Annotated in this window: 18 protein-coding genes (1 of these 18 running past the window's edge); 5 read left to right on the plus strand and 13 right to left on the minus strand. The window is 75.1% G+C overall.

Translation table 11 applies throughout. The annotated features are described in order from the left end of the window. The 4 genes from Dsi01nite_RS48415 to Dsi01nite_RS48430 form a co-directional block, all read right to left on the minus strand. A partial coding sequence (locus Dsi01nite_RS48415) for an SDR family NAD(P)-dependent oxidoreductase (RefSeq protein WP_444542526.1) occupies positions 1-7,817 on the minus strand: 7,817 nt, incomplete at its 3' end. 292 nt (positions 7,818-8,109) lie between these two features. Further along, the gene (locus tag Dsi01nite_RS48420) at positions 8,110-8,322 is read right to left on the minus strand and encodes an MbtH family protein (RefSeq protein WP_203853264.1); all 213 of its coding nucleotides are present in this window, start codon (positions 8,320-8,322) and stop codon (positions 8,110-8,112) included. 29 nt (positions 8,323-8,351) lie between these two features. Then, a complete protein-coding gene (locus Dsi01nite_RS48425) occupies positions 8,352-9,107 on the minus strand; it encodes a thioesterase II family protein (protein ID WP_203853265.1) in 756 nt (251 codons plus the stop codon). Then, positions 9,100-17,067, minus strand: coding sequence for a non-ribosomal peptide synthetase (locus Dsi01nite_RS48430; protein WP_203853266.1), 7,968 nt, complete (start codon positions 17,065-17,067; stop codon positions 9,100-9,102). Before Dsi01nite_RS48430 ends, Dsi01nite_RS48425 begins: the two co-directional genes overlap by 8 nt. A 178-nt stretch (positions 17,068-17,245) precedes the next feature. On the opposite strand from Dsi01nite_RS48430, the gene Dsi01nite_RS48435 reads away from it, so the two are divergent. The 4 genes from Dsi01nite_RS48435 to rfbH all read left to right on the plus strand — a co-directional run bounded on the left by Dsi01nite_RS48435 (position 17,246) and on the right by rfbH (position 28,723). After that, the gene (locus tag Dsi01nite_RS48435; RefSeq protein WP_203853267.1) at positions 17,246-24,805 is read left to right on the plus strand and encodes a non-ribosomal peptide synthetase; all 7,560 of its coding nucleotides are present in this window, start codon (positions 17,246-17,248) and stop codon (positions 24,803-24,805) included. A gap of 1 nt (position 24,806) precedes the next feature. Beyond that, a complete protein-coding gene (locus Dsi01nite_RS48440) occupies positions 24,807-26,177 on the plus strand; it encodes an MFS transporter (RefSeq protein WP_203853268.1) in 1,371 nt (456 codons plus the stop codon). Positions 26,178-26,358: 181 nt separating this feature from the next. Beyond that, the gene (locus Dsi01nite_RS48445) at positions 26,359-27,420 is read left to right on the plus strand and encodes an NAD-dependent epimerase/dehydratase family protein (protein WP_203853269.1); all 1,062 of its coding nucleotides are present in this window, start codon (positions 26,359-26,361) and stop codon (positions 27,418-27,420) included. Beyond that, positions 27,413-28,723, plus strand: a complete 1,311-nt coding sequence (gene rfbH, locus Dsi01nite_RS48450; RefSeq protein ID WP_203853270.1) for a lipopolysaccharide biosynthesis protein RfbH — start codon at positions 27,413-27,415, stop codon at positions 28,721-28,723. The genes Dsi01nite_RS48445 and rfbH overlap by 8 nt, the downstream gene beginning before the upstream one ends. A 161-nt stretch (positions 28,724-28,884) precedes the next feature. Here the strand turns inward: rfbH and Dsi01nite_RS48455 are convergent, their stop codons facing one another. From Dsi01nite_RS48455 to Dsi01nite_RS48465, 3 genes are read right to left on the minus strand one after another with little or no spacing between them, the layout of a single operon-like run. Further along, the gene (locus tag Dsi01nite_RS48455) at positions 28,885-29,706 is read right to left on the minus strand and encodes an NAD-dependent epimerase/dehydratase family protein (protein WP_345006188.1); all 822 of its coding nucleotides are present in this window, start codon (positions 29,704-29,706) and stop codon (positions 28,885-28,887) included. Between the two features lie 9 nt (positions 29,707-29,715). Next, positions 29,716-30,921 (minus strand): cyclic dehypoxanthinyl futalosine synthase, encoded by a 1,206-nt coding sequence (gene mqnC, locus Dsi01nite_RS48460; RefSeq protein ID WP_203853272.1) that lies wholly within the window; start codon positions 30,919-30,921, stop codon positions 29,716-29,718. Between the two features lie 51 nt (positions 30,922-30,972). Further along, on the minus strand, positions 30,973-31,872 hold the full coding sequence (locus Dsi01nite_RS48465) for a menaquinone biosynthetic enzyme MqnA/MqnD family protein (RefSeq protein WP_203853279.1): 900 nt from the start codon (positions 31,870-31,872) through the stop codon (positions 30,973-30,975). A 206-nt stretch (positions 31,873-32,078) separates the two neighbouring features. On the opposite strand from Dsi01nite_RS48465, the gene Dsi01nite_RS48470 reads away from it, so the two are divergent. Beyond that, complete coding sequence (locus Dsi01nite_RS48470) at positions 32,079-33,299, plus strand: nucleotide disphospho-sugar-binding domain-containing protein (RefSeq protein ID WP_203853273.1); 1,221 nt, start codon at positions 32,079-32,081, stop codon at positions 33,297-33,299. Between the two features lie 119 nt (positions 33,300-33,418). Here Dsi01nite_RS48470 and Dsi01nite_RS48475 read toward each other — a convergent pair whose 3' ends face one another. The 6 genes from Dsi01nite_RS48475 to Dsi01nite_RS57960 all read right to left on the minus strand — a co-directional run. Next, on the minus strand, positions 33,419-34,606 hold the full coding sequence (locus Dsi01nite_RS48475) for a macrolide family glycosyltransferase (RefSeq protein WP_203853274.1): 1,188 nt from the start codon (positions 34,604-34,606) through the stop codon (positions 33,419-33,421). Then, positions 34,603-35,589: a hypothetical protein gene (locus Dsi01nite_RS48480; protein WP_203853275.1), complete on the minus strand. Its 987-nt coding sequence runs from the start codon at positions 35,587-35,589 to the stop codon at positions 34,603-34,605. Before Dsi01nite_RS48480 ends, Dsi01nite_RS48475 begins: the two co-directional genes overlap by 4 nt. Before the next feature lie 22 nt (positions 35,590-35,611). Next, complete coding sequence (locus Dsi01nite_RS48485) at positions 35,612-36,553, minus strand: hypothetical protein (protein ID WP_203853276.1); 942 nt, start codon at positions 36,551-36,553, stop codon at positions 35,612-35,614. Positions 36,554-36,586: 33 nt separating this feature from the next. Next, positions 36,587-37,840, minus strand: coding sequence for an activator-dependent family glycosyltransferase (locus Dsi01nite_RS48490; RefSeq protein WP_203853277.1), 1,254 nt, complete (start codon positions 37,838-37,840; stop codon positions 36,587-36,589). A 12-nt stretch (positions 37,841-37,852) separates the two neighbouring features. Next, a complete protein-coding gene (locus tag Dsi01nite_RS48495; protein ID WP_203853278.1) occupies positions 37,853-38,617 on the minus strand; it encodes a thioesterase II family protein in 765 nt (254 codons plus the stop codon). Next, positions 38,614-57,671: part of a type I polyketide synthase coding region (locus tag Dsi01nite_RS57960; RefSeq protein ID WP_373318946.1), annotated on the minus strand (this coding region is incomplete at its 5' end). Its footprint extends 988 nt past the window's final position; the window shows 19,058 of its 20,046 annotated nt. The genes Dsi01nite_RS57960 and Dsi01nite_RS48495, both read right to left, overlap by 4 nt.

Below are 57,671 nucleotides of genomic sequence, written 5' to 3' on the forward strand. Positions count from 1 at the left end.
CCCGCCGCGGCGGGCGCCCCGTCGAGCCAGAACCGGCGCCGCTGATAGGCGTACGTCGGCAGGTCCACGACGGTGCGGCCCGTCCCGAGCAGCGGCGTGAAGTCCACCGCGCCACCGCGCACGTGCAGCTCCGCGACGGAGCGGGCGAAGCGGTCCGGTCCGCCGTCGCCGCGGCGCAGCGACCCGACCACCACGTAGGCGCCGTCGGTGCTCGCGTCGGCGGTCTCCTGGATCGGCACGGTGAGCACCGGGTGCGGGCTGCACTCCACGAACGCCCGGTAGCCGTCCTCGACGAGGCGCTGCACGCCGTCGGAGAAGCGGACCGTCTCCCGCAGGTTGCGGAACCAGTACCCGGCGTCCAGCTGCGGGCCGGCGAGCCACTCCCCCGTCGCGGTCGACAGCATCGGCACCGTGCCGGCGACGCCGCGCACGGGTGCGAGCGCCGCCAGCAGCGCGCCCTCGATGGACTCGACCTGCTCGGAGTGCGACGCGTAGTCGACGTCGACGAGCCGGGCCCGCACACCGTCGGCCGTGCAGTCGGCGACGAACCGGTGCACCGCGGCGACGTCACCCGCGACGACGACCGCCGTCGGCGCGTTGACGACCGCAACGCTGATCCGGCCCGAGTCGGCGGGAGCGGCGGCAATGCGGTCGCGCGCGGCGGCGACGGGCAGCGCGACCGAGGCCATCGCGCCGCCGCCGGCGAGCGCGACGATCGCCTTGCTGCGCTCCGCGACGACCCGGGCGGCGTCGCCGAGGCTCAGCATCCCGGCGACGCAGGCCGCGGCGATCTCGCCCTGAGAGTGGCCGACGACCGCGTCCGGCTGCACGCCGTGGGAGCGCCACAGCGCGGCGAGGGAGACCATCACCGCCCATGACGCGGGCTGCACGACGTCGACCCGGTCCAGGCCGGGAGCGCCGTCGTCACCGCGCAGCACCGCACGCAGCGACCAGTCCACGAACGGGGTGAGCGCCTCCTCGCACGCCAGCACCGACGCGGCGAACACCGGCGTGGTCTCCAGCAGCTCCGCCGCCATCCCGGCCCATTGGGCGCCCTGGCCGGGGAACACGAACACGACGCGGCCGTCGACGTCGCCGGTGCCCCGCACGACGGCCGGGCCGGTGGTGGGTTCGGCGCCGGACGCGAGGGCGGCAAGACCGTCGGCCAGCTCGGCGCGGTCCCGGCCGAGGACGACGGCGCGCTCCGGCAGGGCGGCCCGCGTGGTCAGCAGCGACCACGCGACGTCGGCGACGTCCACGTCGTTGGCGGTGGCGTCGTCGGCACGTGCTCCCGCCGCGCCGATCCGCTCGCGCACCAGGGTCGCCTGCGCGGCGAGTGCCCGCGCGCCATACGCGGACAGCACCAGCGGCACCGGCCCGCCGGCCGCAGTCGGTGCGCTGTGGAGCTCGGCGTCGGGGGTGGCGGCCGGGATGGCGGCCGGGGGTTCCTCGATGATCACGTGGGCGTTGGTGCCGCTGATGCCGAACGACGACACCCCGGCGCGGCGCGGCCGCTCACCCGCCGGCCACGGCTGGGCCCGGGTGAGCAGCCGCACGGCGCCGGAGGACCAGTCGATGTGCGGTGACGGCTCGTCGGCGTGCAGGGTCCGGGGCAGCGTGCCGTGCTCCATGGCGAGGACCATCTTGATGACGCCGCCGATGCCGGCCGCGGTCTGCGTGTGCCCGATGTTCGACTTCAGCGACCCCAGCCACAGCGGGATCTCGCGGTCCTGTCCGTAGGTGGCGAGGACCGCCTGCGCCTCGATGGGGTCGCCGAGCAGGGTGCCCGTACCGTGGCCCTCGACGGCGTCCACTTCGGACGGTGCCAGGCCCGCGGCGGCGAGGGCGGTGCGGATCACGCGCTGCTGTGACGGCCCGTTGGGCGCGGTGAGACCGTTGGAGGCGCCGTCCTGGTTGACCGCGGTGCCGCGCACGACGGCGAGGACCCGGTGACCGTTGGCCCGGGCGTCGGACAGCCGCTCCAGCAGCACCATGCCGGCGCCCTCGGCGAGGCCGAAGCCGTCGGCTCCCGCGCCGAACGCCTTGCACCGGCCGTCGCGGGACAGGCCCCGCTGCCGGCTGAAGCCGACGAACTGCGACGGCGTCGACATCACCATCGCGGCCCCGGCGAGGGCCAGGTCGCACTCGCCGCGGCGTAGCGACTCCACCGCGAGGTGCAGGGCGACCAGCGACGACGAGCACGCGGTGTCGACCGTGACGGCCGGGCCCTCCAAGCCCAGCACGTAGCTGATCCGGCCGGACGCGACGCTCGACGCGCCGCCGGTGACGAGGTAGCCCTCGATGCCCTCCGCGCCGGACTGCGGCCTGGAGCCGTAGGCCTGGTCGGCCATGCCGACGAAGACGCCGGTGCGGCTGTTGCGCAGCGACGTCGGGGCGATCCGGGCGTGCTCGGCGGCGTCCCACGCGACCTCCAGCAGCAGCCGCTGCTGGGGGTCCATGGCGACGGCCTCGCGGGGGCTGATGCCGAAGGCCTCGGGGTCGAAGTCGGCGGCGTCGTAGAGGAAGCCGCCGTGCCGCACATACGTGGTGCCGGACCGGTCGGGGTCCGGGTCGTAGAGACCGGCGAGGTCCCAGCCGCGGTCGGCGGGCATCGCACCGACCGCGTCGACCTCGTCCTCCACGAGCCGCCACAGGTCCTCGGGGCTGCGGACGCCGCCGGGGTACCGGCAGCCGATCCCGACGATGACGATCGGGTCGCCCCGGTCGACGGCCGCGACGGGTGCGGCGGCCGGCGCCTCCCGCGCCTCGCCGAACAGCTCGGCGCGCAGGAACCGGGCCAGGTGCGCCGGGGTCGGGTGGTCGAACACCGCCGTCGCCGGCAGCCGCAGGCCGGTCGCGGCGCTGAGGCCGTTGCGCAGTTCGACGGCCGACAGCGAGTCGAAGCCGAGCTCCATGAATGCCCGGGAGGACTCGACGGTGGCGGTGGAGGCGTGCCCGAGGACCCGGGCGACCTGCCCGCGGACGAGGTCGAGCAGGACCCGGTCACGGTCGGCGGTGCCGAGCCCGGCGAGGTCGCGGGCGAGCCCGCCGCCACCGGCCGCCCCGGCCGCGTCCGGTCCGGGTGCCGCCTCGAGCGCCGGGCGGGTCTGCGGCAGCGCGCTGATGAGCGGGCTGCGCCGGGCGCTGCCGAAGACGGCGGCGAACCGCTCCCAGTCGACGTCGGCGACCGCGACCGTGGTGTCGTCGTGGTCGAGGACCTGCTGCAGGGCGTGCATCGCGGGGTCGGGGTCGATGAGCGGCACGCCCCGGCGGCGCAGCGTGTCGGCCAGGGAGTCGGCGATCATGCCGCCGCCGGCCCACGGGCCCCACGCGACCGAGTGGGCCGGGACGCCGTCGGCGCGCTGCTGCTCGGCGAGCGCATCGAGGTGGGCGTTCGCGGCTGCGTAGGCGCCGTGGTCGCCGACGCCCCAGACGGCCGCGATCGAGGAGAAGTAGACGACGGCGTCGAGGGTCGCGCGGTTCAGGAGCTCGGCGAGGTGCAGCGCGCCGCCGACCTTGCCGCCGACCACGGCCGCCATGCCGTCGACGGTCAGGTCCGGCAGCGCGGCGAGGTCGGCGACGCCGGCGGTGTGCATGACGGCGGTGATCGGCTCGCCCCGCCCGGCGCAGTCGGCGACGAGCGCCGCGACGGCGTCCCGGTCGGCGACGTCGCAGGCGACCACGCTCGCCTCGGTGCCGGCCACGGCGAGCTCGGCGACGAGGTCGGCCACGCCCGGTGCCGCGGCACCGCGGCGGCTGGTGAGCACCAGCCGGCGGGCGCCTGCGGCGGCGAGCCACCGGGCCACGTGCCCGCCGAGGGCACCGGTGCCGCCGGTGACCAGGACCGTCCCCGACGGACGCCACGTGCGCGTGGCCGCGGCCGATCCGGTCCTGGCGGGCACCAGCCGCCGCCCGAAGACGGCCGTGGCCCGCACCGCCACCTGGTCCTCCCCACCAAGACCGACGAGACCTCCGAGGCCGGCGGACCCAGCGGGACCGCCAGGACCACCGGAACTACCAGCACCGCCGGGACCGCCGGGACCGGACGCACTGTCGGCGGCACCGGCGGGACGATCGGGGACGCCGAGGCCGGCGAGGGTCGCGCACAGCCTGGCAGCCACCCGGGCGTCGAGGTCGGCACCGTCGCCGGGTGGCAGGTCGATGAGGCCGCCCCACGTGCGCGGGTGCTCCAGGGCGGCGACCCGGCCGAGGCCCCACGTCTGGGCCTGGGCGGGGGCGGCGAGGCGTTCGCCGTCGACGGCCACCGCGCCGCGGGTCACGCACCACAGCGGCGCGGCGACGCCGAGGTCGGCGAGCGCCTGCACCAGCAGCAGGTTGCCGGTCGCGCCGGCGGGCACCGCGTCGCGCAGGCGTTCGTCGGCGGCCAGCAGCGACAGCACCCCAACGACGGGCACGTCGCCGGACAGCGCGTCGCGCAGCAGGTCCGACAGCGCCGGGCGGTCGGTGCTGGACGGGTCGACAGCGAGGACCCGCACGGTCGCGCCGTGCCGGATCAGGGCCGCGACGATGGGCCCTGGCACGGTCTCGGGGTCGGGATGCACGATCAGCCACTCGCCGGTGAGGGTGACGGCGGACGGCTCGGGCAGCGCGTCCCAGCGGACCTTGTACCGCCAGCCGTCGACCAGGCCGCGGACGGCCCGGTGCTCGTGCCAGGTGCGCAGCGCGGGCAGCACGGCGGCGACCGCGTCCGTGTCGGCGGACAGCACTCCGGCGAGCCCGGCCGCGTCGGCCTGCTCGACGGCGGCCCAGAACTCGCCGTCCACGCTCGGCCCGGTCGCCGTCGTCGCCGGGTCCTCCAGCAGCGGCGACTCGAGCCAGAACCGCTGCCGCTGGAACGCGTACGTCGGCAGGGCGACGGTCTGCCGGTCCGGGCCGAACACGCCGGTCCAGTCGACGGCCGCACCGTGCGCGTAGGCGGCGCCGAGCGACGTGAGGAACCGGTCCCGGCCGCCGTCGTCGCGGCGCAGCGTGCCCGTGACGAACGCGTCCCCGGCGTGGGTGTCGAGGGTCTCCTGGATCCCGACGGTGAGCACCGGGTGGGCGCTGACCTCGATGAACGTGGTGACGCCGGCGTCGGTGAGGGCGCGGACGGCGGCGGCGAACTCGACGCTGTGGCGCAGGTTGCGATACCAGTAGTCGGCGCCACCGACGGTGACGCCCGCGAGGTCGGCACCGACGGTCGAGTGCATCGGCACGGTCGCCGCCAGCGGCGCCACGGGTGCGAGCACGTCCAGCAGCCGGTCCCGGATCGCCTCGACGTGCACCCCGTGGGAGGCGTAGTCCACGTCGATGCGCTTGGTCCGTACCCCGGCGGCGGCGCACACCGCGGTGAACTCGTCGAGGGCGGCGGGCTCGCCGGACACCACCGCCGAGGTGGTGCCGTTGACGGCCGCGACGCCGAGCCGGCCGGCCCAGTCCGCGATCCGCGCTGCGACGTCGCCGGCCGGTAGCGCCACCGACAGCATGCCGCCCTTGCCTGTCAGGGCGGACAGGGCCTGGCTTCGCAGCACCACGACGCGGGCGGCGTCGTCGAGGGAGAGGATGCCGGCGACGTGCGCCGCGGCGATCTCGCCCTGGGAGTGCCCGACGACGACGTCGGGTGCGACGCCGGCGGCGCGCCACATCCCGGCGAGGGACACCATCACCGCGAACAGGACCGGCTGGACCACGTCGACACGGCTCAGAGGCGCGGCGCCCGGCTCGCCGCGCAGGACGGCGGTCAGCGACCAGTCGACGTAGGGCGCGAACGCCGCTTCGCACCGGGCGATCGACGCGGCGAACCCGGCGTCGGTGTCCAGGAGCCGCACGGCCATGCCGGCCCACTGGGAGCCCTGGCCGGGGAACACGAACGCGACCTTCCCGCCTGGACGGGCGAGGACGCCGGCGGTGCTGCCGTCGGCGATGCGCCGCAGCTGGGCGCGGACGGCGTCGTGGTCGGCGCCGACGACGACGGCGCGGTGCGGCAGGGCGGCGCGGGTGCTGACCAGCGACCAGCCGACGCCGGCGAGGTCCTGCGCGTCGAGGAACCCGGCGAGCCGGGCGGCCTGCGCGCGCAGCGCCGCCTCACCGCGGCCGGACACCACGATCGGCACCGGCACCAGCTCCGTCGCAGCGGCCGGCTGGTCGGTGTCCTGCGGCGCCGGCGCCTCCAGGATCACGTGGGCGTTGGTGCCGGAGACGCCGAAGGACGACACGGCGGCGCGACGCGGCCGTCCGGTCTCCGGCCACGCGACGGCCTCGCGCAGCAGCGACACGTTGCCGCCGGCCCAGTCGACGTGCGTGGACGGCGCGGAGACGTGCAGGGTCTGCGGGAGCACGCCGTGGTGCATGGCGAGGACCATCTTGATGATGCCGCCGACACCGGCGGCGGCCTGGGTGTGCCCGACGTTCGACTTCAGCGAGCCCAGCCACAGCGGCGCACCGTCGCGGTCCCGGCCGTAGGTGGCGAGGATGGCCTGCGCCTCGATCGGGTCGCCGAGCGCGGTGCCGGTGCCGTGCGCCTCGACGGCGTCGACCTCGCCCGCCTGCAGTCCGGCGTCGGCGAGCGCGGCGCGGATGACCCGCTGCTGCGACGGGCCGTTCGGGGCGGTCAGGCCGTTGGAGGCGCCGTCCTGGTTGAGCGCGGAGCCCCGCACGACGGCGAGGACCCGGTGCCCGCGGGCCCGGGCGGTGGACAGCCGCTCCAGCACGAGCATGCCGGCGCCCTCACCCCAGCCGGTGCCGTCGGCGTCGTCGGAGAACGCCTTGCAGCGCCCGTCCAGCGACAGGCCGCGCTTGCGGCTGAACTCCATGAGCACGCCCGGCGTCGACATGACGGTGACGCCGCCGACGAGGGCGAGCTCGCACTCGCCGCCGCGCAGCGCCCGGGTCGCCAGGTGCAGCGCGACGAGCGAGGACGAGCAGGCGGTGTCGACGGTGACGGCCTGCCCCTCCAGGCCGAGGGTGTAGGCGACCCGGCCGGACGCGACACTGGTCAGGCTGCCGGTCAGCAGGTAACCGTGCATGCCGTCGGCGGGGCGATGCAGCGCCGGGCCGTAGTGGGTGTAGGGCACGCCGACGTAGACGCCGCCGGGGCGCCCGGCCACCGACAGCGGGTCGATGCGGGCTGACTCGAGGGCCTCCCAGGCGACCTCGAGCAGCAGCCGCTGCTGCGGGTCCATGCCGAGCGCCTCGCGCGGGCTGATGCCGAAGAACGCGGCGTCGAACTGGGCGGCGTCGTGCAGGAACGAGCCGTGCCGGGTGCAGCACCGGCCGACCGCGTCCGGGTCGGGGTCGTAGAGGTCGGTCCGCCAGCCGCGATCGGTGGGGAACGTGGTGACGGCGTCGGATCCGTCCGCGACAAGGCGCCACAGGGCCTCCGGGGTGTCGACGCCGCCCGCGTACCGGCAGCTCATGCCGACGATCACGACCGGATCCTCGGACGCCACGGCGGCGTGGGTCACCGAGGCGGCCCCGCCGGTGCGCTCGCCGAGCAGTTCGTCGCGCAGGAACCCGGCGACGGCGACCGGCGTCGGGTAGTCGAACAGCAGCGTCGCGGGGATGCGGACCCCGGTGGCGGTGGCCAGCTCCTCCCGCAGGCTGGTGCCGATCGCGCGGTACACGCCGAGCTGCCGGAACGCCAGACCGCCTTCGACCGGGCCGGGCTTGCCGGTGGCGGCGACGACCGCGGCCCTGACCACGTCCAGCAGCATCCGGTCGCGGTCGGCTTCGCCGGCAGCGCGCAGTCGGGCGAGCAGCCCGGCACGGGCTTCGGAGGTCTGACCGTCGAGGGAACGCTCGTGCGCCATGGGCCGCACCGCCTTCGGAAAGAGGGCCCTGAGCCTCCGGCGGCGGACCGCGGACGGGCCGGGCGTGAGCGGGAAGTCGAGTATCACGCGGGTCCGCCGCGGCCCGGCGGGCCGCGGCGGATCTCTAGCAGAACGCTTAGGGGCTGTATCGAAGTGGGGGTTGGAGCGAGGCGAGGCTCAAGCGTCGGCTGGGGCCGCGCCGGGCGCGCCTGGATACCGGGGTTGTATCCAGGCGTGACCGGCGCGGGTCCAGGCGGCGCCTGAGTCCGCCGCAGCCCGACCATCCACTTCGATACAGCCCCTATACGCTCTGGTGCTCCATCGCGCGGCGCAGGCTCAGCGGGCGCATGTCGGTCCAGACCTCGGTGACGTGGGCGAGGCACTCGTCCTTCGTGCCGGAGAAGCCGGCATCGCGCCAGCCGGCCGGGACGTCGCGGCCGTCGGCCCAGATCGAGTACTGCTCCTCGTCGTTGACCACCACGGTGTAGCGGCGGCTGTCATCGTCGTCGGCCATGTCGGTGTCCTCTCAAAGATGGGTGCGGTTCAGCGCAGGGCGAGCTCGTCGGCGAGCCGGCCGGTGACGAGGCCGCCGTGAGCCAGGACGGCGAAGTGGTCGCCGGGCAGGACCCGCCGGTCGAAGCGGCCGGAGGTCACCGCGGCCCACCCGTCGACGTCCTCCGGGGTGGACACGGTGTCGCCGGCACCGACGTACGCGCTGACCGGGCAGGTGAGCGGGGGGCCCGGTTCGGGGACGTACCGTTCGACCATCGCCATGTCGGCCCGCAGCACCGGCAGGTAGATCTCGGCGATCTGCGGGTCGTCGAGCACCGCGGCGGGGATGCCGCCGTGCCGGGCCTGCATCGCCCGGCCGAACTCGAGGTCCGGCAGGTGGCTGAGCGCCGGCATGCGGGCCGCGCCGCCGGGCCGGTTCGCGCCGGCGACCACGAGTCGGGTCGGGCTCAGCTGGTACTCCCGGCGCAGGTGACGGGCCAGCTCGTAGGCGATGAGCGCGCCCATGCTGTTGCCCAGCAGAGCAAACGGCACATCCAGCGCCGGCAGCAGCGCCTCGGTGAGACCCGGGACGAGGTCGACGACGCCCGTCGGCAGCGGCTCACCGAAGCGGGACTCCCGCCCGGGCAGCTGCACCGGGCACACCTCCAGCCCGTAGGGCAGGTCCTGCTGCCACGTCCGGAACGCGGAGGCGGCGCCGCCGGCGTGCGGGAAGCAGAAGACCCGCAGGACCGTGCCGGCGGTGCGCCGCCGGTTGGGCAGCCAGGGATTGGTCATGAGGTCACTCACCAGCGGTCACCGTCTTCGCGGAGGGGTCGCGGACATCCAGGGGTCGGCAGCACCGGGTCTGTGGGTCGGCGACAACCTCGGCGAGCAGCGTCGTGAAGCGCCTGGCGAGCCGCCACACGGTCGGCTCGTCGAACAGGTCCGCGCTGTATTCGAGCAGGCCCTCGATGCCGAGGTGGGCACCGTCCGGGCCGAGCTGCTCCCGCAGCATCAGGTTCAGGTCGAACTTGGCGGTGCTCGACGCCGTCGGCTCGATCCGCATCCGCAGCCCGGGCAGCTCCAGGGTCTCCCGGTCGGTGTCGTCGGCGACGATCATCACCTGGAACAGCGGATGCCGGGACCCGGACCGGGCCGGGTTCAGCGCGCGGACCAGATGGTCGAAGGGCACATCCTGGTGCGCGTAGGCCTCCAGGTCCGCGTCGCGGACGCGGGCCAGCAGGTCGGTGAACGCCGGGTCGCCGGACGTGTCGGTGCGCAGCACGAGCGTGTTGACGAAGAACCCGACGAGGTCGTCGAGGGCCGGGTCGGCGCGACCGGCGACGGGCGTGCCGAGCGGGATGTCCGTGCCGGCGCCGACGCTGGTGAGCAACGCCGCGAACGCGGCCTGCGCCGCCATGAACGTGCTGGCCCGGTGCCCCCTCGCGAGGACCGCGAGGCCGTCGTGGACACCGGCGGGCACGGTGAAGCGGATCCCGCCGCCGGCGGACGTCGGCACCGCCGGGCGGGGCCGGTCGAACGGCAGCGCCAGCTCGGCCGGGATCTTCGCCAGCGCCCGGCGCCAGAACGCGGTCTGCCGCGACAGCAGACTGCGCATGTTGCGCGGCGAGCCGAGCAGCTCCTGCTGCCAGAGGGTGTAGTCGGCGTACTGGGCCGGCGGCGGCTCCCACCGGACCCGGTCGCCGGCCGCCCGGGCGGCGTACGCCCGCGCCAGGTCGGCGGCGAGGGGCACCATCGACCAGCCGTCGCACGCGATGTGGTGCAGCACGACGCACAGCACGTGCTCGTCCGGGCCCACGCGCAGCAGCCAGGCCCGCAGCGGCAGGTCCGCCTCCAGCCGGAACGCGGTGCCGACCGCGGCCTCCAGCGCGGTGTCGGCGCCGTCCGGGCCGCAGTCCACGACGGTCAGGCCGACCTGCGGCGTGGCGTCCGCGGCGGGCACGACCCGCTGCGTGGCGACGCCGCCGACCTCCACGACGGTGGTGCGCAGGCTCTCGTGCCGGGCGACGACGTCCCGCAGCGCACCGGCGAGGGCGCCGGCGTCCAGGGCGCCGGTGAGCCGGATCGACAGCGGCACGTTGTACGTCGCGCTCGGGCCGGTCAGCTGGTACAGGAACCACAGCCGCTGCTGGGCGAACGACAGCGGCACGGCCTCGGGGCGTGGCCCCGGCACCAGCGCTGGTCTGGTCGTGCCGGCGGCACCGTCGAGGCGGGCCGCGAGCCCCGCCGGGGTCGGCGCCTCGAACACGGCCCGCACCGGCAGCTCGACGCCCAGGTCGGTGCGGATCCGGGCGACGAGGCGGGTGGCGAGCATCGAGTGGCCGCCAAGGGCGAAGAAGTCGTCCTCGACACCGATCCCCGGTCGGTCCAGGACCTCCCCCCACACCTGCACCATCGAGGCCTCGGCGGGGGTGCGGGGTGCCACGTAGGTGGTGATGACGGCCTGCAGCGGCACGGTGGCCAGGGCGCGCTCGTCGGTCTTGCCGCTGGCCAGCAGCGGCAGCGCGGGCATCGGCACCAGCCGGGTCGGGACCATCGCCGCGGGCAGCACCGCCCGCAGCCGCTTGAGCACGCCGGCGGCGGCCGGGGGCGGGGCGTCGCCGTGGGCGACGAAACCGACGAGGGTCGGCTCGCCGTCGACGTCGCGCACGAGCACGGCCGCGTCCAGGACCCCGGGCACGTCCCGCAGCGCCGTGGTGACCTCGCCGAGCTCGATCCGCACCCCGCGGAGCTTCACCTGGGTGTCGGCGCGGCGCAGGAACAACAGCTGGCCGTCGTCGTCCCAGCGGACCAGGTCGCCGGTGCGGTACATGCGCCCGCCGGGCGGGCCGAACGGGTCGGGGATGAACGCGGCGGCGGTGAGGTCGGGCCGGTCCAGGTAACCGTGCGCGAGCCCGGCGCCGGCGAGGTGCAGCTGCCCGACCGCGCCGGGTGGGACCGGGCGCAGCTGCTCGTCCAGGACGTACGCGCGGGTGCCGGCGACCGGCCGGCCGATCGGGATCCGGGCCGGCAGCGCGTCGCGGTGCGCCCGCCACGAGGTGGCCTCGACCGCCGCCTCGGTCGGCCCGTACAGGTTGACCAGTTCGAGGTCGAGCGTGTCCAGGCAGCGGGCGGCGAGCTCGGCGGTCAGCTTCTCCCCGCCGCAGAGGATGTGCCGCAGGCTCGGGCACCGCCCGGCGTCGACGACGTCGAGGAAGTGGCGCATCGTCGTCGGGACGAACCGCACCGACGTCACCGCGAACCGCTCGATGGTCCGGGCGATGTACTCGGGGTCGCGGTAGCCGTCGGGTTCGGCGAGCACGAGCGTGGCGCCGGCCGCGAGCGTGGCGAACAGCTCCAGCAGCGACGGGTCGAAGGTGATCGGTGTCTTGAACAGCACCCGGTCGGCCGGCGTGACGAGACCCTCGTCGACGTACCACCGCAACGTGTTCAGGATCGCGTGGTGCGGCACGAGGATGCCCTTGGGCCGCCCGGTGGAGCCGGACGTGAAGAGCAGGTAGGCCGCATCGCCGGGCAGCGGCGCGGCAGCCGCGGGCAGCGGCGCGGCGTCGGTGTCGGCGCCGGCGTCGTCGTCGTCGATGAGGGCGATCGTCACGTCGGGCAGCAGGTCGCGGTGGGCGCGGTCGGTCACCACGACGGCCGGGCGGGCGTCGCGCAGCAGCGACGCGATCCTGACCGTGGGGGCGTCGAGGTCGACGGGCATGAACGCGGCGCCGGCCTTGCCCGCGGCGTAGGCGGCGGCGACGAGCCCGGCACCGCGGGGCACCGCCAGGGCGACCAGGCCGTCGCGTCCCGCGCCGAGGGCGTGCAGCCTCGCGGCGAGCCGCGCCGCCCGGGCGTCCAGCTCCGCGTAGGTGACCGGTCCGTCCGCCCCGTCGAGGGCGACGGCGTGCGGGTGCTGCCGGGCCTGCGCCTCGACCAGCGCCGGCAGCGTCGCCGGCGCCCCGGGTCCGGGCGGCACCGGGGTGCCGCCGCTCGGCCAGGTGTGCAGCACGAGGTCGCGTTCGGTGCCGTCCATGACGTCCAGCGCGGCGCAGCGCACGTCCGGGTCCGCGGCCACGGCGGCGAGCACCCGCAGCAGCCGGGTGGTGAGCCGGGCCGCGTCCGCGGGCTCGAAGCGGTCGGTGCGGTAGCGCAGCTCGGCCCGGATGCCGGCGCACTGCCCGTCGGCGGCGAAGCGCTCCCGCAGGACCAGCACCAGGTCGAACGTCGAGGTCGTCGCCGCCACCGGCTCCTCGGCGATCAGGAGACCGGACAGCTGCGCGTGGACCTGTTCGGTGCCGTCGGCGACCAGCATCACCTGGAAGAACGCGCTGCGGCCCTCGGCGCGGGGCGGGTTGAGGGCCAGGACGAGATGCTCGAACGGCACGTCCTGGTGCGCGTACGCGGCGAGGTCGGTGTCACGGACCCGGTCCAGCAGTTCACGGAACGTCGGGTCGCCGGACGTGTCGGTGCGCAGCACGAGCGTGTTGACGAAGAAGCCGACCAGGTCGTCGAGGGCCTCGTCGAGACGGCCGGCGACCGGGCTGCCGATGGGGATGTCGGTGCCGGCGCCCAGCCGGGTGAGCAGCGCGGCGAGGGCGGCCTGCACGACCATGAAGACGCTGCCGCGGGCGCGCCTGGCCAGCTGCGCCAGGGCGGCGTGCAGGGCGGGCTCGACGGTGAAGCGCACGTCGGCGCCGTCCGCCGAGCCGGAGGCGCCGGTGCCGCTGCCGGGCAGTTCCAGGGCGTCGGGGGCGCCGGTCAGGGCGTCGCGCCAGTAGGCGACCTGCCGGCTCAGGACGCTGCCGGGGTCGGTCTCCGCGCCGAGGAGCTGCTGCTGCCAGAGGGTGTAGTCGGCGTACTGCACCGGCAGCGGCGCCCACGCGGGCGGGTTGCCGTCGCGGCGGGCGGCGTAGGCGGTGGTGAGGTCGCGCGCCAGCGGCGTGACCGACCAGGCGTCGGCGGCGATGTGGTGCAGGACCGCGACCACGACGTGCTCGTCGGCGCCGAGCGCGAACAGGTGCACGCGCAGCGGCAGGTCGGCGGTGAGGTCGAACGGCGCGGCGGCCGCGGCGGCGACGGCGCCGGGCAGGTCGCCGGGGTGCACGGCCTCGGTCTGGAACGGGACCCGCACCGCGGCGGCCGGCGTGATCTGCTGCACCGCGGACCCGGCGACGGTGCGCACCGTCGTGCGCAGCGACTCGTGCCGGGCGACCACGTCACGGAACGCGGCTTGCAGCGCGTCGCGGTCCAGGATGCCGGTCAACCGCAGCGCGAGCGGGATGTTGTACGTGGCGGAGGGCCCCTCGAACTCGTGCAGGAACCACAGCCGCTGCTGCGCAGGCGACAGCGTCACGACCGCCGGGCGGTCGGTGGCGGCCGTCAGCGCGGGCCGGGTCCCGATCTCGCCCGCACCGGTCGCGGCGCCGGCCTCGAGACCGCCCGCGATGCCGGCGATCGTCGGGGTCTCGAAGAGCGCCCGGATCGTCAGCTCCACGCCCAGCGCGGTGCGGGCCCGGCTGACCAGCCGCGTCGCCAGCAGCGAGTGCCCGCCGAGGGCGAAGAAGTCGTCCTCGACGCCGATCCGCTCGCGGTCGAACACCTCCGACCACACCTCGGCGAGGCGCCGCTCGAGGTCGGTGCGCGGGGCGACGTAGGCGCGGCGGGCGATCTGGACGCCGTCGGTGCCGCGGGCCAGCAGCGCCGCCCGGTCGATCTTGCCGTTGCGGCTGGCGGGCAGCGCGGTGTGCAGCACGTAGCCGTCGGGGACCATGTAGCGCGGCAGCCGCCCGCCGAGCTGCTCGTGCCAGTCGGCGAGTTGCCCGGACTCGTGGTGCCCGGACGCGTCGGATCCGCCGGTGGCGACGTGGGCGACGAGCCGGTCGTCGCCGTCGGTGTCGCCGCGGTGCGGCAGGACGACGACCTCGGCGGCGCCGGTGACGGCGCGGACCGCAGCCTCGACCTCGCCGAGCTCGATCCGGTAGCCGCGGATCTTCACCTGGTGGTCGCGGCGGCCGAGGTACTCGATGGTGAGCCCGTCGCCGCGCCGGCGGTAGCGGGCCAGGTCCCCGGTGCGGTACAGCCGCGCGCCGGGAACGGCCGCGTGCGGGTGCGGGACGAACGCGGCGGCGGTGAGGTCCGGCCGGCCGGCGTAGCCGCGGGCCAGGGCGCCGCCGACGTACAGCATGCCGGGCACGCCGACCGGGACCGGCCGCAGGTCGTCGTCGAGCACGTACGCCTCGGCGTTCGGGTACGGCCCGCCGATGAGGCACAGCGCACCGCCGTCGTCGGCCCGGTCGTGCACGAGGTAGGTGCTGTCGATGGTCGCCTCGGTCAGCCCGTAGGAGTTGACGACCTCCCCGCCGGGCCCGAGCAGCGCCCGCAGCCGGACGAGGTCGTCGGCGTGCACGAGGTCGGAGCCGACGATCAGCAGCCGCATCCCGGGCAGGCGCGCGCCGGTCGCGGCGGCGTGCTCGGCGAGGCGCCGGGCGACCAGCGGCACGAACTCCGCGCAGTCCACGGCCTCCCGCCGCAGCAGGTCCAGCAGTTGCTCCGGCTGCAGCAGCAGGTCGCGGGGGCACAGCACGAGCCGGGCGCCGTTGCACAGGGCGCGGGTGAGGTCGCCGACGAAGACGTCGAAGCCGAAGTTGGCCATCTGCAGCACCGACGTGATCCGGTCCGGCAGCCGGTACGCCCGTTCCCAGCCGCGCTGCACGGCCAGCAGCGCGTCGTCGGTGACCATGACGCCCTTGGGCCGGCCCGTCGACCCCGACGTGTAGATGACGTAGGCGAGCGCGCCGGGAGGCCGCCGCGAAAGCGGGACGGCGGCCACGTCCGTGGCGTCCTCGTCGAGGCACACGCCAGTGCCGTCGAACTGTGCGGCCAGGGCGGTGGTGGTGACCGCGACCCGTACCCCGGCGTCCGCGGCGACCGCGGCGCGGCGGGCGACGGGCTGGTCCGGGTCGAGCGCGACGAACGCAGCACCGGCCTTCCACACGCCGAGGACCGCGACGACGAGACCGGCGCCGCGGGGCAGGAGCACCCCGACCCGGTCCTCGACGCCGGCGCCATGCGCCCGCAGCCGCCGGGCGAGCGTCTCCGCGCGGGTGTCGAGGTCCGCGTAGGACAGTCGTTCGCCGTCGTGCACGACCGCTATCGCCGCCGGGGTCGCCGCCGCGCGCGCCTCGAACAGCTCCAGGACGTTGCGGGCGGCGACCGGCGGGGTCACGGGTCCGCGGCCGGCGGCGAGCAGCTCCCGGCGCTGCGCCGGCGGGGTCAGCTCCAGGGCGTCGACGCGGTCGCCGGGCCGGGCGGTCAGGCCGCGCAGCACGTGCTCGTACATGGCCGCGAACCCGTGCACGGTGGCCGCGTCGAACAGGGCCGTGTCGTATTCGAAGATGACGGTGAGACCACGGCCGACGGCGAGCATGTCGACGAACAGGTCGACCTTCGCGACCGCGGCGGGCGGCGTCACCACCGACGCGTGCACCCCGGTCGGGTGCGGCATGACCCTGGCCCGGTCGAGGTTGAAGAACGTGCGCAGCAGCGGTCCCGGGTCGGCGCCGTCGGTGCGCAGCAGCTCGATGCTGAAGTCGGGGTGGTCGTAGGCGCCGATGAGCGCCTGCTGCACGGCGTGGACCTGCTCGGCGAAGGTGGCGGCGCCATCGCGGGTCAGCCGGATCGGCAGCACCGTGTTGCAATGCCCGACGAGCACGTCGGCGCCGGGGTGGTCACGCTGGGCCACCGGGATGCCGACCACGACGTCGTCCTCGCCGGTGAGCCGGTGCAGCAGGTGCGCGTACGCGGCGAACAGCACCGTGAAGAGCGTGCTGTGCAGCTCCCGGGCGCGGGTGGCGGCGAGGTCCGCGACGGCGGGGTCCAGCGCCAGGTCGAGGCGGGCGGCCCGGCCGGCGCCACGGGCGGGCCGGGGGCGGTCCAGGGGCAGCTGCAGCACCGGGCGCGGCCCGCGGAGCCGTTCGGTCCAGTACGCCGCCGCGGCGGCCCCGGCCGGGCCCTCGCGGCGGGCCGTCAGGCGGGCGACGTGCTCCCGGTACACCGGGGCGGGCACGAGCCCGGCGGAGACGCCGCCGCGCAGCTGCTCGTACAGCCGCAGCAGCTCGTCGATGACGACGACGAACGACCATCCGTCCACGACGCTGTGGTGGACGAGCAGGTGCAGCTGGTGGTGCTCGGGGGCGAGGCGCAGCAGCGCGGCGCGTAGCAGCGGCCCGCGGGTCAGGTCGAACGTCTCCCGCACCCGCCCGTCGAGCCATGCGGTGCGGCCGGCGCCGACGTCCACGACGGGCAGCTCGACCGGCGCGTGCGGCAGCACCCGCTGCCAGGCGCCGTCCTCGGAGAAGACGGTGCGGAGGCTGTCGTGCCGCGATACCACAGTGTCCAGCGCGCGGTGCAGCGTCGCGGCGTCCAGCGGCCCGGCCAGGTCCAGCAGCACGGTCTCGTTGTAGGCCTGGGACGAGGCGTCGCCGAGCTGGTCGAGGAACCAGATCTCCCGCTGCGTCGGCGACAGCGGATAGGGCTCCCCCGTCGTCGGCGGCCGCTCGGGTACCTCCGGCGCGGCGATCCAGGGGCCGGCGGTCCCGGCCGCGGCGGCAGCGGCACCGGCCGGTGCCGCTGCGGCGGTCTCGGCTCCGGTCTCGCTGATCAACGCGAACACGTGGGCCATGACCCTCGCGTGCACATCCAGCAGCCGCTCGACCGATGCTTCCAGCTCCGTCTGCGTCGTCCAGTCGTCCGTCGGCCGCACAGGTCCCCCGTCTCGATGGTGCCCGCGACTGACCGTAGGCGGTGGGTCCTAGCACAATCCTCACACTTCACCGGTCCCCGGCGATTGCCCGCCGCTCTTAACAAACTCCCTAGTCCCCGTCGTGTTGCCTGTCACCAGACGCGGCGTGACGACGCCCGCGCGCGACGGAGGGACCCCGATGAGCACCAGCATCAGCCCGGAGCGCCTGCCAACGGACGTGCGCACCCTGGTGGAGCAACGGCTGGCGCGGCTCATCGGCGGTCCGCCGGCGCCGACGATCACGCCCGGCACTGGGCCCCGGCCGGTGTCCCCCGCACAGCAGCGCCTGCTGTTCCTGGAGCAGCTGCACCCCGGCACCGCGACCTACCACGTGATCTTCACCTTGCGCATCGACGGCCCCCTGGACGCGGACGCCCTGGAGCGGTCGTTACGCGGCGTCGAGCAGCGGCACGAGATCCTGCGCACGACCTACCGGCGCACGGACACCGGCCACGAGCAGCTGACCGGCCCCGTCGGCCTGCGGCTGCGGCGGCTGGAGCTGCCCGGCGCCGGCGACGAGCAACTGGACGAGCTGACCCGCGAGGAGTACCGCCGCCCGTTCGACCTCGGCGAGGGACCGGTGTGGCGGGCCGTGCTCGCCCGCACCGGTCCCGACCGGCACCACCTGGTGCTCAGCCTGCACCACATCGCGTTCGACGGCTGGTCCGTCGACGTCCTCGCCCGCGAGCTGTCCATGGGCTACGCCGCCGCGCTCGGCACCGGCCCCGCACCGGCCGCGGCCCCGATCCAGTACGCCGACTACGCCGCCTGGCAGGTGCGCCGCCTCACCGACGGCGGCTTCGACGGGCAGCTGGCCTACTGGACCGGGCAGCTCGCCGACGCCGCCCAGCGCCTCGAGCTGCCGTCGCCGGGCCCCGGACCGGCCGGCGCCACCGGCGGCGGGCGGCTGAAGGCCAGGGTCGGCGCCGACGTCACCGCCGCCGTCCGGGCCGTCGCCCGCGCGCACGGCGCCACCCCCCACACGGTGCTGCTGGCGGCGCTGCACGCGCTGCTGCACCGGTACAGCGGCCAGCGCGACATCCTCGTCGGCACCCCCGTCGCCAACCGGGTCCTGCCGGAGGTGGAGCCGCTCATCGGACTGTTCGTCAACACCGTCGTGGTCCGCGCCGACGTCGAGCCGCACCTGCCGTTCGCGGCGCTGCTGGGGCGGATCCGCGACGCGGCCACCGCCGCGCAGGCGCATCAGGACGTGCCGTTCGAGCGGGTGGTCGCGGCGCTGCCGCTGGCCCGTGACACCGACACGACCCCGCTGTTCCAGGTGGTGTTCGACTGGAACAGCTCCGCCGCCCGCACCGGCACCACGGTGCGCCTCGGCGCGGCCCGGATGACGCTCGTCGAGCGGTTCCGGCCCGACACCGCCAAGTTCGACCTCACCGTCGCCGTCAGCGAGCACGCCGACGCCCTCGAGGTCGACCTCGAGTACCGCCGCGACATCTGGGACGAGCCGGCCGCCGGCCGCGCCCTGCAGCACTACCTGACCCTGCTCGCCGCCGCCGTCACCGACCCGCGGGTGCCCGTCGGCCGGCTACCGCTGCTGGAGGAGGCCGAGCGGGCGCTGGTGGCCGGGGGCTGGCAGGGCCCGGTCCAGGTGCACATCGACCGGCCCGACCTCACCGCCCGGATCGCCGCCCGCCGCGACAGCGACGCGGTCGCGCTCGTGCAGAGCGGCCGGCAGGTCACCTACCGGGAGCTGATGGCCCGCGTCGACCGGCTCGCCGCCCACCTGCGCGCCGCCGGGGCCGCCCCCGACCGGCCCGTCGGGGTGCTGCTGCACCGCGGCATCGACCTGGTCGTCGCGATCGTCGCGATCGTGCGGTCCGGCGCGCCGTACCTGCCGCTGGACCCCGACCACCCGGCCGACCGCACCGTCACCGTCGTCCAGGACGCCGGCGCGGCCCTCGTCGTCACCGACGCGGCCCTCGCCGGGGTCCTCGCCGGCACCGGCGCCGCGGCCGTGCGCGTGGACACCGACCGCGACCTGATCGCGGCCCGCCCGGAGCGGTGCCCGGACCCGGACATCCTGGGCGAGCACCTCGCCTACGTCTTCTACACGTCGGGCTCCACCGGCCGGCCCAAGGGCGTCATGGTCACCCACCGCGCCGCCCACAACCAGGTGCACTGGCAGGTCGACCGGTTCGGACTCGGCCCCGGCGCCACCGTGCTGTTCAAGACCAACGTCACCTTCGACGACTCGGTGGTGGAGGTCTTCGCCGCGCTGAGCAGCGGCGCCCGGCTGGTCATCGCCGAGCCCGGCGGCCACCGCGACCCGGCCTACCTGCGCTCGCTGCTCGCCGCCGAGCGGGTCACCTACGTGCGGTTCGTGCCGACGATGCTCGCGGCGCTGCTGGCGTACGGCGGGGACACCCCGCTGCCCGCGCTGCGGGTCGTGAAGAGCGCCGGCGAGGCGCTCAGCCCCGAGCTGCGGGGCCGGTTCCTCACCTCGCTCGGCGCGGAGCTCTACAACGCCTACGGCCCGACCGAGACCGCCGTCAACGTCACCGCCGACCGGTGCCGCCTGGACGGCGACCCGCGGGTGCCGATCGGCGCCGCCACCACCAACGTGCGCTGCTACGTGCTCGACCCCGACCTGCAGCTGCAGCCCGTCGGCGTGCCCGGCGAGCTGTGCATCGGCGGGGTCCAGCTGGCACGCGGCTACCTCGGCCGGCCCGATCTGACCGCCGACCGGTTCGTGCCCGACCCCTACGGCCCGCCCGGCAGCCGGCTCTACCGCACCGGCGACCTCGTGCGGTGGCGCGACGACGGCCGCATCGACTTCCTCGGCCGGGTCGACCGGCAGGTGAAGCTGCGCGGCTTCCGGGTCGAGCTCGGCGAGATCGAGTCGGTGCTCACGGCCCGGGTCCGGCATGCCGCCGTCGTCGCCCGCGACGACCGCCTCTACGCCTACGTGACCCCCGGCGACACCTTCACCGACCCCGCGGAGCTGCAGGCGTGGCTGCGCTCGCGGCTGCCGGAGTACATGGTGCCGGCCGCGATCATGGTGCTGCCGGCCCTGCCGCAGCTGTCCAGCGGCAAGGTCGACTACCGGCAGCTGCCGCCCCCGCCGGACGTGGAGCCGGACCGGGCCGGGTACGCAGCCCCCGAGGGCGCCGAGGAGGAGACCCTCGCGGCGCTGTGGGCGGAGGTCCTCGGCGTCGACCGGGTCGGCCGCGACGACGACTTCTTCGCCCTCGGCGGGCACTCGATCCTCGCCGTGCAGCTGCTGTCGCGGGTGCAGCGGGCCCTCGGCGTCGACGTGCCGCTGAAATGGGCGTTCGACGCGCCCACCCCAGCCCGGTTCGCCGAGCTGCTGGCGCTCGCCCCGCCGCCGGCCGGGCCGGCGCTGCCCGAGGTCCCGGCCGCGACCGGCCCGGTGCCGGAGCTGTCCGCCGCCGAGGCCGGCCTGTGGCTCGTCGACCAGCTCCACCCGGCCGACCCGTCCTACGTGGTCCCGGTCGTCAGCCGGCTGCGCGGCGCCGTGGACCCCGGCGCCCTCGTGGCGGCGCTGACCGCGCTGCCGCAGCGGCACGACGCGCTGCGCACGACGTTCGCGGCGGGCGGCGGCACCCCCCGCCGGGTCGTCGCCGACCACCTCGACCTGACCGTGCACCGCCACGACCTGCGCCCCGAGCCGGAGCGGGACGCCGCGCTGGAGAAGATCGTCGGCGAGGTCACCGGCATCGGGTTCGGCCTCGCCGTCGCGCCGCTCATGCGGGCCGCGCTCGTCACCGTCGCTGACGACGAGCACGTCCTGGCGCTCGCGTTCCACCACGCCGTCGTCGACGCCTGGTCGCTGAACGTCCTGCACGACGACCTCGTCACCCTCTACGGGGCCGCTGCCGCGGGCCGCCCGCTGCCGCCGCCGCCGGCCCGCCGCACCGCCGCGGACTACGCGCGCTGGCAGCAGGCACTCGCCGGCGGCGACCGGCTCGACGCCGAGCTCGCATACTGGCGGACCCGCCTGCTGGACCCGCCCGCCGGCCCGGACCTGCCCGCCGACCGGCCCCGGCCGGTGCGCCCGGACCCGGCCGGCTCGGCGCACCGCTTCGCCGTCCCCGGCCCGGTCGCGGCGGCGCTGCGGGACCTCGCCGCCGCCGAGGGCGCCACACCCTTCATGGTGCTGCTCGCCGCGTACGTGACCCTGCTGCACCGCTGGACCGGCAGCGACGACGTGGTCCTGGCGATGCCGGTCGCCGACCGGGCCCGGCCCGAGCTCGAGCACGTCGTCGGGATGCTGCTCAACACCGTGCTGCTGCGGGTCCGGGTGACCGGCGCGGCCACGTTCCGCGGCCTGGTCCGCGACGTGCGGACCGCGGTCGTCGAGGCCTACGAGCACCGGCAGCTGCCCTTCGCCCGCCTGGTCGAGGCGCTGCGCCTGGACGCGGTGGCCCTCACCCGGTACACCGTCACCATCGACCAGGCGCCGGCCGTCGCGGCCCTCGCCGGCGGGGTCACGCTGCACCCGGAGCAGTTCGTCCCGTCGGCGGCCAAGGCCGAGCTCAACCTGTCCTTCACCGACGGCCCCGACGGGCTCGAGGGGTCGCTGGTGTACCAGACGGCCCGCTTCGACGCCGACCGCATCGACCGCACCGCCGGGCACCTGCTGACGCTGCTGTCCGGTGCCGTCGCCGCCCCCGACACGCCGCTGCGGCGCCTCGACCTGCTCGACGAGGCGCAGCGGGAGGCGCTCACCGGCGACGACCCCGCGGACCGGCCGTCGCCGACCTGCCTGCACACGCTCGTCGACGACGAGATCATCCGCCGCCCCGACGCCGTCGCGGTCCTCGCCCCGGCCCCCGTCACGTACCGTGAGCTCGGCGAACGGGCCGGCGCCCTGGCCGGACGGCTGCGCAGCGGCGGGGTGCGGGCCGGTCACGTCATCGGCATCGCCCTGCCCCGCGGCGTCGACCAGGTCGTCGCGGTCCTCGCGGTGCTGCGCACCGGCGCCGCGTACGTCGCGCTCGACCTGCGCCACCCCGAGGCCCGCCGGGACGCGGTCCTGCGCGACAGCGGCGCGCACAGCCTCATCGGCGACGGTCTCGCCGTGCGCCGGATCGACCCGGCTGCCCCCGCCCTGATCGGCGACGGCCGGCCGAGACCCCGGTCGGTGGCCTACCTCGCCTACACCTCCGGCTCGACCGGGACCCCGAAGGGCGTCCGCACCCCGCACGCCGCCGCCGCCGGATACCTCACCGACTACCTGCTGCCGACGTTCCGCCTCGGTCACGCGGACACCGTCCTGCAGCTGCCGGCGCTCGCCTTCGACGCGTCCGTCCGCGACCTCATCGGGCCCCTGGCCGCCGGCGCCCGCGTCGTGCTGCTCGCCGACGAGCAGGCCACCGACGCGGCCGCCATCCTCGACGTGATCGACCGCGAGGGCGTCACCTGCCTGCTCAGCGTCGTGCCGACCCTGCTGCGGTCGCTGCTCGCGGAGGCCGCGACCCGGCCGGGCACCGGCGACCGGCTGCGGCTGGTCCTCACCGCCGGGGAGGTCCTGGACCGGCACGACGCCGGCCGGGCCCGGATCCTGTTCGCGGGGCGGCCCGCCGTGGTCAACCAGTACGGGCCGACCGAGGCCACCATGACGACCACCTGGCACCCCGTGGACGCCGCTGCCGACGAGCACGGCGGCGCCCCGATCGGCCGGCCCGCCCCCGGTGCCCGGGTGTGGCTCGTCGACCGGGCCGGCGACCTCGCCGCCACCGGCGTGCCCGGCGAGGTGTGGATCGGCGGCGACCGGCTCGCCGAGGGCTACCACGGGCTGCCGGCGCTGACCGCGGCCCAGTTCGTGCCGGACCCGTTCTCCGGGGTGCGGGGCGCCCGCGCGTACCGCACCGGCGACACCGCCGTCCGCGACGCCGACGGTGTGCTGCACTTCGTCGGCCGCGACGACGACCAGGTGAAGATCCGCGGCATCCGGGTCGAGCCCGGCGAGGTGGAGGCGGTCCTGCGCGGGCTGCCGGGCGTCGCCGAGGCCGCCGTCGTGGTCACCGGCTCCCCCGCCCGGCTGGCCGCGTACGTCGCACCCGCCGGCGTCGACGCCGTCGCGGTGCGCTCGGCGCTGCGCGACCTGCTGCCGGAGCACCTGGTGCCCGCGACGCTGCACGCCATGGCGGCGCTGCCGCGCACCACCAACCAGAAGGTCGACCGCAAGGCCCTCGCCGCGGTGCCGCTGCCCGGGCCCGTCGCGGACCCACCGCGGACCGGCACCGAGCGCCGGGTCGCCGCCGTGTTCCAGGAGGTGCTGCGCACGGAACTGCCGGACGCCGGGCCGCTCGGGCGCGACGACGACTTCTTCGCCCTCGGCGGGCACTCGCTGCTCGCCGCCCGCCTCGCCGCCGCCCTGCAGGCGGCGTTCGGCCGGGCCGTACCCCTGCGGGCCGTCTTCGACCTGCGCACCGTGGCAGCGATCGCGGCCATCATCTCCACATTGGACCCCCCAGCGTCCACAGTGCAGGTTGCCGGCAGCGACCGGCCGACCCCCGCGCAGGCGGCCATGGTGCGGCACCGGGCGGCCGGCGCCGCGTACCACATCGGGTTCGCCGCCTGGCTCGACGGCACCCTCGACGTCGTCGCCCTCGCACGGGCCGTCGACGCCGTCGTGGCCCGGCACCCCGCGCTGCGCACCAGATTCCCGCAGGACGGCGCACGTGCGGTCGTCGAGCAGGTCCTGGCCGCCGAGGTCACAGTCCGCGACGCCGGCAGCGACGCCGACGCCGCCGCCCTCGCCTCGGATGACCTGCGCCGCCCGTTCGACCTCGGCGCCGGCCCCCTGGTCCGGGCCACCGTCGCCGGCAGCGGACCCGACCGGCACCTGTTCTCGTTCGCCGTGCACCACGCCGTCGCCGACGGGTGGTCGCTCAGCGTCATCCAGCGCGACCTCGCCGCCTACTACACCCACCTCACCGGTGGGGTCCGGCCGGTGCTGCCCGCGGTCACCGGGTTCGCCGCCCCCGCCGCGACCGGCGACCTCGCCTTCTGGGACCGGCTGCTGCGCGACATCCCCGTCGACGTCGCCGCCTCCCCCGACCGGGCCCGCACCGCGACGTGGGACCTGGCCGGCGCCACCCACCGCTTCACGCTGCCCGCCGAGCTGTCCACGGCGGTCCGGGCGGCGGCCGAGGCGACCGGCGCGACCACGTTCATGGTGCTGCTCGCCGCCGTGCAGGTGTGGCTCGCGCGGCAGAGCGGCGCCGAGCGCTTCCTCGTCGCGGTGCCCGTCGCCAACCGGCCCACCGCGGCGCAGGACGAGGTCGGCCCGTTCGCCAACGTCGTCCCGGTCCCCGCCGACGTCACCGGCGCACCCACGTTCCGGGATCTCGTCGGTCGCGTGCGCGGCACGATGCTCGGCGTCTGGGAGCACCAGGAGACCCCGTTCGAGGTCCTCGCCGACCGGCACGACCCCGCCGCGCGCGACGGCTCCCGGCCGCCGCTGTGCCGGTTCATGTTCGCGATGCAGAACCTGCCGCCCGGCGCGGACGCCCTCGGCGGCCTGCGGGCGGCGCACGCCGACGTGGACCGCGGCACCTGCCGCTACGACCTGCACCTGCGCTGCCGGGAGACACCCGAAGGCATCAGCGGCTGGGTCGAGTACAGCACCGCACTGTATGACGCCGCGACCGTGCAGCGCCGCGTCGCCGAACTGTTCGAGCTGCTCACCGAGTTGACGGAAGGCCTCTGACATGCGGCTGTTCCACATCCTCTGGGCCGGTCAGGCCGTCTCCCTCATCGGCTCGTCGGTGACCGCCTTCGGCGCCGGCATCTGGGTCTACGACCAGACCGGCTCACCGACGGCGTTCACGCTCATGGTCCTCGCCGCGACGCTGCCGGGGATCGTGCTGCTCCCGCTCGCCGGCGCCCTCGTCGACCGCTGGGACCGCCGCCGGGCGATGCTGCTCAGCGACGCCGGCACCGCCACGGTCACGCTGCTGGCCCTGGCCCTGGTCAGCGCCGGGCTCTTCGCGGTCTGGCAGGTGTACGTCGTGGCGGTGCTGCTCTCGGTCTTCAAGGCCATCCAGTGGCCGGCGTTCTCCGCGCTCGTCGGCGAGATCGTGCCGCGCGAGCACCTGAGCAAGGCCAACGGCCGGGTCGGGCTCGCCGAGGCCGTCGGCGAGGTGCTCGGCGCCGTCATCGCCGGCAGCCTCTACGGCGTGCTCGGCCTGCGCGGGCTGCTGCTGGTCGACGTGCTCACGTTCACTGCCGCGCTCGGCACGATGCTGTGGTCGCTGCGCCGGATGCCGCCCGCACCCGCCCGGGACCGCGACCGCTCGGCGCCGCTGACCGGCGAGCTCAGCGCCGGGTGGCGCTACATCCGGGCCCGGCCCGGCCTGTCGGGCCTGCTGCTGTTCTTCGCCGTCAACAACTTCGGCATGCAGTGGGTGATCGTGCTGGTGCCGCCGCTGGTGCTGAGCCTGTCCGGGCCGACCGCCTACGGCATCGTCGAGGCCGTCGGCTGGGCCGGCATGGTCATCGGCGGCGCCGTCATCAGCGTCACCCGCGAGCCGCGCCACCGCGTCCGGGCAATCCTCACCGTCGCCGCCGTGCAGGCGCTGCTGGTCGTCGCGATGGGCGCCGGGCACGCGGTGTGGACGGCGGCGGCGGGCATGTTCGGCATCCTCGCCGGCTATGCCGTGACCAACGCGGTCACCGCGACGCTGTGGCAGCGCAAGACACCGCAGGAGGTGCAGGGCCGGGTGTTCGCGGTCCGGCGGATGATCGCCTGGTCCGCGCAGCCGCTCGCGTACGCGACCGCCGGCCCACTGGCGCAGTTCGTGGCGACGCCGCTGGTCAACCCAGGCGGCCCCCTGGCCGGGTCCCTCGGCCAGGTCACCGGGGGCGGCACCGCGGGCGGGATCGCGCTGGTCTTCCTCGCCGCGGCGCCGCTGCTGCTCGGCATCGTCGTGTTCACCGCGCTGCGCCCGCGCGTGCGCCTGCTGGAGCAGGAACTGCCCGACGCCCCGGCCCCCGCCGCCCCGACCCCTGCTTCCCCGCCGGCCGCCGACCTGACGCCCGCCGTGACGCCGGGCGCGGCGCCGCAGCCGACGTCGGTGTGAGGCGGCGATGCCCCCGCAAACAGGTCCGAGTCCGGGGAAACCCCCAGACTTGATTTGCATGCGTCGCCGATCCGCCGCGCCTGCCGCACGATGGCAGCACGGTGGCGGCCGACGGCCCGGCCACGGAGCCGTCGCGGTCGACGCGGCCACCGGGGCCACCGGGGTCGCTGAGGAGGCCGTCATGCACACGACCGGACCGACCCGGGATCCGGCGCCGCACGTGGTGGTGTTCGGTGCGACCGGATTCGTCGGGCGCAACATCACCATGACGATGCTGGACGCCGGCTGGCGGGTCACCGCCGCCGTCCGCGACGCCGCAGCCGGCGCGCGGCTCGACCCACGCTGCACGATCCTGCTGATCGATCCCGTCCGCGACCGCCCCGAGGAGCTCACCGCGGCGCTCGCGGGCGCGGCGCCGCACACCGTCGTCAACGCCGCCGGCGCGCTGTGGGGGGCCGCCGCGGCCGACGAGCGGCAGCTGCTCAACGGCAACGTGCTGCTCGTCGAGCGGCTCGTGGAGGCCGTCGCCGAACTGCCCCCGCGCGCCGCCGGCGGCCGGGTCCGGCTGGTGCACATCGGCTCCGGGTACGAGTACGGCGAACAACCTCCCGGCACGCCCCTGACCGAGGACCTCGCCGCGCGTCCCGTCAGCCGCTACGCGCAGACGAAGCTCGCCGGGACCCGTACCGTGGCAGCAGCCGCCGAAGCGGGCCGCCTCGACGCTGTCGTGCTGCGCATCTCCACCGCCGTCGGCCCGTGGGCTCCCCCGGAAGGGCTGCTCGGCGGCATCGCCCGGAAGCTCGCCGCGGACCCGGCGGACGTCGAACTGCCACCGCTGGCCGGATCACGGGACGTCGTCGACGTCCGCGACGTCGGCGACGCCGTCCTGCGCGCCGCCGAGGCCACCGCGGTGCCGGCCGTCGTCAACATCGGCGGGGGGCGGCTCACCGCCGTCACCGACCTCGTGGACCTGCTGCTGCGGTGCGCCGGAGGCACCGCACGACCGATCGGCCAGACCGCGCCCGGCGCACGCCGCGACGCGGGTGTCACAGCTGCTCCCCTCGACCTCGGCATCGCCCGGCGCGCCCTGTGCTGGGAGCCGACCCGCCCGCTCGCTGAGGCGGTCGCCGCACTGTGGCTGCAGGCCCGGGCAGACGGACCGGCGCTCCAGCCGGCCGGCACCGGTGGCGCGGCCGCCGCCCAACGAAGCTCTGCAGCGAATGGAGAACTCTCGCATGGCTGACGACGTCAAGCAGCTCATCCTCGAGCAGACCCGCAAACTCCACCGCGACCGGGCGGCGGCCGAGCAGGGGTTCGTGCCGGGTGTCACGCCGATCATGCCGTCCGGCGCGGTCCTCGACGAGGACGACCGCGCCGCGCTGGTGGAGCAGGCGCTGGAGATGCGCATCGCGTCGGGGGCGACGGCGCTGCGCTTCGAGCGGCTCTTCGCCAAGGCGATCGGCGTGCGCAAGGCCCACCTGACGAACTCCGGCTCCTCGGCCAACCTCCTCGCGGTCGCGTCCCTGACCGCCCCGGAGCTCGGCGACAAGCGGCTGCGCCCCGGCGACGAGGTGATCACGGTGGCGGCGAGCTTCCCGACGACCGTCAACCCGCTGCTGCAGCACGGCCTCATGCCGGTCTTCGTCGATGTCGACCTCGGCACCTACAACACCACGGTCGAGCGGGTCGAGGCGGCGCTGACGCCGAAGACCCGCATGATCATGATGGCGCACACGATGGGCAACCCGTTTCCCGTCGCGGAGATCCGGCAGCTGTGCAAGGACCGCGGGCTGTTCCTCGTCGAGGACAACTGCGACGCGGTGCTGTCCACCTACCAGGGCAGGATCACCGGCACGTTCGGCGACTACTCGACGGTCAGCTTCTACCCGGCGCACCACCTCACCATGGGCGAGGGCGGCTGCATCCTGTCCGACAGCCTGGAGCTGGCGCGCATCACCGAGTCGATGCGGGACTGGGGCCGGGACTGCTGGTGCGAGCCGGGGCAGGACAACAAATGCCTCAAGCGGTTCGACTACCAGATGGGCGACCTGCCGTACGGCTACGACCACAAGTACATCTTCTCCCATGTCGGCTACAACCTGAAGGCCACCGACATCCAGGCGGCGCTGGGCCTGACCCAGCTCACCAAGCTCGAGGACTTCGTCGCCGCCCGCCGCCGCAACTGGCGGCGCCTGCGCGACGGCCTGGACGGCACGCCGGGCCTGCTGCTGCCGGAGGCGACGCCGGGCAGCGACCCGAGCTGGTTCGGCTTCGTCATCACCCTCACGGCGGACGCCGGCTTCGAGCGGCGCGCGCTGGTCGACTTCCTGCAGTCCCGCAACATCGGCACGCGCCTGCTGTTCGCCGGCAACCTGGCCCGGCAGCCCGCCTACCGCAACGAGCCCTACCGCGTCAGCGGCAGCCTCGAGAACAGCGACATCATCACCGAGCGCACCTTCTGGATCGGCGTCTTCCCCGGCGTCACCGCCGAGATGATCGACTACATGACCTCCTCGATCCGCGAGTTCGCGGAGCGCCGCCACTGACCCTGTGCCGCCCGTCCGCGCGGTGACCGGGCCGGCCCACCGGCCTGGTCGCCGACGGCGGGCACGCGATCGTGGACGACGGCAACCGGAGGACCGCAAAGACGCCTGCGGGCCGGCACCCCTTCCCGGGGCCGGCCCGCAGGCTGGTGGAAAAGCGTGGTTCAGCGCGTCGGCGCCGGCACCGCCCGGTCGAGGTACCGGTCCAGCAGCAGGTCCAGGTAGCCCGCGTCGCCGACCGGGGTCACCGTGCCGAAGTCCGGCACGAGCGTCCGCAGCCGCTCCAGGGACACCTCGGTCCGCGAGAACGGCCCCGACAGGTACACCCGGTCGGGTGCGACGCCGAGCCGGGCCGCCACCCCGTCGACGATCTCCTCGACCGGCAGCGGCCGGCCGGAGGCGACGTTGACGACCACGTCGCCGGCGTCCGACAGGAGCAGGCCGTCGATGGCGTGCATCAGGTCGCGGGCGTCCAGCAGGTCGCGGTGCGCCCCGCGGTACACGGTGACGGTGCCGCTGCCGACCTGCCGCACGATCGCCGGCAGCAGCTGATGCGGCCGCTGGTGCGGGCCGACCACATGGCTGAGCCGCAGCACGACATGGCGCACCCCGGACGCCCGCACACAGGCCTCCAGGGCGAGCTTGTGCCGTCCGTACGCCGACGGCGGGAACAGCGGGCCGTCCTCCCTCGCCGGGACGTCGGTGTGGCCGTACATCGCGAACGACGCGGTCGAGAAGTACAGCAGCGTCAGGTCCTGCGCCGCGCACTTGTGCAGGGCGGCGTAGAGCGACTCGGCCTCCCGGTCGAACTCGGCCGGGTCCGTGACGGACGTGCTGGACACACCCGCCGCCAGCGCCGTCACCTCCGGGAACCGGTCGCCGAACGCCGTGGCGAGGTTCTTCGCCAGGAACCCGTTGCCGATGATCTGCATGTCATCCTCCCGACCGGGTCGGCGCCGGCGGGTCGCCGGCGCCGCGACAGCCACCCGCGCGGCTCATCCGACCGGTGTCACCTTCAACAGCCGCTGGGGCGCCACCGCGCCGATACCGCCGCCCTCGACCGCGGTCGAGGACAGGTGCGATACCACCCGGTCGTCGGCGGGGTCGTCGGCCGGGTCCTCGAGCACCCGCAGGTGCTCGTACGTGGTGCTGCGCTGGGCGGGCACCCGGCCCGACGCGCGGATCAGGTGGATCATCTCCAGCAGGTTGGAGCGGTGCTTCGCACCGGCGGAGGAGACCACGTTCTCCTCCAGCATGACGGAGCCGAGGTCGTCGGCGCCGTAGTGCAGGGACAGCTGGCCGATCTCCTTGCCGGTGGTCAGCCACGAGCCCTGGATGTGCGCGACGTTGTCGAAGAACAGCCGGGCGATCGCGATCATCCGCAGGTACTCCAGCGACGTCGCCTGCGTCTGGCCCTTCAGCTTGTTGTTCTCCGGCTGGTACGTGTACGGGATGAACGCCCGGAACCCGCCGGTGCGGTCCTGCACGTCGCGGACCATCCGCAGGTGCTCGATGCGCTCCTCGTTGGTCTCGCCGGTGCCCATGAGCATCGTGCAGGTCGACTCGACGCCCAGGCCGTGCGCGATCTCCATGATCTCCAGCCAGCGTTCGCCGCTCTCCTTCAGCGGGGCGATCGCCGTGCGAGCCCGCTCGGGCAGCAGCTCCGCGCCGGCACCGGCGAACGAGTCGAGACCGGCGGCCTTGATCCGCTGGATCGCCTCCTCCGGGGTCACCCCGGACACCTTCGCCATGTGCTGCACCTCGGACGCGCCGAGGGAGTGGATGACCAGCGACGGGTAGGCGTCCTTGATGGCCTTGAACATGCCCTCGTAGTACTCGACGCCGTAGTCCGGGTGGTGACCGCCCTGGAACATGATCTGCGTCCCGCCGAGCTCGACGGTCTCCGCGCAGCGGCGCAGGATGTCGGTGAGGTCGCGCTCCCACGTCTTGTCGCTCTTCGGCGCGGCGTAGAAGGCGCAGAACTTGCACGCCGTGACGCAGACGTTGGTGTAGTTGATGTTGCGTTCGATGATGTACGTCGCGATGTGCTCGGCGCCGGCGTACCGGCGGCGGCGGACCGTGTCAGCCGCGGCGCCGAGGGCGTGCAGCGGCGCCGAACGGTACAGGTCCAGCGCCTCCTCGGGAGTGATGCGTTCGCCTGCGGCGGCTCGGTCGAGCACCGCGCTGGCAGATCGGGGCATGTCAGAGCCTTTCGGGGAGTGACGATGTCCGTGTGCCGGGGCCTGCCCCGGTCACGGCGTTGACAGCAACCGCACCTCGACGTCCGGCGGGAACCCGGCGTCCTGGCCGTCAGCACAGCCGCCGACCCGGCGGGCGAACTCGGCGATCCCGGCCAGCTGCCGGTCGCCGAGGCTGAAGTCGAGCGCCGTCATGTAGTACCGGCGCAGGATCGCCGCGTCGAACGGCTCCCAGCGGGCCGCCTGCTCGGAGACGGCGTCGACCTCGCGCAGCGACAGGTCCCGCGACGCCAGGAACGCCCGGTGCACCCGATGCACGGTCTCCGGCTCGCGGGCCACGAAGTCGCGGCGGGCGGCGAACACCGCGAAGACGAACGGCAGACCCGTCCATTCGCGCCACATCTCGCCGAGGTCGTAGACGTGCAGACCCAGCCGCTTCGCATCCGAGAGCGCGGCCCGCAGCGCCACGTCGCCGATGACCACGGCCGCTGGGGCGTCGCGCAGCATGACGTCGAGGTCGGGCGGGGCCGCGAAGTAGCTCGGCTGGACCCCGACGAGGTCGCTGAGCAGCAGCGCCGCGAGCCGGATCGACGTGCGGCTGGTCGAGCCGAGCGCCACCGGCGCCCCGTCGAGCTGGTCGAGCGGCACCTTGCTCACGATGAGGCACGACATGACCGGGCCGTCGCTGCCCACGGCGATGTCGGGCAGCGCGACGAGCTGGTCGGCGTGCTTCAGGAACTCCATCAGGCTGATCGGCCCGATGTCCAGGTCCCCGGAGGTCAGCGCGTCGCTCAGCCCGTCGGGGCTGTCGCGGCGCAGGTCGAGGTCGAGCAGGCTGCCGGTGCGGGCAAGCCCCCAGAACAGCGGCACGCAGTTGAGGAACTCGATGTGCCCGACGCGCGGCCGCACCGGGCGGCGCCATCCGGCCGGCGCGATGCCGTCGGTGAACGGCATCGCCGGGTTCGGCTCCGTGAGGGTGCCGAGTGGATCAGGCATCGCGACTCCTGAGTTCGAGCTGTCGGCGCAACGGCACCCCGGATGACGGTCACTATCCAGCACCGGATTGGCATCGGGCGCTCGATGCACCTGAAGTCTGGGGGTTTCCCGGGTTCTTGCGCCGTGTCCCGTCCGTGACAAGGCCGAGGCGGCATTCTGAGCGGGTGCGCGTGCTGTTCTCCGTCTCGTCATGGCCGACCCACTACTCCGCGATGGTGCCGCTCGGCTGGGCCCTGCAGGCCGCCGGGCACGAGCTGCGGGTGCTCTGCCCGCCCTCGCAGACCGCGGCGGTCGCCGGGGCCGGCCTGCCGCCGGTGCCGCTGCTGGGCGGGATGGAAGTCGCCGTGCACAACCGCCTGTCCTACGTGCGGGAGGCCCGCGCCGGGCAGTGGCCGTATCCGTGGACGCCCCTGCACCCGGTCACCGGCGCACCGATGTCCACACTGGACGCTTTCGACGTCGAGGCGTATGCGCGCACCGACGGCGCCCGGTTCGCCGAGTCGTCCGCCGCCGGCCACGACGCCGCCGTGGGATTCGCCCGCGACTGGCGGCCGGACCTCGTCGTGCACGACCCGGTCAGCACGGAAGGCCTCCTTGCGGCACTGGTGTCGGGTGTACCGGCGGTCATCGCCCTCTGGGGCCCGGTGGGCACCCACGAACCGGCGCCGGTCCGCATCCTCCCCGACGACCTCGGTGACTCGTTCGCCCGGCACGGTCTCGGACCGTTCGGACCCGACCTGATCCGCCACGTGCTGGACCCGTGCCCGGACGAGGTCGCGCCGCCGGTGCGCGGACTGCGGCTGCCGGTGCGGTACGTGCCGTACAACGGCCCCGGCGTGCCACCGGCCAGGATGCCCCGGGTCGACGGCCGGCCACGGGTCTGCGTCACGTGGTCCACGGCGCTGAGCACCATGACCGGCCCCCGCTCCTACGCGCTGCCGATGATCGTCGCCGCGCTGAGCGCCCTCGGCGTGGAGACGGTGCTCACCGCCACCCGGGAGGACGCCGCGGCGCTCGGCCCCGTCCCGGACAGCGTGCGGATCCTGGAACGCGGCCCCCTGTACGCCCTGCTCCCCGACTGCGACGCCGTCGTCCACCACGGCGGCGCGGGCAGCGCGATGACCGCCATGGTCACCGGCACCCCGCAGCTGGCCATCACCTTCGCCAGCGAACAGGCCTGCCTCGCCGCCCGGATCGCGACCTCCGGCGCCGGCCTGCACCTCCCCGGCCACACCGCGACGGTCGAGACGGTCCAGGCGGCGGTCGCGGCGCTGTTGGAGGACCCCGGCCACCGCCGGGCCGCGGCCGCCTTGCGCCGCTCCGCGATCAGCCGGCCCTCCCCGGTGGAGCTGCTGCCCCGCCTGGAGAAGCTCGCCGCCGGGTAGCCCGCCTGGCGGCCGTTCGCGACCGCCTGCGCACCAGCATCCGCTGGTCGCGATTGCAGCAGAACCGCGCTCCCGGATGGGAACGCGGTTCTGGGTCTTGCGGCTGCTGGTGTGCGCTGTCAGTCGGCGAGGAGGCGTTCGATGACGTCGGCGCCTTCGGAGGGGCCGCCGCTGGCTCGCATGGCGGCGCTCATCGCGGCGACGCGGGCGAGGACCTCCGGGTCGTTGGTGAGCTCGTCGACGGCGGCGCGCAAGGTTGCCGGGTCCAGGCTCGACGCCGGCAGGTAGCGGCCGATGCCGATCTCGTCCACCCGGCGGGCGTTGACCGTGTTCTCCGGCGTGTGCGGCACGACGACGCACGGGCAGCCGTGATACAGCGCCTCGACCAGGCTGCCCATGCCGCCGTGGGTGACGAACACCGACGCGCGGGGTAGGACCGCGAGGTGCGGCATCCACTCGTGGGCCTCGACGTTGACCGCGGAGACCCCGGCGTCCAGGGCGTTGCCGCGGCCGAGGGTCATGATGACGTGCCACGTCTTGTCGGCGAAGGCGTCGGCGCACAGCTGGAACATGCCGGTCCGCTCGTTGGACTCGGTGCCCATCGAGATGAGCGCCACCGGGATGTCCTCGGACGGCGCCGACCAGGTCACCGGCGGCGGGGTCGAGGGCAGGCAGTGGCCCAGGAACGTGAACTTCTCGTCGAACGTGTCGCCGTGCGGCTGCAGCGCCCGGGGCAGGAAGACGAGGTTGTGATCGTCGGCGACGGCCATCATCGCCCACATCTTCGCCGGGTCCGGTTCGACCTCGGCGAGGATCTCCAGGATCGCCTCGACGCCCTTGTGGACGTAGTCGGCGTCGCGGTCCATGGTCTCGGCGTGCAGCGAGAAGTGGTCGTTGGAGGCCGTGTACGGGAAGTACTGCAGTGTCCGCACACCCCACTCGCGGGCCAGGATCCGGGCCGGGACGAAGCTCTCGAAGTCGTACACGATCAGGTCGGGCCGGTCGTCGGTGAAGGCGGCCCGCGCCGCCGGGATGACGCGCGTGTTGGCGTCGGCCAGGATGTCCAGGCCGAGCTCGGCGATCTCGTCACTCTCCACGTGGCTGGCGGTGCTCAGCCGGCGCCGGACGGAGGTGTAGCCGGCCAGGGCGGCGCCGACCGAGGCCACCGCCGAGGCGTACATCGAGTCCACGACGTAGGTGACCCGGTGCCCGCGGTCGACCAGATGCCGGGCGATCTGCAGCGTCGGGTTGAAGTGCCCGAAGTCGGGGAAGACGAAGATCGCGACGTGCCCGGGTGACGTGGTCATGAGACCCGCCGCGGCGGGAGGACGACGCCGTTGTCGAAGATGGCCGCCATGACCTCAGGGAGGTCCGCGGGCGACTCGACGTGCACGACGGGGAACGGGAAGCCGATCCAGCCGCGTGGCAGCGACGGGCCGAGGACCAGCCCGACGCGGGTCTTGTGCCGGTGCATCTCGGCGCTCATGTCGTCGATGCGGATCGTGTCGACGGCGTTGCGGCTGAACATGGTGGCGATGTCGGCCACGTTCGTCAGGGTCCGCGGCTCCAGCGACGAGCACAGCGGCAGCACCGGATCGCCGAGGCCGGCGCCGGGGGCGATGGCGGCGATGGAGTCCGCGACCGCCTGCCGCAGCGGCGTGTGCACCGCCACCGAGTTGGCCTCCTGCACCTGGACCTGCCCGAGCCCGCCGGACGCGGTGTACTCCGCGGCGAGCGCCTCGAGGGCCTCGCGGTAGCCGCTGAGCAGCAGGATGCGGAACGTGCCGGTGGGGTGGGTGCCGAAGTCGCCGGCGAGCCAGATCCCGTCGCGTTTGGGCTCGATGAGCAGCGCCTCGTCCTGGTCGACGGGCAGGAACGCGACGGCGACGCCCTCGGCCGGCCCGTCCGGGTCGCGGGGGCCGACGTGGTCGATGCGCATCAGCAGGTCGAACAGGTGCTCGCGGGACAGCGCACCGGCGAGGGACGAGCTGACCATCGAGCCGAGGCTGAGGCCGCCGACCGCGGCCGGGTGCAGGCCCTGCGCGGCGAGGACGTCGTGGATGCCGACCATCGCGGCGGCCAGGGCGACGGAGCCGTGCCGGGAGCGGACCTCCATATCGACCTGCTCGTCGTCCTCGCGGCGGCGCAGCAGCAGGTCGAGGTCCAGGCCGGTCCAGGCGCTGACCTTGTCGTACACCTGCTGCATGGCCGGGTACGCCGCGTGGAACTCCATGACGCCGCGTGGGTCGTAGTTGAGCAGGTTCGTTCCGAAGATGAACGCGAGGCTCATGCTGGCAGCCTTCCGATGTAGGTCACGTGGGCAGGAGCACGTCGTGTTCGCGGACCGCGGCCACGACGTGGTCGATGTCGTCCGGGGAGTCGACGTAGACGACGGGGAACGGGAACTCGAACCCGTCGCGGGGCAGCGTGGGGCCGAGGATGACGCCGAGCCGCGCGCCGAGGCGGCGCATCTGCCCGGTGAGGTACTCGGCCCGGATCGGCTCGACGACGTTGCGGCTGAACTCGCTGCGGACCTGGTCGGCGCTGTGCAGCACCCGCGGCTCCAGCGACGAGCACATCGGCACGACCGGGTCGGTGAACGTGATGTCGGCGGCGATGCGGGCGAGCACGTCCCGGGCGCGGTAGCGCAGCGGGCTGTGCACGGCGACCGTCTCGTCGCTGAACACGAAGTACTCCGGCGGGTACCCGGTGGCGAGCTGGTCGATGGCGTCGCGGTAGCCGCTGAGCAGCAGCATCCGGAACGCGCCGCTGGTGTGCATGCCGAAGTCGCCGCCGAACCAGATGCCGGGGCGGGTGCCGTAGAACGACTCGTAGGTCTCCCCCAGCGGCAGGACCGCGGCGACGCAGCCCTCCGGCAGCTCGGCCCGGTCGGGGCGCTGGTCGCCGTCGGTGTGGCCGAGCAGCCCGATGACGTCCTGGCGGGACACCGCGCCGGACAGCGCGCCGGCCACCATCGCGCCGAGGCTGATCCCGCCGACCATCGCCGGGTGCACACCGCGCTCGCCGAGCAGGTCGGTGATGCCGAGCATGGCCGCGGCCAGCCCGACCGACGTGGTCCGGGAGCGTTGGGTGTCGTCCTCGACGGTGCGCAGCAGGAGGCCGACGTCCAGCCCGGTCCACTCCGCCGCCCGCTCATAGGCGTCCCGGACGGCCTGGTGCTGCTCGTACAGTCCGATGAGGCCGGTCGGGTCGTAGGTGAGGTTCTTCTGGCCGAGGATGAACGCGAGGCTCACGGCGGCTCCTCTCGATGGGGGTCGGGACGCGTCTCAACGGGCAGCGCGCGAGGCGGTGAACTGTTCGAGCTCCCCGACGACCTGTGCCGGGGAGGGGCGGTGCAGCGCCTCGTCCCGCAGCGTCGCGGCGTTGCGGGCGAATCCGGCCTCCGACACCAGGCGGCTGACCGCGGCGCGGATCTCCTGCGGCCCGGCCTGGTCGTGCGGCAGGTACAGGCCGGCGCCGGCCTCCTGCAGGCCGCTGCCACGCAGCGTCTGGTCGGCGACGGGGGTGGAGACGAACAGCTGCGGCACGCCGTGCACGAGGGCGGTGCCGTAGCTGCCGAAGCCGCCGTGGTGGATGAGGGCGGCGCAGGTGGGCAGCAGCGCGTGCAGCGGCACTGACTGCACCACCCGGGCGTTGTCCGGGACCTTGTCCAGCTCCTGCGCCTGCGCGGGCAGCAGCGCGGCGACGACCTCGACGTCGAGGTCCGACAGCGCGTCGAGGATCGCGGCCTTCGACACGTAGTCGCCGCCGTACCGTTCGGTGTTGGCGGCGCCGAGGCTCAGGCACACGCGGGGACGCGCCGGTGGTTCGTTGAGCCAGTCCGGCGCGACGGCCGGGCCGTTGTAGGGCACGAACCGGATCGGGACCCGCCGGACGTCCGACGGCACCGACAGCCGGTCCGGCAGCGGGTCCAGGGTCAGCTGCCCGGTGATGAGTTCCTCGCTGAACGCGCCCCCGAACTTCTCGGCGTGCCCGCCGAGCCATTCCGCCATCGGGTCCTCGCGCCGGTCCTCGGGCGCCTCGTCGCGGAGCCTGGTGAACAGCTGCCGTTTCATGGCCCAGACGTCGGCGAAGCACATGGAGCGCACGTGTGCGGCGCCCACGGCGACGGCGGCGAGTCCGCCGGCGTAGGTGAGCGGGTCCCACACGACGAGGTCGGGCCGCCAGTGCCGGGCGAACGCGACGAGGTCCTCGATCATCGGCTCGTTGTAGTAGGCGAAGCCCCAGGCGCCCATCTGGGCGCGTTCGAGCTCCCGCTCCCAGGTGAGCTTCGCCGGGTCGAGCTCGCTCCAGTCGACGGACTCGACCTCCTGCGACTCGCGGTGCGCCGCCATCGCCGAGCTGATGTTGCTGTCGTCGCCGACGCCGACGGCGGTCATGCCGGTGCGGGCGATGACGTCGGTGAACGCCGGCGAGCTGGCGACGCGCACCTCGTGGCCGGCGGCGCGCATCGCCCACGCCATCGGCGTCATGCAGAACAGGTGGGACTTCTCAGGCAGCGTGACGAACAGCACCCGCATCGTGCTCGGCTCCTAACGAGACTGGACGGCGGCCGGGGTCAGGGATCCGGTGATGACCGCCAGGACGGCGGCCGCGTGCCGGGTCAGGAAGAAGTGGCCGCCGTCGTACACGTGCAGCACCGTCGGGCCGGTCGTGTGCTCCCGCCACGCGTCGGCCTCCTCGACGCTGACCTTCGGGTCGTCGTGGCCGGTGAACGCCGTCACGGGGCAGTGCAGCGGCTCGCCGTCGGCGTACACGTACGTCTCAGCGGCCTTGTAGTCGTTCCGAACGATCGGCAGCACCGCGAGCAGCAGGTCCTCCTCGTCGAAGACCCGGGTGTCGGTGCCGCTGAGCGACTTCATCTCCGCGATGATGCCGGCGTCGTCACGGCGGTGGACCTGCTCGTCGCGCAGCCGCGACGGTGCCCGCCGGCCGGACACGAACAGGTGCACGGGTTCCCGGGACTGCGCGGTGAGCCGGCGGGCGACCTCGAACGCGACGGTCGCGCCCATGCTGTGGCCGAACAGCGCGAACGGCCGGTCCAGCCAGGGCAGGATCGCCTCCGTGCACTGCGCGGCGAGCACCTCGAGGTCGTCGACGAGCGGCTCGTTGCGACGTTCCTGCCGGCCCGGGTACTGCAGGGACAGCACCTCGACGCCGGGTCCGGCGTTCGCCGAGACGGGCACGTAGTAGGGCGCCGAGCTGCCGGCGTGCGGGAAGCACACCAGCCGGATCGGCGCGTCGGGCCGCGGGTGGTACCGGCGCACCCACAGGTCACTGGTGGTGGTCATGCTCATCGTGCACCTCTCACTGCTTCGTCGACCCACTGCCGCACCGCCTGGGCGGTCGAGCCGGCGTGGTGCTCCATCATCGTGAAGTGGTTGCCGGGCACGTCGATCGTCGTGTCCGCGTCCTGCCACGAGGTCTGCCACTCGTGCCTGGCGTAGGGGCCGTCGGGGCCGGTCGCGACGATCGGCTCCGACGAGCGCAGCAGCAGCGACGGCGTGCTCAGCTCGCCGGGGCGCCAGCCGCCGAACAGGTCGAAGTACCAGCTCATCGCCGTCAGCCGGGCCGAGTCGAGGGAGGTGAAGAGCCCCTGCCGGTCGAACATGCCGTCGATGAGCTCGGCCTGGAACTTCGTCAGGGGCGAGTCCTCGGTCGCCGGGTACGTGTCGAGCAGGACCACGCCGGCGGCGGGGGCGCCGAGGTCGTGCAGGCGGGACGCGGCGGCGTGGGCGAGCAGCCCGCCGCCGGAGGAGCCGAGCAGCACCGCGGGCCGGTCGCCGACGCATTCGCGGACCAGTTCGGCCTGCATGTCGGTGACCGTCTCCCACGTGGCGGGGAGGCGTTCGTCGGTGAGGAAGCCCGGCACCGACAGCGCCCACACGTCGTAGGTGTCGCGGAAGTTGGCGGCGAGCCGCGCGTACTGGTGGACGCCGGCGAGCGCGACGAACGAGCTGAAGCAGATCAGCACGGGACGGCGGTCGTCACCGGTGGGTCCTGAGGCGAGCTTGACCGGTTGCAGCTCGCGGCCGAAGTCGGCGCGGGCCTTGAACGTGGGGCGCAGCGCGGCAGCGGCCCGCAGCAGCGCGTAGCCCTGGTCGACCTGCCCGTTGCGGCACGCGTCGCGGAACATCGCGCCGATGCCGTCCTCCCGGCCGGTCGGTGCCGCTTCCGGGGCGCTGGTGGCGGCGGCCGGGGTGCCGGCGAGCTCGGCCAGCAGGTGGGTGGTGAGGGCGGCCGGGGTCGGGTGGTCGAACACGAGCGTCGGGGGCAGCCGCAGCCCGGTGGCGGCGCCGATCCGGTTGCGCAGCTCGACGGCGGTGAGGGAGTCGAAGCCCGCCTCGAGGAGGCTCTGCCCGGGCGGCACGGCGTCGGGGGTCGTGAAGCCGAGCACCGCGGCGACCTGCGCGCGGACGAAGTCCAGGACGAGGGTCTCGCGGGCATCCGGGGCGGCGCCGGCGAGCCGCTCGGTCAGCGACACCGCCGCCGTGCTCCGTCCGGCGGCCCGCCTGGCCGGTGCGCGCACGAGTCCGCGCAGCAGGGGCGCCACGGCGCCGCCCTTCAGCACGGGCAGGTCCAGCAGCATCGGCACGGCGAGGGGTTCGGCGCGGCCGACGGCGGCGTCGAAGAGGGCCAGGCCGCGGGCCGGGTCCAGGGGCAGCAGGCCGCCGCGGGACATGCGGCGCACGTCGGCGTCGGTGAGGTCGCTGGTCATGCCGCTCGCGGTGACCCACGGCCCCCAGGCGAGCGCGGTCGCGGGCAGCCCGCGGCCGGCCCGGCGCTGCGCCCACGCGTCGAGGTAGGCGTTCGCGGCCGCGTAGTTGCTCTGCCCCGCGCCGCCGATGAGGCCGGACACGGAGGAGTACACGGCGAACACGGCCAGGTCGTGCCCGACGGTCAGCTCGTCGAGGTGGGTGACGGCGTCGACCTTCGGCCGCAGCACCGCCGACAGGCGGGACGCGTCCAGGCCTCCGACGGTGGCGTCGTCGAGGACACCGGCGGTGTGCACGACCGCGGTCAGCGGCCGGTCGGCCGGCACCGACGCGACGAGCGCCGCGACGGCGTCCCGGTCGGCGACGTCGCAGGCGGCGATGGTCACGTCGGCGCCGAGCGCGGTCAGTTCGGCGCGCAGCTGCGCGGCGCCGGCGGCGTGCTCGCCGCTACGGCTGGCCAGCAGCAGGTGCCGGATGCCGTGCCTGGTCACCAGGTGCCGGGCGACCTCCGCGCCGAGGCCGCCGGTGCCGCCGGTGACGAGCGCGGTGTGCTCGGTGCGCAGCGACGGCGCGAAGGTGAGCACGACCTTGCCCACGTGGCGGGTCTGGCTGATGTAGCGGAACGCGTCTCGGGCCCGCCGCACGTCCCAGGCGGTGACCGGCAGCGGTGCCAGGACCCCTTCCTCGAACATGGCGACGAGCTCGCGGAGCATGACGCCGATCCGGTCGGGGCCGGCCTCGATGAGGTCGAACGCGCGGTACCGCACGCCCGGGTGGGCGGCGGCGACCGCGTCGGCGTCGCGGACGTCGGTCTTGCCCATCTCCAGGAACCGGCCGCCGCGCGGCAGCAGCCGCAGCGACGCGTCGACGAACTCTCGGGCGAGGGCGTTGAGGACGAGGTCGACGCCGTCGCCGCCGGTCAGCTGCAGGAACTCCGCCTCGAAGGCGACGGTCCGCGAGGACGCGAGGTGGGTGCCGTCGACGCCGAGGCCGCGCACGACCGGCCACTTGCCGGCGCCGGCGGTGGCGAGGACCTCCGCGCCGAGGTGCCGGGCCAGCTGGACGGCGGCCATGCCGACCCCACCGGCGGCGGCGTGCACCAGGACCCGCTCCCCCGGGCGCAGGCCGCCGAGGTCGACGAGCGAGTAGTACGCGGTGAGGAACACCAGCGGCACCGACGCCGCCTGCGCGTAGGACCAGCCGGCGGGGACACCGACGATCATGCGGTGGTCGGCGACGGCGACGGGTCCGAACGCGCCGGGGAACATGCCCATGACCCGCTCCCCGACCGCGAACCCGGTGACGCCGGGCCCGACCTCGGTGACGACGCCGGCGCCTTCCTGGCCGAGGGAGCCGGCCTCGCCCGGGTACATGCCGAGGGCGTTGAGCACGTCGCGGAAGTTGACGCCGCCGGCCCGCACGGCGATGCGGACCTGGCCGGGCCGCAGCTCGCCGGCGGCCTCGTCGGCGCGCTCGACGGTGAGACCTTCCAGGGTGCCGTCCTCGCCCCGGGTGAGCCGCCACGGCCCGTCCGGCGGGGTGAGCTCCTCGACCCCACTGACGGTGGCCAGGCGCGGGATGCGCGCCGTTCCGCCCTGCAGCAGCAGTGCGGGCTCGCCGGTGTCGAGGGCGGCCGGCAGCGCGGTGAGCGAGTCCGCGGACGTGTCGAGGTCGACGAGGACGAACAGTTCGGGGTTCTCCGACTGGGCGGAGCGCACCAGGCCGTGCACGACCGCGGCGGCGGGGTCCCGGACATCGTCGCCGACGGCGTCGCGGGTGAGGAACACCAGCCGCGACCCGCCGAACGCCGGGCTCGCGAGCCACTCCTGCACGTCGGCCAGGGCCCGCGCGGCCAGCTCGTGCGCCGCGGCGACCCGGTCGGCGCCGGCGCCGGCGCTGACGACGAAGACGGTGGCGGGGACGCGGGCGCCGTTGTCGGCGGCGGCCGCGAGGGAGGTCAGGTCGGCGTAGGACTCCAGGTGGACGCCGGCCGCTTCGGCGGCGGCGCCGAAGCCGAGGCGGTCCTCGCCGACGACGGCCCAGCGCAGCGGCTGACCCGCGGGGGCCGGCAGGCGCAGCACCTGCCAGTCCAGGCGCAGCAGCCCCTCGGTGACGGACGCCGCGGCCGGGCGGGCCGCGGACAGCTCCCGCAGCGTCAGCGAGGCCACGGTCGCGACGGGTGCCCCGGCGGGGTCGGTGACGGTCAGGGCGACCGCGTCGGTGCCGAGGGTCCGCAGCCGCACCCGCAGCCGGGTCGCGCCGGCGGCGTGGACGGTGACGCCGGTCCACGCGAACGGGAGCCTGCCGCGGTCGGTGCGGCCGAGGCCGGTGAGCGCGACGGCGTGCAGGGCCGCGTCCAGCAGCGCCGGGTGGACGGTGAACCGGTCCGCGTCCTCGGCGGCGCCGTCGGGCAGCGCGACCTCGGCGTAGACGTCGTCGCCGACCCGCCACGCGGCTTCGAGGCCCTGGAACACGGGGCCGTACCGGAACCCGGCGACGGCGAGACCCGCGTAGAACCCGTCGAGGGACACCGGCTCGGCGCCGGCCGGCAGCCAGGCTGGGTCCGGGTCCGGGTCCGGGTCCGGGTTCGGGTTCTGGTCCGCCGCGGTGACCTCGCCGGCGGTGAGCAGGCCGGTGGCGTGCAGCGTCCACGGGTGACCGCCGTCGGCGGGGCGGGCATGGATGGTGACAGGCCTGGCTTCGCTGTCGTCGGCCGGCGGGTCGACGCGCACCTGGATCTCGGCGGCGCCGCGGTCGGGCAGCGTCAGCGGCGCGGCGAGGGTGAGCTCGTCGACGACCGGGCAGCCGACCTCGTCGCCGGCCCGCAGGGCCAGTTCGAGCAGGGCGGTGCCGGGGACGATGACGGCGCCGGGCAGGGCGTGGTCGGCGAGCCACGGGTGGGTCCGGGTCGACAGCCGGCCGGTCATCACGACGGTGCCGGTGTCGGCGAGGGTCACGGCCGCGCCGAGCAACGGGTGGTCGGCGGTCTCCAGGCCGGCGCCGGCGAGCCCGGCGGCGCCACCGACGCCGCCGGTGCCGGGACGCGGCCAGAAGCGGGTCCGCTGGAACGCGTACGTGGGCAACGCGACCGGCACCGCCCACACGGGGGTGAAGGCGGCCGCCCGGTCGAGGGTGACGCCGGCGGTGACGAGCTGCGCGGCGCCGCGCAGGAACGCCTCGGTCTCCGGCCTGTCCCGGCGGGACAGGGCGACGCAGGTGGCGTCCTGCGGCAGGCCGTCGTGGGCCATGGCGGTGAGGACCGCGTCCGGGCCGACCTCGACGAAGCGGCTGTAGCCGGCGGCGTGCAGCGCGGCGATCCCGTCGGCGAAGCGGACCGCCTCGCGGACGTGCCGCACCCAGTAGCCGGCGTCGGTCAGGTCCCCGGCAGCGGCGAACGCGCCGGTGAGGTTGCTGATCACCGGCAGCCGCGGCGGGCGGTAGGTGACGGTGGCGGCGACCCGGCCGAACTCGGCGAGCATGCCGTCCATCCGCGGGGAGTGGAACGCGTGGGAGACCCGCAGCCGCCGGGTGCGCCGGCCGGCCTCGGTGAAGTGGGCGGCGATGCGCTCCACGGCGGCCTCGTCGCCGGAGACGACGACCGCGTGCGGGCCGTTGACGGCGGCGATCCCGGCGGTGCCGTCCAGCAGCGGCAGCACCTCGTCCTCGGCGGCCTGCACGGCGAGCATGGCGCCGCCGACCGGCAGCGCCTGCATGAGCGCGGCCCGGGCGGCGACGAGGCGGCACGCGTCGTCGAGGTCGAACACCCCGGCGACGTGCGCGGCGACGATCTCGCCGATGGAGTGGCCGATGACGGCGTCGGCGGTCAGGCCGACGGACTCGGCGAGGCGGAACATCGCCAGCTCGAACGCGAACAGCGCCGGCTGGGTGTAGCCGGTGCGGTCCAGGGCGTCGCCGCCGGTGAACGCGAGGTCGCGCAGGGGCCGGTCCAGGAGCAGGTCGAAGCGGGCGCAGGTGTCGTCGAACGCGGCGGCGAACACCGGATGTGTGGCGTGCAGCCGCTCCCCCATGCCGCTGCGCTGGGCGCCCTGCCCGGTGAACAGGACCGCGGTGCGGCCCGGCCCGGCGGTGGCGGCCCGCACGACGGCCGGGTGTCCGGTCCCGCCGGCGATCGCCCGCAGCCCCGCGAGGAGGTCGTCGTGGCCGGTGCCGACGACGGCGGCCCGGTCGGCGAGCAGCGCCCTGCCGGTGGCGAGGGTCGCGGCGACGTCGGCGGGACGCAGCTGCGGGCGCTCGTCGAGGTGGTCGGCGAGCTGGGCGGCCTGCCCGGCGAGGGCGTCCTCGCCGCGGGCCGACAGCACCAGCGCGACCGGTTCGGCCGGCACTGCCGGCATCCCGGCGACAACCGCGACCGGTGGGGCCTCTTCGAGGATCAGGTGGCCGTTGGTGCCGCTGATCCCGAACGCGGAGACGCCGGCACGGCGGGGGCCCTGGGCGGGCTGCCAGTCGGTGGTCTCGGTGATGAGGCGGACGGCGCCGGTGGTCCAGTCGACGTGGCTGGACGGGGCGGCGGCGTGCAGGGTCGGCGGCAGGGTCCGGTGCTGGAGTGCCTGGACGGCCTTGATGACCCCGGCGACGCCGGCGGCGGCCTGGGTGTGGCCGATGTTGGACTTGACGCTGCCGAGCCACAGTGGACGGTCCGCGGGCCGGTCCTGGCCGTAGGTGGCCAGCAGCGCCTGCGCCTCGATCGGGTCACCGAGGCTGGTGCCGGTGCCGTGTGCCTCGACGAGGTCGACGTCGGCGGCGCGCAGCCCGGCGGTGGCGAGGACCTGCCGGATGAGCCGCTGCTGGGCTGGGCCGTTGGGGGCGGTGAGGCCGTTGGAGGCGCCGTCCTGGTTGATCCCGGCGGCGCGGATGACGGCGAGGACGGTGTGACCGTTGCGTTGCGCGTCGGAGAGCCGTTCGAGCAGGACCAGGCCGGCGCCTTCGCCCCAGTTGGTGCCGTCGGCGTCGTCGGAGAACGCCTTGCAGCGCCCGTCGGTGGCCAGCCCCCGCTGGCGGCTGAACGCGATGAACGACCCGGGGGTCGTCATGACGGTGACGCCGCCGGCGAGGGCGAGCTCGCACTCGCCGTTGCGCAGCGCCTGCGCGGCCCAGTGCATCGCGACCAGCGACGAGGAGCAGGCGGTGTCGACGGTGACGGCGGGGCCTTCGAGGCCGAGCGTGTAGGAGATCCGGCCGGACATGACGGCGGCGGTGTTGCCGGTGCCGACGTAGCCCTCGTCGAACGCTGACGCGGCGGCGAGCGTCGCGATGTAGTCCTGGCCGTTGGTGCCGGCGAACACGCCGACGCGTTCGCCGCGGACGGACAGCGGGTCGATGCCGGCGCGTTCGAACGCCTCCCACGCGACCTCCAGCAGCAGCCGCTGCTGGGGGTCCATGGTGAGCGCCTCCCGCGGGGAGATCCCGAAGAACTGCGGGTCGAAGTCGGCGACGCGGGCGAGGAAGCCGCCTTCGCGGACGTAGGAGGTGCCGGCGTGGTCGGGGTCGGGGTCGTAGATGCCGTCGAGGTCCCAGCCGCGGTCGGCGGGGAACGCGGACACGGCGTCGCCGCGGCTGACGACGAGGTCCCACAGCGCTTCGGGGGTGCTGACGCCGCCGGGGAACCGGCAGCTCATGCTCACGATCGCGATGGGTTCGTCGGTGTACGCCGTGATCTCCTGCTTCGGTGCCTCGACCGCACCGGTGACCAGCTCCCCCGCCAGGTGCGCGGCGAGGGCGTTGGCGGTCGGGTGGTCGAAGAGCAGGGTCGCGGGCAGTTTCAGGCCGGTGGCGGCGTTGAGCCGGTTGCGGAGCTCGACGGCGGTGAGCGAGTCGAAACCGAGGTCCCGGAACGCCTGCTCGGCGTCGACGGCGTCGGCGCGGGTGTGCCCGAGCGCGGTCGCCGCCTCGGCGCGGACGAGGTCGACGAGCGTGCCGATCCGGTCGGCGACGCTCATCGCGGCGAGGCCGTCGCGGAACGTCGCGTCGACGGTCTCGACCGCGGTCTCCAGGGCCGCGACCTCCGGCAGGTCGCCGAGGAGCGGGCTGGGCCGTGAGCCGGTGAACCCGGGCGCGAACTTCGCCCAGTCGACGTCGGCGACGGTCAGCGACGTCTCGTCGGCGTCCAGGGCGCCCTGCAGGGCGTTCACGGCCAGCTGCGGGTCCAGCACGTGCAGGCCGCGGCGGCGCAGGAACTCCTCCGTGCCCTCCTCGGCGGTGACCATGCCGCCGCCGCCCCACGGGCCCCACGCGACGGCCGTCGCGGCGTGCCCGCGGGCGCGGCGGTGCTGGGCGATGCCGTCCAGGGCGGCGTTGGCGGCCGCGTAGGCCGCCTGGCCGCCGCTGCCCCAGGTCGCGGAGATCGACGAGAACAGCACGAACGCGTCGAGGTCGCCGGTCAGCTCGTCGAGGTGAGCGGCGCCGTCGGCCTTGGGCACGTAGACGGCGTCGAAGTCGGCGCCGGTCATGCCGTCCAGGACCTGCGACTGGGGGACGCCGGCGGCGTGCACGACGACGCGCAGGTCCGGCAGCGTGTCCAGGAGCGCGGCGACCGCGGCCCGGTCGGCGACGTCGCACGCGGGGATGTCGACGCGGGCGCCGAGGGCCTCGAGCTCGGCGCGCAGTTCGGCGGCGCCGGGGGTCGCGTCGCCGCGACGGCTGGTGAGGACGAGGTGTTCGGCGCCGCCGCGGGCGAGCCAGCGGGCGATGTGGGCGCCGAGGGCGCCGGTGCCGCCGGTGACGAGCGCGGTGCCGCGCGGCTTCCAGGTGGGGGCGCCGGCGGGGCGTTGCGGGGCGGGGGCGTGCACGAGCCGCCGGGTGAAGGTCCCGGAGCCGCGGACGGCGACCTGGTCCTCGGCGCCGCCGCCGGCCAGGACGGTGGTCAGGCGCTGCACGGTGCGATCGTCGACGGTCTCGGGCAGGTCGATGAGGCCGCCCCAACGCTGCGGGTATTCGAGGGCGGCGGCGCGGCCGAGGCCCCAGACGCCGGCGTGGGCCGGGGACCGCAGCGGGTCGGAGGCGCCGATGGACACCGCGCCGCTGGTGAGCACCCACAGCGGGGCGTCGACGCCGGTGGTCTGCTGGATGAGGGCGGTGGTGGCGGCGATGCCGTCCTGCAGGGCGAGGAGGGACACGATGCCGGCGTAGGAGCCTTCGGGCACCTCGGTGACGGGCAGGGCGGTCGCGCCGGCGGCGGTGAGGCCTTCGACGACGCGGTCGACGAGGTCGTCGGGGGTGCGGTGCACGACGAGCCAGGTGCCGGTGAGGGTTGCGGTCTGGTCGGGCTGCGCGGGGCGCCAGCGGATCTGGTACCGCCACGTGTCCACGGTGGATTGTTCGCCCTTGCGCCGCCGCCAGGAGGCGAGGGCGGGCAGGACCGGCGCGAGCGCCTGCGCGTCGACGCGCAGGGTGCCGGCGAGGGTGTCGAGGTCGGCGCTGTCGACGGCGTCCCAGAACGCGGCGTCCACGGTGCCGGTGGCGCTCCCGGCCTTGGGCAGTTCGATGGTCGGCCAGTACTGCACGTGCTGAAACGCGTAGGTGGGCACGTCGACGCGCCGGGCGCCGTTGAACAGCCGCGTCCAGTCCGGCGACCAGCCGGTGACGTGTGCCTGCGCGACCGCGGTCATCAGGGTGAGTGCTTCGTCGCGGCCTTTGCGCATGGCGGGGATGCCGTCGACCAGCGCGGACAGGATGCCGTCGGGGCCGACCTCCAGGAACCTGGTGACGCCCTTGGTGGTGAGCGTGGCGGCGGCGTCGTCGAACCGGACCGTGCCGCGGACCTGCCGGACCCAGTACTCCGGGTCGGTCACCTCACCTGTGGACGTGGTCGCGATCGGGATTGCCGGCGGGTTGAACTCCACCGTGGCCAGGACGTCGCGGAACGCGTCGAGCATCCCGTCCATCCGCGCCGAGTGGAACGCGTGACTCACCGTCAACCGGCGCGTCTTGGCGAACCCGGCGGCCACCGCCTCAACCGCGGCCTCGTCGCCGGAGATCACGACCGCCTTAGGACCGTTCACCGCGGCAATTTCGGCGCCTTCGACCAGCACCGCCCGGACATCGGCTTCGGCGGCCTGGATCGCGACCATCGCGCCGCCGGCCGGCAACGCCTGCATGAGCCGGCCGCGCGCTTCGACGATCTTGCACGCATCCTGCAGTGACCAGACCCCGGCGACGTGCGCCGCGGCGAGCTCGCCGATGGAGTGACCGAGGAGGAAGTCGGGCTTGAGACCCCACGACTCGAGGAGCCGGTACACCGCGACCTCGACGGCGAACAGCGCTGGTTGGGTCCACTGGGTCTGGTCGAGGAGGTCGCCGTCGACGTCCACGAGGCCGTCGATGTGTTCGCAGACCTCGTCATACGCCTTCGCGTAGGCCGGGAACGTCGCGTGAAGGCCGCGGCCCATCCCGGACCGCTGCGCGCCCTGACCGGTGAACAGCATCGCGGATCCGCCCTTGCCGGCCTTGCCGCGGACCACGGCGTCGCCGAGGACGACGGCCCGGTGGTCGAAGGCGGCCCGGCCCACCGCAAGGGAGTAGCCGACGTCCATGGGGTCGGCGTTCGTCTCGTGCAGCCGGGCGATCGAGGCGTCGACGGCCTCCGGGGTCCGTGCCGACACCGGCAACGGCACCACCGGCAGCGGCGGCGGTGCCGCGGCGGGGTCCGAGGGCGGCGCCTGCTCCAGGATCACGTGAGCGTTGGTGCCGCTCATCCCGAACGACGACACGGCCGCGCGGCGGGGCCGGTCGACGTCCGGCCAGGCCCGGGTCTCGGTGAGCAGCTCGACGGCGCCTGCGGTCCAGTCGACGTGCGGGGACGGTTCGGTGACGTGCAGGGTCCGCGGCAGCATCCCGTGCCGCAGCGCCTGGACCATCTTGATGACGCCGCCGACGCCGGCCGCCGCCTGCGGATGGCCGATGTTCGACTTCAGCGACCCGAGCCACAGCGGCTCGTCGCGGTCCTGCCCGTACGTGGCGAGCAGCGCCTGCGCCTCGATCGGGTCGCCGAGCGGGGTGCCGGTGCCGTGCGCCTCGACGGCGTCGACTTCGGCGGTGCTGAGGCGGGCGTTGGCGAGGGCCCGGCGGATGACCCGCTGCTGGGCGGGGCCGCTCGGCGCGGTGAGGCCGTTGGAGGCGCCGTCCTGGTTGACGGCGCTGCCGCGGATGACGGCGAGGACGGTGTGCCCGTTGCGTTGCGCGTCGCAGAGCCGCTCGAGCAGGACCATGCCGGCGCCTTCGGACCAGCTGGCGCCGTCGGCGGCCGCTGAGAACGGCTTGCAGCGGCCGTCGGGGGCCAGGGCCCGCTGCCGGCTGTAGTCGATGAGGGACACGGGCGTGGACATGACGGTGACGCCGCCGGCGAGGGCGAGGGTGCAGTCCCCGGCCCGCAGCGACTGGATCGCCCAGTGCAGCGCGACGAGCGACGACGAGCACGCGGTGTCCACCGACACGGCGGGTCCTTCGAGCCCGAACGTGTAGGCGATGCGGCCGGACAGCACGCTGAAGGAGTTGCCGCTGCCGATGAGGCCTTCCGCGGACTCCTTGGCGAGCATCAGCAGGCCGACGTAGTCCTGGTAGGTGACACCGGCGAAGACACCGGTCTGGCTGCCGCGCAGCGACACCGGGTCGAGCCCGGCGTGTTCGAGGGCCTCCCACGAGGTTTCCAGGAGCAGCCGGTGCTGCGGGTCCATCGAGAGCGCCTCGCGGGGCGAGATGCCGAAGAACGCGGGGTCGAAGTCGCCGGCGTCGTGCAGGAAGCCGCCACCCTGCGAGTAGCAGGTGCCGGGTGCGTCGGGGTCGGGGTTGTAGAGCGCCTCGACGTCCCAGCCGCGGTTCGTCGGGAACGGGGTGATGGCGTCGCCGCCGGCCATCACGAGGTTCCACAGGTCGTCGGCGCTGTTGACGTCGCCGGGGTAGCGGCAGGCCATGCCGACGATCGCGATCGGCTCATCGACGGTGGCCGACCCGGTCTCCGGCTCGGCGACGGCCGTGTCGGGCAGGTCAAGCAGCTCCTGCCGCAGGTGCGCGGCGACGGCGGCCGGGGTCGGCTGGTCGAAGACGAGCGTGGCCGGCAGCCGGACGCCGGTGGCCTCGGCGAGGGCGTTGCGGAGCTCGACGGCGGTGAGCGAGTTGACGCCGAGGTTCTTGAACGGCTGGTCGGCCTCGACGCTGCTCGCGTCGGCGTGCCCGAGCACCAGGGCGGTGCTGTCCAGGACCAGGGCGACGAGGAGGTCGCGCTGCGCGGTCTCGTCGAGCCCGTTGAGCCGGTCGGTCAGGGCGTTGCCGGTCGGGGCGACCGCGGCCGACCTTCTGCGCGGTGCGGTTGCCGATGTCTGCGCTGGTTTCGCCGGTACGGCCACCGCCTCGGCGGCCGAGCGGAGCGCCTGGGGCTCGCGGGATGCGGCGGGGGCGCCGGTGGGGCGCAGCACGAGGGCGTCGACGGTCACGACGGCAGCGCCGGTCGGGTCGGCGGCGAGGATGGCGACGGCGCCGGGGCGGCCGGTCGGGGTGAGCCGCACCCGCAACCGGCGGGCGCCGGTGGCGTGCAGCGCGAACCCGTTCCACGAGAACGGCAGCAGGTCGCCGTCGAGGCCCGGCAGGACGCCGAGGGCGAGGGCGTGCAGGGCGGCGTCCAGCAGCGCGGGCCGCAGCCAGAAGGCGTCGTCGCCGGGCTGCGGGTCGACGTCGACGTCGGCGTAGAGGCTGTCGCCGGACCGCCATGCGGCGCGCAGCCCCTGGAACGCGGGTCCGTACGCGAATCCGGCGTCGGCCCAGCGGTCGTACAGGCTGTCGACGGCGACGGGTTCCGCGCCGGCCGGCGGCCACTGCGTCAGCTGGTCGGCGGGTCCGGCGGTGCCGGTGGACGCGCTGCCGTGGGCGTGCCGGGTCCAGGTTTCGCCGTCGGTGCGGCTGTAGACGGTGACCTGCCGGGAGCCGAGCCGGTCCGGGCCACCGACGGCGACCTGCAGCTCGACGGTCCCGGACGCGGGGACCGGCAGGGACGCCTCGAGGACGAGCTCGTCGAGCCGGTCGCAGCCGGCCTCGTCGGCGGCCCGCACGGCGAGGTCGACGAGGACGGCGCCGGGCAGGTACGCGTCGCCGCGCACGACGTGCTGCGCGAGCCACGGGTGCCGGTGCACGGACGCCTTGCCGGTGACGACGAACCCGTCCCCGCCGGCGATCGGGACGACCTCCGCGAGGAGCGGGTGGCCGATGCCGTGGGGGCCCTGCTCGGCGGTGTCGAGCCAGTACCGCTGCCGCTGGAACGCGTAGGTGGGCAGGTCGACCCGGCGGGCGCCGGCGAAGAGCCGCGTCCAGTCCGGGGACCAGCCGGTGACGTGTGCCTGCGCGACCGCCGTCATCAGGGTGAGGGCCTCGTCGCGGTCCTTGCGCAGGGCGGGGATGCCGTCGACCAGCGCGGACAGGATGCCGTCGGGGCCGACCTCCAGGAACGTGGTCACGCCCTTGGCCTTCAACGCATTGGCGGCGTCGGCGAACCGGACCGTGCCGCGGACCTGCCGGACCCAGTACTCCGGGTCGGTCACCTCACCGGTCGAGGTGGCCGCGATCGGGACCGCCGGCGGGTTGAACGTCACCGTGGACAGGACCTCGCGGAACGCGTCGAGCATCCCGTCCATCCGCGCCGAATGGAACGCGTGACTGACCTTCAGCCGCCGCGTCTTCTCGAACCGCGCAGCCACCGCTTCGACGGCGGCTTCGTCGCCGGACACGACGACCGCGTCCGGGCCGTTGACCGCGGCGATCTCGGCACCGTCGACCAGCGCCGCCCGGACCCGGTCCTCGGACGCCCGGATCGCGACCATCGCGCCGCCGGCCGGCAACGCCTGCATGAGCCGACCGCGGGCGGTCACCACCTTGCAGGCGTCCGCGAGGGACCAGACCCCCGCGACGTGTGCCGCGGCGAGTTCACCGATGGAGTGGCCCAGCAAGAAGTCGGGCTTCAGTCCCCACGATTCGAGGAGCCGGTACACCGCGACCTCGACGGCGAACAGGGCTGGTTGGGTCCACTGGGTCTGGTCGAGGAGGTCGCCGTCGACGTCCGCGAGGCCGTCGATGTGTTCGCAGACCTCGTCGTACGCTGCGGCGTAGGCCGGGAAGGTTTCGTAGAGGCCGCGGCCCATGCCCGCGCGTTGCGCGCCCTGGCCGGTGAACAGCATCGCCGTCCCGCCGTCGCGAGCGCGGCCCCGGATCACGGTGCCGCCCAGCAGGACGGCGCGGTGTTCGAGGCCGGACCGGCCGGTCGCCAGGGAGAACCCGACGTCCGCCGGGTCCGGGCCGGTGACGGCCCGCACCTGGTCCAGCTGCGCGTCGAGGGCCGCGGCGGTGTGCCCGGACACGACCCACGGCGTCACCGGCAGCGCGGTCCGCGGCGTCGCCTCATGCGCGTCGTCGGCCGCCGGAGCCTGCTCGAGGATGATGTGGGCGTTGGTGCCGGAGACGCCGAACGCCGACACGCCGGCGCGGCGCGGACGGTCCAGCGCGGGCCAGTCGCGAGCCTCGGTGAGCAGCTCGACGGCGCCCCCGGACCAGTCGACCTTGCTGGACGGGGCGTCGACGTGCAGCGTGCGGGGCAGGACGCCGTGCCGCAGCGCCATGACCGTCTTGATGATCCCGGCGACGCCGGCGGCGGCCTGGGTGTGGCCGATGTTCGACTTCAGCGACCCGAGCCACAAGGGCGTCGCGCGGTCCTGGCCGTAGGTCGCGAGGAGCGCCTGCGCCTCGATCGGGTCGCCGAGACTGGTGCCGGTGCCGTGTGCCTCGACGGCGTCGATGTCGCCGGTGCCGAGGCCGGCGGCAGCGAGGGCCTCGCGGATGACCCGCTGCTGGGCGGGACCGTTGGGGGCGGTGAGGCCGTTGGAGGCGCCGTCCTGGTTGACGGCCGAGCCCTTGACGACGGCGAGGACCGGGTGGCCGTTGGCGACGGCGTCGGAGAGCCGCTCGACGAGCAGCAGGCCGACGCCCTCGCCCCAGCCGGTGCCGTCGGCGTCGTCGGAGAACGCCCTGCAGCGGCCCTGCGCGGCCAGGCCGCCCTGCCGGCTGAACTCGGCGAACACCCCGGGGGTCGCCATGACGGTGACGCCGCCGGCGACGGCGAGCCGGCATTCGCCGCGGCGCAGCGCCTGCACGGCGAGGTGCAGCGCGACGAGCGACGACGAGCACGCGGTGTCGACGGTGAGGGCGGGGCCCTGCAGGCCGTACGTGTAGGAGAGCCGGCCGGACAGGACACTGCCGGAGTTGCCGGTGAGCAGGTGTCCGGCGAGCTCGTCGGGGATCGTGGTGAGGTTCGACGCGTACCCGGACGGTGACGCACCGACGAAGACGCCGGTGGCGCTGCCGTGCAGGGCCTGGGGGTCGAGTCCGGCGCGTTCGAACAGTTGCCAGGACGTCTCCAGCAGCAGCCGCTGCTGCGGGTCCATGGCGAGGGCCTCGCGGGGCGAGATGTTGAACAGGCCGGCGTCGAAGAGGGTGGCGGTGTCCAGGAAGCCGCCTTCGGTGGTGGTGCTGTGCCCGTCGTGTTGCGGCCCGTACAGGCCGGCGACGTCCCACCCGCGGTCGCCGGGCATGCCCGCGACGGCGTCGACGCCATCGACGACCAGCTGCCACAGGGATTCGGCGTCGCTGACGCCGCCGGGGAAGCGGCACGCCATGGCAACGATCGCGACCGGCTCGTCGGCGGCGGTGGCGGTGGCGCTGGCGGCCGGGCCGGCTGCGACGGTCTCGCCGCTGGTGAACAGGGTGGTGGCGAGGTGCCGGGCGATGGCGCGGGCGGTCGGGTGGTCGAAGACGAGCGTCATCGGCAGCCGGAGGCCGGTCGCCGCGCCGAGCCGGTTGCGCAGCTCGACGGCGGTGAGCGAGTCGAAGCCGAGCTCCCGGAACGGGCGGGCCACCTCGAGGTCGCCCGCCCCGCCGAGCCGCAGGACGGCGGCGGCCTCGGCCCTGACCAGGTCGAGCAGCGCGGCGTCGCGTTCGGCGGCGGTCAGCGGCGCGAGCCGGTCGCGCAGCGCGTCGCCGCCGGTGCCGGGTCCGCTGTCGGTGGCCGTCAGTTCGGCGACGCCGGGCAGGTCGCCGAGCAGGGGGCTGGGGCGGGCGGTGGTGAACGCGGGGACGAACCGGGTCCAGTCGACGTCGGCGACGGTGACGACGGCGTCGCGGCCGGCGACCGCTCCGGCGAGTGCCGCGAGGGCCGTCTCCGGCGGCATCGGGCGGATCCCGCGGCGCACGAGGGCGTCGCGGCTGATGTCGTCGGCGGCCATGCCGCTACCGGCCCACGCGCCCCACTGGACAGCGGTCGCGGCGGCGCCCCGGGCGCGGCGGTCCTCGGCGACGGCGTCGAGGACGGCATTGCCGGCGGCGTATGCGGCCTGCCCGCCGCTGCCCCAGGCGGCGGCGATGGAGGAGAACAGCACGAACGCGTCGAGGTCGCCGGTCAGCTCGTCGAGGTGCCGTGCACCGGCGGCCTTCCCGGCGTAGACGGCGGCGAAGTCGGCGAGGTCCATGCCGGGCAACGGCTGCGACTGCGGCAGCCCGGCCGCGTGCACGACGGCGCGGACCGGCCCGGCGGTGGCCTCGACGGCGGCGAGCATGGCGGCGACGGCGGCGCGGTCGGCGAGGTCGCAACCGACGACGCTGACGCCCGCGCCGAGGGCTTCGAGTTCGGCGACCAGTTCGGCGGCGCCGGGTGCTTCGGGGCCGCGGCGGCTGGCGAGGACGAGGTGGCTCGCGCCGCGGCCGGCGAGCCAGCGGGCGACCCGTCCACCGAGCGCGCCGGTGCCGCCGGTGACGAGGACGGTGCCGGTGGGCTGCCAGTCGCCGGTGCCGGTGGCCGCGGCCGGTGCGGCGCTGAGCCGGCGGCCGAGGACGCCACCGGCCCGGATCGCGACCTGGTCCTCGGCGCCGCCGCCGGTGAGCACGCCGGCGACCTGCCGCAGGGCGGCCTCGTCGAGCGTGTCCCTGCCGGCGGGAAGGTCGATGAGGCCGCCCCAGCGGCCGGGGTGTTCGAGGCCGATGATGCGTCCGAGGCCCCAGACGGCGGCCTGGTCGACGGCGCGGAGCGGGTCGCCCGGGCCGGTGGAGACGGCGCCGGCGGTGAGGCACCACAGCGGCGCCCCGGCGCCGAGGTCGGCGAGGGCCTGCGCGAGCAGCAGCGTCGCAGCGGTCCCGGCGGTGACGTGCGGCTGGTCGGGCCGGGGGCGTTCGTCGAGGGCGAGCAGCGACAGGATCCCGGCGGGCGCGGCCATCTCCGCCACGGTCAGGGTGAGCCCGGCCCGGTCGGTGGTGGCGGCGTCGACGGTCACGGCGGTGACGTCGAGACCGTGGCGCCGGAGTCCTTCCAGGAGGCCGGTCGCCACGGGTGCCGACGGCACCAGCGCCAACCATGGACCTGAGGCACGCGGCGCGGGCTGCTCGGTGAGGGCCTTCCACGTGGTGCGGTAGCGCCAGCCGGCGAGCGCGGCGCCGGTGCGCTGCTCGGCGTGCCAGGCGGTGAGCGCCGGCAGGAGCGGGCTGAGCGCCTCGGGTTCGACGCGCAGGGTGGTGGCGAGGCCGGTGAGGTCGGCGTGCTCGACGGCGTCCCAGAACCGGCCGTCGAGGGTGCTGGTGGGGGCGGCGCCGAGGTTGAGGGTGGGCCAGAAGCGGGTGGGCTGGAACGCGTACGTGGGCAGCGCGACGGTCCGGGCGCCGCTCCCGGCGAAGACGGTGGCCCAGTCGACGGTGCCGCCACCGGTCCACAGTTGCGCGAGGGCGGTGAGGAAGCGGACGGGCCCGCCGTCGTCGCGGCGCAGCGTGCCGGTGACGACGGCGTCGGACCCGGCGGTGTCGAGGGTCTCCTGGACCCCGACGGTGACGACGGGGTGCGGGCTGACCTCGATGAACGCGGTGAACCCTTCGCCGGCGAGGGCGCGGATGGCGGGTTCGAACGCGACGGTCTGCCGCAGGTTCGTGAACCAGTACGCCGCGGACCCGACCTCGACGTCGCCGGCGTCGCCGACCGTGGACCGGAACGCGATGCGGGGTTCGCCGGGCCGTACCGGCGCGAGGACGGACAGCAGGGTGTCGTGGATCGTCTCGACGTGCGCGGAGTGGGAGGCGTAGTCGACGTCGATGGGGCGGGCGCGGACGTCATCGGCGGCGCAGGCGGCGAGGCACGCGACGACGGCGTCGACGTCGCCGGAGACGACGACGGAGGTGGGGCCGTTGACGGCGGCGACCGACAGCCGTCCGGACCATGCGGCGATGCGCCGCTGGACCTCGTCGACGGGGGCGGACACCGCCATCATGCCGCCGTGCCCGGCCAACTCCAGCAGGGCCTGGCTGCGCAGGGCGACGACGCGGGCCGCGTCGGGCAGGGTGAGGAGCCCGGAGACGGCGGCGGCGGCGATCTCGCCCTGGCTGTGGCCGACGACCGCGGCGGGTTCGACGCCGTGGGCGCGCCACAGTTCGGCGAGGGAGACCATGACGGCGAACAGGACCGGCTGGACGACGTCGACGCGGTCCAGCGTCGGCGCGCCCGGGGCACCGCGCAGCACGTCGGTGAGCCGCCAGTCGACGAAGGGCTGCAGCGCCTCCTCGCAGCGGGCGATGTGCTCGGCGAACACGGGCGCGGTGTCCAGCAGGCCGGTGGCCATCCCGGCCCACTGCGATCCCTGGCCGGGGAACAGGAACGCGACCTTCCCGGCCGGTTCGGCGTGGCCGGTGACGGCGCTGGTGGTGGGGGTGCCGTCGGCGAGGTCGGTGAGGTGCCGTAGGAGCGTGTCCCGGTCGGGGCCGGCGACGACGGCGCGGTGTGGCAGGGCGCCGCGGGTGGTAGCGAGGCTGTGCCCGATGTCGGTGGCGCTCAGGTGGCGTCGGCCGCTGAGGTACGCGCTGAGCCGGCCCGCCTGGTCGCGGAGCCCGGCGGCGCTGCGCGCGGACAGCAGCCATGGCACGGCGGCCGGTTCGGCGCCCGGCACGGTGTCGGCGGCGGCCGGTTCGGGCGCCTCCTCGAGAATGACGTGGGCGTTGGTGCCGGAGACGCCAAACGATGACACGCCTGCGCGGCGGGGGCGGCCGGTGTCCGGCCACGGCTGGGTCTCGGTGAGCAGCTCGACGGCGCCGCCGGTCCAGTCCACGTGCGACGACGGCGCGGTGACGTGCAGGGTCCGCGGCAGCGTCCGGTGCCGCATTGCGAGGACCATCTTCATGACCCCGGCGACGCCGGCGGCGGCCTGGGTGTGGCCGATGTTCGACTTCACCGACCCGAGCCACAGCGGCGTGTCCCGGTCCTGCCCGTACGTGGCAAGGAGCGCCTGCGCCTCGATCGGGTCGCCCAGGCTGGTGCCGGTGCCGTGCGCCTCGACGGCGTCCACATCGGACGGTCTGAGGCCGGCGGCGGTGAGGGCGGCGCGGATGACCCGCTGCTGCGACGGCCCGTTGGGGGCGGTGAGGCCGTTGGAGGCGCCGTCCTGGTTCACGGCGGAGCCCTTGACGACCGCGAGGATCGGGTGGCCGAGGCGTTGCGCGTCGGACAGGCGCTCGAGCAGCAGCAGGCCGACGCCCTCGCCCCAGCCGGTGCCGTCGGCGTCGTCGGAGAACGCCTTGCAGCGCCCGTCGACGGCGAGGCCACGCTGGCGGGAGAACT

The organism is Dactylosporangium siamense, from assembly GCF_016862795.1.
GTDB lineage: Bacteria > Actinomycetota > Actinomycetes > Mycobacteriales > Micromonosporaceae > Dactylosporangium > Dactylosporangium siamense.

Bases quoted from the DNA above. Each gene is read 5' to 3' on its own strand.
- Dsi01nite_RS48420 (WP_203853264.1), bottom strand. From the start codon at position 8,322: ATGGCCGACGACGATGACAGCCGCCGCTACACCGTGGTGGTCAACGAC.
- Dsi01nite_RS48435 (WP_203853267.1), top strand. From the start codon at position 17,246: ATGAGCACCAGCATCAGCCCGGAGCGCCTGCCAACGGACGTGCGCACC.
- Dsi01nite_RS48440 (WP_203853268.1), top strand. From the start codon at position 24,807: ATGCGGCTGTTCCACATCCTCTGGGCCGGTCAGGCCGTCTCCCTCATC.
- Dsi01nite_RS48445 (WP_203853269.1), top strand. From the start codon at position 26,359: ATGCACACGACCGGACCGACCCGGGATCCGGCGCCGCACGTGGTGGTG.
- rfbH (WP_203853270.1), top strand. From the start codon at position 27,413: ATGGCTGACGACGTCAAGCAGCTCATCCTCGAGCAGACCCGCAAACTC.
- mqnC (WP_203853272.1), bottom strand. From the start codon at position 30,921: ATGCCCCGATCTGCCAGCGCGGTGCTCGACCGAGCCGCCGCAGGCGAA.
- Dsi01nite_RS48465 (WP_203853279.1), bottom strand. From the start codon at position 31,872: ATGCCGTTCACCGACGGCATCGCGCCGGCCGGATGGCGCCGCCCGGTG.
- Dsi01nite_RS48475 (WP_203853274.1), bottom strand. From the start codon at position 34,606: ATGACCACGTCACCCGGGCACGTCGCGATCTTCGTCTTCCCCGACTTC.
- Dsi01nite_RS48480 (WP_203853275.1), bottom strand. From the start codon at position 35,589: ATGAGCCTCGCGTTCATCTTCGGAACGAACCTGCTCAACTACGACCCA.
- Dsi01nite_RS48490 (WP_203853277.1), bottom strand. From the start codon at position 37,840: ATGCGGGTGCTGTTCGTCACGCTGCCTGAGAAGTCCCACCTGTTCTGC.
- Dsi01nite_RS48495 (WP_203853278.1), bottom strand. From the start codon at position 38,617: ATGAGCATGACCACCACCAGTGACCTGTGGGTGCGCCGGTACCACCCG.